Origin of the sequence: Fontibacterium abundans (SeqCode), assembly GCF_965235095.1 — a bacterium.
Classification (GTDB): Bacteria; Pseudomonadota; Alphaproteobacteria; order Pelagibacterales; family Pelagibacteraceae; genus Fontibacterium; species Fontibacterium abundans.
The window spans coordinates 1027495-1084732 of record NZ_OZ249405.1 but is presented as its reverse complement, the minus strand read 5'-3'; the positions used below and the strand labels follow the sequence as shown (position 1 = coordinate 1084732).

Sequence of the window (57238 nt, the reverse complement as noted above, 5' to 3'; positions counted from 1 at the left end):
GTAATGTTTTCTATTTCCTTAAGATTAGAATCAAATTCACCAATAATTTTACTCAAAACTAAATTATTTTTTATGTAAAAACTTAAATAATCATTATTTTTTTCAATAATTTCAATCTGTGAACTAGAAACTTTAGATATATTCATCAAACAAGTACTTCTTCTTTTTGCAATATACCAAAAAGATTTTTGCTATTGCAGGAAGTAATTTCAATATCCACTAAATCTCCTGGATTACAATTTTCAGAGTTAAAAAAAATAGAATGCATAAATTTACTTCTACCAAAGAATTGACCGGGAGTTTTAGTTTTATTCTCAATTAATATTTCAGTTTTTGTTCCTATTAATTGTTTACTGTTTTTAAATTGAATATCACCTAATAAAGTTTGTAATTTTAATAATCTGCCTTTGCATATATCTAGAGATATCTGATCTCTATCAACAGCTGGAGTGCCTGGTCTTTGACTATATATAAATGAATAAGAACTATTAAAATTTACTCTGTTAATAATATCAAGCGTATCTTGAAAATCCTGTTCTTCCTCACCTGGAAAACCAATTATAAAATCGCTAGAAAATTCCATTTCTGGATTAGCTTCTTTAAATTTAGCGATTAAATCTAAATAATATTCTCTTGTATGTTTTCTATTCATTAATTTTAAAATTTTATTAGAACCTGATTGAATGGGTAAGTGTAATTGCGGCATTAATTTTTTTTGATATTTAAAAGCCTCTATCAATTCTTGATCCATGTCATTTGGATGTGAAGTGGTAAAACGTATTCGATGAATTGAATTAATTTTTGCTATTTCATCTATTAGTTTTGCAAGATTATAAGTTTTGTTCCCATCTACAAATTTGTAAGCGCTAACATTTTGTCCAAGCAAAACAATTTCTCTAACTCCATTATCTGATAATTTTTTTGCCTCATTAATAATGCTGTTAAACGATCTAGAAAATTCAGCGCCTCTTGTATAAGGAACTACACAAAAGGAACAAAATTTATCACAGCCTTCTTGGATGGTTAAAAATTCAGAAACTTTAGATTTTCTTGAAGATTTTAAATTATCTAAAGTATCAAATTTTTCTATTAATTCAAAATTAGTGTCAGAAAAATTTTCTTTTCTTTCTGCAAAATTTTTAATTTGTTCAGGTAGTCGATGGTAAGATTGTGGCCCAACAACAATATCGACATAGTTAGTTCTTTTAAAAATCTCCTCACCTTGTGCTTGCGCTATACATCCCGTTAATACGAAAATTGGTTTTTTTTTAGATCGATTCAGCTTTTTAATTTTACCAATATCAGAGTAAACTTTCTCAGTTGCTTTTTCTCTAATGTGGCAAGTATTAAATATAATACAATCTACATCTGCTAAAGTTTCAGATCTTACAAAATTAACAGATTGCATTAAGTCGGATATTTTATCAGAATCGTACTCATTCATCTGACAACCAAAAGTCTTTATATAAAATGTTTTTAACAATTATTTTAATCTCAAAATATTAGAAGCTCTGAAGGTATAAAAAAAAACAAATAAATGAAATATATTTGTTACATATTTTCATAAATAGGGAATAATTTGTTATCAATAAAAAGTTTATTATCCAAAATATATTGAAGATTCTTAGATGTGTATTCGGGTAATTTTGAAAATTTAACTATTTTATCACTATTTTTTTCTAAAGCATTTTGAAGGGTAAATTTTGAATAATAGTCATCACAATTTTTTAGATCCTTAACATAAAATCTATTATTAACTTCTATAGCAACTTTTTCATAATCTTGATTGGTAATTGTAGTTTTTAGAATCTGAAAATTATTAAATCCAAGTACTTTGATTTTTTTAACTAAGGCAATACTTTTAATTGAAGACAAGATGTTTCTAAGACCAACAAATCCACCTGGCCCTAAATTAATCATTAAATAATTTAAGTTTTCTATCTTGATATTGTTTTGCTGAAAGAAATTTAAAAGAATATTTATAAAATTTTCACTATTTAAGAATTTATCTTTAACTAAAGCAAAGTCAGAATTGTTTTCTTTTGCGATTAGTATTAAACTTCCCAGTGTAAAATCGATCGAACAAAAACGGGAATTCATGGCTTCATTCATAAAAAGAATTATTTTAATTACTTTTTTTATAATTGCTAATCTTTCTGGAGTTAATTCTCAAGAATATCAAAATGAAAAAGGAATTATTGGATTAATGTATCATCGTTTTGAAGAAAATAAATATCCATCAACCAATGTCAGGCTTAAAGAGTTTAATTTGCAACTTGAAATTATTAATCAAAACAAGATTGAATTTATTTCAATTGATGAATTAAGAAAAATTCTTATTGAGAACAAAAGTTACGACTCAAAAAAAGTTTTAATTACCGTTGATGATGCCTATAGATCTTTTTACGACAATGGATGGAAGATATTAAAAGAGAAAAAAATTCCATTTGTACTTTTTTTTAATACACGAGAAGTTAATACCAACAATCCCAATTACATGACTTGGGATCAAGTGCGAGAAATTCATAATTCTAAAATTGGAACTATTGGTGGACATAGTTTTTCTCATGAATTTTTAATTAATAAATCTGAAAGCGAAATAAGAGAAGATTTAGAAAAATCTCATAAAGATTTTTTAAGAGAATTATCTTTTAGGCCAAAATATTTTTCATATCCATTTGGTGAATACAGTTCTATTTTTAAAAAAATTGTAAAAGAATTTAATTATGAATTAGCATTCGGACAACATTCCGGCGTTATCGATAAATCAAAAGACTTATTTGAGTTACCTCGTTATCCTGTAAATGAAAATTATGGGAAACCAGAAAGATTTTTAACATTGTTAAATACTAAACCTTTTCCTTTTAAATCTTTCAAACCAGAAAATAAATTTCTTACAAAATCAGAAAATCCTCCAAAAATTGAAATAGAATTTTTTAAAGAAACTACCAACTTAGAAAAAATTAATTGCTTTGCTAATGATGGTGGGGAGTGGAGTAAAAAGAAAATATCGTTTATTGAAAAAAATTGGATAAAAGTTAATTTAGATAAAAAATTTACAACAAGAACTGGTAGAATTAATTGTTCTTTATTAGATAAAGATAATCAATGGCGCTGGTTGGGATTTCAGTTTGTGGTAGATGGAAATTAGATCGATCCTGATCTTTTAACTAATAAATTTGCTTTATCGAAATCTTGTAGAGAATTTTGTTCAATAATTTTCTTTAAACCAAGAACATAATCGTCTCCTTTAATTGAATATTTATGAACATGTTTGATTAATTTTATGCCTGATATTGATCCGCTTAGTCTGCCTGATCTTTGTTTGGCTCTTTCTATGCGAAATTCCTCATAAAACGGATGTGTATTTAAATTATTTTTGTAAGCACTCACTGCATATCTAATTTTATTAAATTTTGAAATTTCATGTTTTTCATCTTCGCCTCGATTTTCTGGCACCATCCCTTTGTTTTCTTTCCATCCCCACTGACCAAATAAAGCATTGCCCTCAGTTGCAAAACGAGATGTACCCCAACCACTTTCGTAAGCCGCTTGCGCTATAGCTAATGAAGGAGGAATAATGTCCATTTTAACTAATAATTCTTTAACACTGTTATTTTTAACTTTATATTGCTGGAACTTCTCATTTAACCAATCAGCGTCCTTTTTAAAACTTTTTCTATTCATGATGGCAGTTAACTTTCTTCGGTCTTCAATAATTTTTTCATTCTCCGATAAAACGATAGGCAATAATATTTGTATAAAAATTCTTTTTCTTTGCTCAATATTATCTAATTCACTAATACCTTCTGGAAATTTTGCTAAAAAGAAATTAGCAACAGGCTCTCCATCTCTAACTTTTTCAAGATTATAACCGCTCTTTTCAAATAAATTAATAATACCTAACACTTGCTGAAAATCTAAACTTAATTTTTTTGAATCATTAGTTAAGAAACTTTTCTTTAATATCTGATCAATGGAAAGATCATTGGTAGTATATTCTTCTGTTTGATTATTAATAATTTTTTTTTTATCAGCTGTGGACTTAAACATCTCCGGAACAAAAGCGGTAAAAATTATTAAAGTAACAATAACGGTGTATGGTAAAATTTTTTTAAGATTAAGTTTCGTAATTAGAAAAAAGTAAATTTTATTTATATTTTTTAAAACAAAAGAAAAAAATCTAAATGTTGGAGCAAATGTATCAACAATATACCGCGAAAAACCATTGTTCAAAATTTCTTCTCTTATTTTTTTAAAAAAATTAATTAATTTTTGATTAATAATTATTTTTTTCATATTAATTTAGATTATAGACTTACAGCTCTAACGCTTTTTACTTCAGGCACATAATGAACGAGCATTCGTTCCACGCCTTGTTTTAAAGTTAATGTAGAGGAAGGACAGCCTGCGCAGCTACCCTGCAGTTCTACTTCAGCCACTCCATCAATAAAAGATCTTAGCTTAATATTGCCTCCATCCTGTGCAACAGCAGGGCGTATTTTTAGTTCTAGTACTTCTTCTATTTTTTTAAATACTTCATCTTTATTATCAATTGTTTCTTTTTTTATAGTGATCGCTTTAAAATTTTTAGGAAAGTCGTTTTTTATAATATTTTTAATTTGCTCTAATATTTGCCCCCACTCTAAAGAGCTATTTTTTTTAACAGAGATAAAATTAGTTCCAAAAAAGACGAGCTCAACTCCAAGCTCAAATATTTTTTGAACAAAGGGATACTCTTTAGCCTCTGAATGAGCTTTAAATTCGATAGAGCCGCTTTGCACTAATTCTAAGCCTAACACAAATTTTAATGTGTCTGGATTTGGGGTCTGCTGCACATCAATATTCATATGTATATATTTAGTTAGTATGATTTGTTGTTAAAGTAAGCACCATTTATAATAAAGCTTATAATTCAATAACTTATATTAAATTATCGATCTCTTTCTCAGAAATGAGACCTGGGATTATAACTAAGGGCACTGGCAGATCATTCATCTTTTTTGATAAAGATTTAATAATAGGCCCTGGATCGCTATCAGTTGAAGAGGCTAATACAAGAAATCTAATACTCTTATCCTCTTTAAGAAACTTGATTATTTCATCAACCTTATCACCCATCTTAATAATAATCTGCGGTTTTATTTTAAATTTTTCTTCAACTACAGTTGACCAAAGTCGGCTAATTTTTTTTCCCTCACTTGTCTCCTCTTGCTCAATAAGATTTCCAACTGATGCCCACTCGGCATTCACTGCGGGCCTTACAACATAAAGCATTATTAAATTAGCATTATTTGCTACTGATCTTTTGGCTGCAAAATAAATTGCATTCTTAAGTTCATCACTCTCGTCAATAATAACTAAATAATTTTTTCTCATTAAGATAGAGATAATCCAACAATCTTATGTACTTCTTTTATAGTTTTTTGAGATTCAATATTAGCTTTTTCACTTCCGCTTTTTAAAATCTTTTTAATTTCATCAGTGTCTTTTTTAAATTCTTTAATCTTTTTTCCTATCGGAACAATTTCTTTAACTAAAACTTCACTTAGTCTATTTTTTAATTCAGAAAAATTTTTACCACTTAATTCTTTTAAAGTTTTTTCAATTGTGCTGTTATTTAAAATAGAAAAGATATTAATTAAATTTCTAGCCTCTGGTCTGTCTGCTAATTTTGACTCAGTATCTGGAATCAAATCATTATCTGTTTTTGCTTTTTTAATTTTTTGCACAATATCTTCTTCTGTGTCTGTTAAAGTAATTCTTGAAGCTTCAGATTCATCAGACTTGCTCATTTTTTTAGTTCCATCTTTCAGACTCATTATTCTTGCAACTTCTTTTGTAATAATAGGTTCTGGTAATGTAAAAAAGTCTTTACAATTAAAATCGTTATTAAATTTCACCGCAATATCTCTACACAGTTCCAAATGTTGTTTTTGATCTTCACCCACAGGAACATGTGTTGCCTTATAAAGTAAAATATCTGCTGCCATTAATGTTGGGTAGGAATAAAGACCAACACTTGCTTTTTCTTTATTCGATCCTGCTTTTTCTTTAAATTGCGTCATTCGATTCAACCAGCCAATTCTTGCAACACAATTAAATATCCATGCTAATTCAGAATGTCCGGCAACACTCGACTGACAAAATATAACATTCTTTTTTGGATCTAATCCGCAGGCAAGAAAAACAGCGGCTGTTTCAATTATATTCTCTCTTAATTTTTTTGGATCTTGAAATACAGTGATTGAATGAAGATCTGCCAACATAAAATAACACTCGTAATCTTTTTGTAATTTAACAAAATTTTTAATTGCGCCTAAATAGTTGCCAAGATGAAGGTTTCCTGTTGGCTGAACACCGGATAAAATTCTATTTTTAATCATTTAAAATTTAAACCTTTAAATCTTTAATACGAAACGCTTTTAAAAAATAGGCAGTTAAAAAGTAGATAAACGCCGAGAATAAAACCAGAGATATTAAAATTATCGCTTTTAATATCGTTTTTGATTCTAAATAATTTGCAAAATGTTTTAATAAAACAGAAAGAATTAATCCCATAATTAATGTGCACAAAATTGATTTTATAAATCTAATAACAAATAATTTATCAAAAGAATGATATCCGGATTTAATAAGATTTAGTTGATAAATAATAACTGTTAGCCAAGCCGAGATGCTGGTTGCAAGAGGTATAATTAGAAAACCATAAGTATTAAATAAGGAAAGACTAATTGAAATGTTTAAAATCACCGAGAATAAAGACAAATAAAAAGGAAATTTTGTATTACTTCTTGCAAAATAAAAACTTGAATAAATTTTAATTAATCCAAAAGCAGGCAGTCCTATTCCAAATAAAAAGAGAGCTGCTGAGGTATTGATAACGCTTTCATCATCAAAAAAACCATAACCATATAAAGCCGATATAATCTGATCTGATGCAAGAAAAATTCCAACTGTTGCTGGTAACGATAAAAATAAACACAATTCTAAAGAGCGATTTTGAATAAAATTTACTTTTACTAATTTCGATTTAAAAACTTCTTTAGATAAGCTTGGCAAGATAACGGTTGCTATTGCAATCCCAGTTAAAGCTAATGGCAACTGATAAATTCTATCTGCGTAATATAAATAAGAAACTGCTCCACTTTCAAATGAAGCAATAATTGTGCCAATTAAAATATTTATTTGATTTACCCCCGATGCAAAAACACTGGGTAATAATTTACTAAAAAAGGATTTTACTTGATTATTAATATTAATAATAAAACTTAAGTTAATTTTGAAATATTTTTTTGCAAAGAAAAATAAAAAAATAACCTGAATAATTCCCGCAATCGTTAGCGCATAGGAAGACGCATAAACTATTTCTGTATGAGTACTGTTAAAAAAAACTAAAGATAAAATTAATAAAATATTTAATATGATAGGTGCTGCAGCAGTAATGAAAAATTTTCCTTTTGAATTTAAAATAGCTGAAAGAAATGATGAAATAGATACAAAAAATAAAAATGGAATAGTAATTCTGCTAAGGTCTACGGCAAGATCAAATTTTCCATCAATATCTTTAAATCCAGGTGAAATAAGAAATAAAAACTCAGGTGTAAATATTTCAATAATAAAAATTATAAAAAGAATAAAAATAATTAATAAATTTAATATTTGATTTGCAAAATGATTTTTTTTACTACCCTTTTGCTTTGTATAAGCTGGAATAAAAGCGGAATTAAAAGAACCTTCCGCAAATAATGATCTAAAAGTATTTGGTATTCTAAATGCAACAAAAAGTGCGTCCGCAACAGCAGAAGTTCCAAGAAACACCGCAATTAAAGTATCCCTTAAATATCCAAGAATTCTACTCAAAAAAGTCGAAAAGCCAAAATAAGAGATATTTTTTAAAATATTCATTTGATATTTAGTTTCAACTTTGTTTTAATAATTTAAAATCTAAGAACTTAGTATAAGAAAAATAACTTCTTCTTACAGTTTTATTTATATTAAAAACAATATTATGGAAAAGTTTACAGATAAAGAAGCTTTAGACTATCATAGTCAGGGTAAGCCTGGAAAAATCGAAATAATAGCAAGCAAGCCGATGGCAACGCAAAGAGACTTGGCGCTTGCGTATTCTCCTGGTGTTGCTGTTCCTGTCGAGGCGATAGCAAAAGATCCATCGAAAGCTTATGATTACACTAACAAAGGAAATACTGTGGCCGTTATTTCAAACGGAACTGCAATCTTAGGACTTGGAAATTTGGGAGCACTTGCTTCAAAACCAGTAATGGAAGGTAAGGCTGTTCTTTTTAAAAGATTTGCCGATATTGACTCAATTGACATTGAGGTTGATTCACAAAATGCAGAAGAAATTATTAATTGTGTTGCTAAAATTGGAAATAGTTTTGGAGGCATAAACTTAGAAGATATCGCATCTCCAGATTGTTTTATTATTGAACAAGAGTTAAAAAATAGACTTAAAATTCCTGTTTTTCATGATGACCAACATGGAACAGCTATTATTACTGTGGCTGGAATTTTAAATGCTCTGGAGATTGTAAAAAAATCAATAAAAAAAGTAAGAGTTGTTGCTAACGGCGCAGGAGCTGCTGGGCTTTCGTGCATATCATTATTAAAGGCAATGGGTTTACCAGATGACAATGTTGTGATGTTAGACAAAGAAGGAGTTATTTATAAAGGTCGTCTAAAAGTAGATCAATTTAAATCAGCGCATGCTGCAGATACAAAGCTTAGAACTTTAGAAGAGGCGATGAAAGGAGCAGATGTATTTTTAGGTTTATCTGCAAAAAATGTCGTAACAGCCGCAATGGTAAAATCTATGGCAAAAGATCCAATTATATTTGCTTGCGCAAATCCTGATCCTGAGATTCTTCCTGAGCTAATTGAACAAACAAGAAGCGATGCAATTATTGCAACTGGAAGATCCGATTATCCAAACCAAGTAAATAATGTTTTGGGTTTTCCATATATTTTTAGAGGAGCTTTAGATTGTAGAGCAAAAACTATTAATGAAGAAATGAAGATCGCTGCTGCAAGAGCAATAGCAGATCTTGCAAAAGAAGATGTTCCAGATGAAGTGGTTGCAGCTTACGGGGGTGAAAGACCAAAATTTGGAAAAAATTATATTATCCCGTCTCCTTTTGATCCAAGATTGATTAGAAATGTATCTGCTGCAGTAGCCGAAGCTGCTATGAAAAGTGGCGTTGCACAAAAGAAAATTGAAGATATCGCAGCATATAAAGATAGTCTTGCTGCAAGATTAGATCCTTCCGTTGGTTTCTTACAAAACATTTATGCGCAAGTAAGAAAAAAACAAAAAAGAGTTATTTTTGCTGAAGGGGAAGAAGAGTCTATGCTTAGAGCCGCAATTGATTTTAAAAATAATGGACTTGGAACTCCTGTTTTGATTGGCAGCAGCGAAAAAATTGCACAGCAGCTTAAAGATCTTGGTCTGACATTAGATAAATCTATCGAAATTCATAATTCGAAAGATGAAAAACAAAGACAAAGATATACGGATCATGTTTATAATAGATTACAAAGAAAAGGTTTCTTAAAAAGAGATTGCGATAGATTAATTAGAACAAATAGAATTGTTTTTGGATCTTGTATGGTGGATCTTGGAGACGCCGATGCGATGGTAACAGGTGTGACTAGAACTTTCAGCGACACTTTGGAGAATATAAAATACGTTGTAGATGAAAGACCAGGTGAAATTATTTTCGGACTTACAATTGTTGTTACCAAAAAAGGGACAGTATTTATTGCAGATACAAACGTTCATGAATATCCAACTGCAGAAAATTTAGCTGACATTGCTATCTCTTCAGCTAGAGTCGCAAGAAATCTTGGTTTTACTCCAAGAGTTGCTTTTCTTGCTCATTCAACATTTGGAAAACCAATGTCTGAAAGAAGCATTCATTTAAGAGAGGCTAGAGACTTACTTGAGAAAAGAAAAGTTGATTTTGAATTTGAAGGAGAAATGCAACCGGATGTAGCTTTAAATCCAAAATTTAAAACTATCTATCCGTTTTCAAAATTATCAGCTCCTGCAAATATTTTAATTATGCCAGCAATTCACAGTGCTGCAATTTCTACAAAGTTACTCAAAGAACTGGGTGGCAGCACATTAATTGGTCCTTTATTAATTGGGTTAAATAAACCTATTGAGATTGCAACTTTAAGATCAAAAGTTTCTGATATCTTTAATATGGCAGCTATTGCTGCTTTTTCTTCAGATGTAATTAAGTATAAAAAGAATTAAAGATAATTTCTTCTAGATAAATTATCAGCAAGAATAATACTTGGAACAATCTCTACTACATCAGGTATTAATTTTGCCTCTTTAACAACTTCTTCAAGTTCAGCTGTAGTTTTTGCCATTCCATAAATATAAATCTTACCATTAATAGTTTCTAAATTGTAATTTCGTGAATTAATTTTTTTATTAATTAATAACGCCGCACTTAATTGTGAAGATATTAATAAATCTTTTGCTCTTTGTCTGAAAGAAGTTTCATCAGCAATAACAATGTCATTTCTCACAGCTTTGATACCTGCTGTTTCCCATGCAAATTTTGTCATTTTTAATTTATCTTCAGCTTTTTCAACTCGACCACTTAAAATAGCAGTTCCATCTATAACTTTAACATTTAAAAATATTTGTTTGTAATTGTTCTGAACAATTTTCTTCATGATAAGTGTTTCTGCTAATTTATCATCTAAATATAATCCTGGAGATCTTGGATCTAAATTAATATTAACACCAATACCAAAAACGGTTGATGTAAAATTTCCAATACACGACGTTAAAAACAAAAATATAAAAATTACTTTTAGAAATTTCATTATTTTTTATCTAACATTAAAATTTTTTTATAAATTTCTTTTTTAGAAAATTTAAATTTCTTAGATAAGTATTTTGCAAGATCTGCTGTTTTCATTTTTTTTGATAAATCTAAAATTTCTTTATTTAAATCAACATTTTGGTCTTTATTTTTATTCGTTTCAGAAGACAACACTATTGTAACCTCCCCTTTAAGAACAATTGATTTAACTTTATCAAGAATATTAGCGAGCGTTCCTTTGATTATATTCTCATGTATTTTTGTAATTTCTTTAGCAACTAATATCTGTCTTTCACCAAGAAACTCCTTCATTTCTTTTATTATAGAAACTAAGTCTCTAGCTGGTAAAAATATAATAATTGAACTTTCTAAATTAGAAAATTTTTCGTAAACTTTTTTTCTCTCTCCTAACTTTTTAGGTAAAAATCCATAAAAATAATAATCATCACTATAACCAGCCAAACTAAAAGCTGCTGTCACTGCTGATGCTCCGGGTACTGGAATAATTTTTATATTATTTTTTTCAATCTCATTTATTAAAATTTTTCCAGGATCAGATATTAACGGCGTCCCTGCATCACTTATTAAAGATACAATTTTATTTTTTTTAAAAATTTCTAATATTTTTTCAACTGATTCTTTTTCGTTAAACTTATGATATGAAAATAATTGAGCTTTAATGTCATAATAATCTAATAATTTTTTTGAAACTCTTCTGTCTTCACATAAAATAATATCTGATTTTTTTAAAATATTTAAAGCACGTATTGTAATATCTGCTAAATTTCCAATGGGTGTTGAAACTAAATAGAGCCCCTTTTCTAAATTCTGATCTATAAATTTAATATTTTCCATAAATCTAATATTTAAAATATCTTTTTATTTTATTAAACGCCTTATAACGATGACTAATTTTATCCTTTGTATTGGCCTTAATCTCGCCAAAAGTTTTTTTATAGCCATTTGGAATAAATATAGGATCATAGCCGAATCCATTATTACCTTTAGGAGTTGATGAAATTTTACCATTAACCGTTCCACTAAACGTTTTGTATTCTCCATTTGGAAAAGCAATTGCTAATGAACAATAAAATCTAGCATTATTATTTTTGTTTAGTTTTTTCTTATTTTTTAGTTTTGAATAAACTTTTTTAATTGCTAATTTAAAATCTTTGTTCTTTCCTGCCCATCTTGCTGAATAAATCCCAGGATCCCCATTTAAAGTTGTTATCTCCAGTCCTGAGTCATCGGATAAAGATATTAATTTTGATTTTTCGGCACAATATCTTGCTTTAATTACAGCATTGCCTTCAAATGTTTTATCATTCTCGATAGGTTCGATTAGGTTAAAATCTTTTGGACTATAAAAGGTAATATGTCTGGGTAATAATTTTTTTATTTCTGAAAGTTTTCCTTTATTGTTGGTAGCTATCAATAAAGATTTTATATTTTTTAAATTTTTTAACTTATTTTTCAAAACAAGACTTTTGATGTTGTATTATTTCTTTTATTGCGCTCTTTGAAATTTTTAGCATTTCGCTTAGATCTTGATCTGAAAATGTCTTTCTCTCCCCTGTTGCCTGAATTTCAACTAATTGCATATTCTCAGTTATAACAAAGTTAGCATCGATATCTGCTTTGCTGTCTTCTTCATAATTTAAATCTAATAAAATTTTACCATCTACAATTCCACAACTAACCGCCGCTATATATTGTTGCATTGGATTTGTTTTAATTTCTTTATTTCGAAGTAAATGCTCAATACATAATTTTAATGCAACAAAACCACCTGTAATGGCCGCTGTTCTTGTTCCGCCATCTGCAGTTAAAACATCACAATCAATTGTAATTAATTTTTCATTTAACAATCCTAGATCAACAACAGCTCTTAATGATCTTCCAATTAATCTTTGAATTTCAGATGTTCTTCCTCCTATTTTACCAACCGCAGCCTCTCGTCTCATTCTTTCATGGGTAGATCTTGGTAACATTCCATATTCTGCTGTTACCCAGCCTTTTCCTGAACCAACAAGCCATCTTGGAACTTTTGAATCAACTGAAGCGGTACAAACGACTTGTGTTTCTCCAAACTTAACAAGGCACGAACCTTCTGAATTTTTAATAAAATTTGGAATTATCTCAATTTTTCTTAAACTAAGATTATCTCTGTTATCTTTTCTCATAATAAAGCTAGAAATCTGAAATATAGTACCTATATATGTCAAAAAAATTATAAAGTATTGCTCTAAATATATAAGCTTATGAATAATAACGAAGAAACTAATTCTAATAAAGATCAAGAACAAAAAATAGATGCTCCAGAAAATAATGGGGTAGAACCTAATCTAGAAATTAATCTTGAGAAAAAAATCGAAGAATTAAATGATAAGTTACTTCGCTCACTAGCCGAAAACCAAAATCTTAGAAAAATTCACGAAAAAGAAAGAGAAGATTTAATTAAATATAGCTCCTCTTCTTTTGCTAGAGAAATTCTTAACCTTGCTGATAATTTAGAAAGAGCCTTTGGTTTGTTTAAAGACAATCCTAAATTTAAATCAGATGAATTTAAAGATACGATGCTTGGAATTGAGCTTATTGAAAAAGAATTAATAAATAGTTTTGATAAGAATGGAATCAAATCATTTGAATCTATGGGCAAAAAATTTGATCCAAATTTTCATCAAGCGTTGAATGAAGTTGAAAGCGAACAAGAAGATGGAATGGTTATAAATGAAATTCAAAAAGGCTATACGTTAAATGATAGACTTTTAAGACCTGCTCTAGTGTCTATTTCTAAAAAAAAGACTAATACCAATTAATAGCTCAATAAAGCCAAATAAATTAAGGGTTTTTTAATAAAAAAAATTTAGCCTCAAAGGTTGTAATCTTAAAATTAAGCACCACATAGGGTTAACAAATTAATTTAAAAATAGAATTTTATGTCAAAAATAATTGGAATAGATTTAGGAACCACAAACTCATGCGTTGCCATTATGGATGGTGCGCAGCCAAAAGTATTAGAGAATGCAGAAGGTGTTCGAACAACTCCTTCTATTGTGGCTTTTACAGAATCTGGTGAAAAATTAGTTGGCCTTCCTGCAAAAAGACAGGCGGTAACAAATCCTGAAAATACTTTCTTCTCAGTTAAAAGATTAATTGGAAAAAGTTTTGATGATTCAAATTTAAAAAAAGAAATACAGGGACTTCCATACAAAGTAATAAAATCGGATAACGGTACTGATGCGTGGGTTCAATCTCGTGATAAGAAATATTCTCCAAGTCAAATTTCTGCTTTTATTTTAATGAAGATGAAAGAGTCTGCTGAAAAATATCTTGGTAGCGAAGTAAAGCAAGCAGTTATAACGGTTCCTGCTTATTTTAATGATGCACAAAGACAAGCAACTAAAGATGCTGGGAAAATTGCAGGTCTTGAAGTTTTAAGAATTATAAATGAGCCAACAGCAGCAGCACTTGCTTATGGTCTTGATAAGAAAAAAGCCAAAACTATTGCTGTATACGATTTAGGTGGTGGTACTTTTGATATTTCAGTTCTTGAATTAGGTGATGGAGTATTTGAAGTTAAATCTACAAATGGAAACACTTCTTTGGGGGGTGACGACTTTGATGCCGTAGTAACAGATTATATTATCGAAGAATTTAAAAAAGAAAGCGGAATTAATTTAAAAACTGACAAATTAGCATTACAAAGAATAAGGGAAGCTGCTGAAAAAGCTAAAATCGAATTATCTTCTTCAGCTCAAACTGAAGTAAATTTACCTTTCATTACAGCGGATAAAAGCGGTCCAAAACACGTTAACATGAAAATCACAAGGGCAAAGCTTGAAGCTCTTACTGCAGAGCTAATTGAGAAAACTATAGAACCTTGCAAAATTGCTCTAAAAGATTCTGGTTATTCTGCATCTGAAATTAATGAAGTTATTCTTGTTGGAGGAATGACAAGAATGCCAAAAGTTGTTGAAGCAGTTAAAAGTTTCTTTGGAAAAGAACCAAATCAAAGTGTTAACCCTGATGAAGTGGTTGCTTTAGGTGCTGCTGTTCAGGCGGGTGTATTACAAGGTGATGTTAAAGACGTTCTTCTTCTTGATGTTACTCCATTGTCTCTTGGTATTGAGACTTTAGGAGGTGTATTCACAAGATTAATTGAAAAAAATACAACAATCCCAACTAAAAAAAGTCAAACATTCTCAACTGCTGAAAATAATCAGCCAGCTGTAACTATTAGAGTTTTTCAAGGTGAAAGAGAAATGGCTAATGATAATAAATTACTTGGTAACTTTGAACTAACAGGCATTGCGCCAGCACCAAGAGGCGTTCCTCAAATCGAAGTAACTTTTGATATTGATGCAAATGGTATTGTTAATGTTTCTGCAAAAGATAAGGGAACTGGAAAAGAACAAAAAATTCAAATTCAAGCTTCAGGTGGTTTAACCGATGAAGAAATTCAAAAAATGGTTAAAGAAGCAGAGGCTAACAAAGAGGCTGATAAAAAGAAAAGAGAAGAAGTTGATGCAAAAAATCACGCGGACTCTTTAATAGCTTCAACAGAACAGAGTTTAAAAGAACACGGAAGCAAAATTTCAGAAGCTGATAAAAAAGCAATTGAAAAAGATATGGAAGATTTAAAAGAGGCTATTAAATCTGATAAAACTGAAGATATCAAAACTAAAACTCAGCAATTAATGACGTCTTCTATGAAGTTAGGTGAGGCCATTTATAAAGCTCAGCAAGACACGGCTGGTGCTTCAAAAACAGATAATAAACCTGATGATAAAAAAGATGTAGTTGATGCCGAATTTGAAGAAGTAAAAGACGATAACAAAAAGAACGGCTAATCCATTTATAACTGGTTTTGCCTTAAGTCATTATGTCAAAAAAAGACTATTATGATATTCTTGGTGTAACCAAAAAATCAACTCCTGAAGAAATAAAAAAAGCATATAGATCTCTTGCAATGAAATATCACCCTGACAGAAATCAGGGAGACAAAACTGCTGAGGGAAAATTTAAAGAAGCCTCTGAGGCTTATCAAGTTTTATCTGATCCAAAGAAAAAATCTTCCTACGATCAATTTGGACATTCTGCATTTGAAGGTGGGGCAGGTGGAGCTGGAGGTTTTGATTTTGGTGGCTTTGAATCTGGTGCATTTTCTGACATTTTTGATGATTTTTTTGGCGACTTCATGGGATCTGGTCGAGGAGGAAGTCGATCAAAGAAATCAAGATCCAATAGAGGATCGGATTTAAAAATTAATTTAGAGGTTAGTTTGGAAGAAGCTTATTTTGGTAAAAAACAAACTATCAATTTATCTTCAAACGAAAAATGTGAAAAATGTTCTGGAGGTGGTGCAGAACCTGGTTCAAAACCAAAAAAATGTTCAACATGCGATGGCCATGGAAAAGTTAGAATGCAACAAGGTTTTTTTACATTACAACAAACTTGCCCTGATTGTGGAGGAGATGGTGAAATGTTATCAAATCCATGTAAAGATTGCAGAGGTTCGGGAGCAGTTAAAACTAAAAAAAATCTATCTATCCAAATTCCAAAAGGGGTTGATGATGGTACACAAATGAGATTATCCGGCAAAGGTGATGCTGGATATAGAGGAGGATCCAACGGTGATCTTTATGTTTTAATTAATGTTCAAAAACATAAAATTTTCCAAAGATCCGAGGAAAATTTATACTATAAATTGCCCATCTCCATGACCGACGCGGCCCTTGGTGCTGAAATTGAAGTCCCAACTATAGATGGTGGAAAATCAAAAGTTAAAATTCCTGAAGGAACGCAATCTGGAAAACAATTTAGACTAAAAGGTAAAGGAATGCCTATATTGAGAGGAAATGATTTTGGTGATCTTTATCTAGAAACCAACATCATTATTCCGGAATCCTTAAATAAAGAACAAATACAGCTTTTGGAAAAATTTAGAGCCTTAGAAGATAATAAAAATCTTTCAATTATAAAAGATTTTAAAAATAAAATTAAAAATTTCTGGGAGAATTATTAATTTACTATAAATGTTATTATTTATAAAATAATATTTATTTTAAATGAGTAATATTGAATTAGAACAAGCTATAGCTTTGTATAATTCAAATGAATTTAAAAAAGCTGAGAACATTCTACTTCAAATAATAAAGAATAATAATCTAGATTTTAATGCTTTAAATCTATTAGGAGCCATTTCAGCTCAAAGAAAAGATTATAAAAAAAGTTTGGAGTACCTAAAGATATCATTACAAATAAATGATTTAAATTATATTGCTTTAAATAATTTAGGCTTAGTTTATCTAAATTTAAAAAAACTAGATTTAGCAATATTAAATTTTAACAAAGCTTTGAAAATAAATCAAAATTATAGTCCGCTGCATAATAACATTGGTAATTATTATATAGAAAAGAAAGAATTTAATGAGGCAATAAAATCATACGGGCAAGCCATTAAAATTAATCCTGATTCTTTTCAAGCTTTTAATAATATTGGTCTAGCTCACTTTCATCTAAAAAATTTTAATGAATCAAAACAGAATTATTTACAAGCAATCAAGTTAAATAAGAATTATTATGAAGCTTACAAGAATTTAGGAAATTTATTTTCAAGTTTTAATAAAAATATTGAAGCAATTGAATGCTTCTCAATGGCAATTAAAATAAAAAAAAACTACTCCGATGCATATTTAAACCGTGGTGAAACTTATTATAAGATTAATAATTTTAAATTAGCAATCAAAGATCTGGAAACTTCTATTAAATATGATGAAGAAAAAGATCGGGGTACACTTTTCCTTGCTAAATTGAAAACTGGAGATTGGAATAAAATTAATGAACAGGTTGATAGTTTAAAAAAAAAAATTTTTAGTACAAACTTTTCTATATTACCCTTTTATTCTCTATCTTTAACTGACTCAACTTTTTTGCAAAAAAAAAATTTTGAAAATTTTATATACAATTTAAATATCAAAAAAAATATTTCGTTCAATTTACAAAAAAAAGATAAGATTAAAGTTGGATACATATCTCACGATTTCATGAGGCATCCAGTGTCTCAGCTAATTTCTGACACTTTTGAGATGCATAACAAAGATAAATTTGATATTTACGCCTTTAAGTTAAATGCATTATCAGATAATTTTACAAAAAAAATTTCTCGTTCAACCAATTTAATAGATTTAAGTTCTTACAAACTCGATAAAATTTCTTCCACCATAAAAAAATTTGAAATTGATATAGCTGTGGATCTAATGGGCTATACTAGAAATGCAAATCCTGAGATTTTTTATGATAAAGTTGCTCCTGTTCAGGTAAATTTTTTAGGTTACCCTGGGACAGCAGGACATAATAACATTGATTATATAATTGCTGATCAATTTATCGTAAAAAAAAATTATGAAAATAATTTTTTAGAAAAAATTATTTATCTTCCAAATTGTTATCAGCCAAGTAATAAAATTGAAAATACTGATTTAAAGTCTTTCACCAAAAAAATGTTTAATCTGCCAGAAGATACATTTATATTTTGCAGCTTAAACGGTTCCTACAAAATAAATCCTTATATATTTAATCTTTGGGTTAAAATTTTAAAAAAAGTTAAAAAAAGTGTTCTTTGGATTTTAGCTGATAATTTAGATTTTGAGAAAAATTTATTAAATGAATTTATGAAAAGCAGCATTGACTCTAATAGAATAATATTTTGTCACCAAGTCAATTTGAATGAGCATTTGCAGAGATTCAAATATGCCGACCTCTTTTTAGATACCTTTCCCTATTGTGCCCACACAACCGCTAATGAATGTTTACAAAAAGATCTACCGTTATTAGCATTATGTGGTGAAAGCTTTGCAAGCAGGGTGAGTGGAAGCTTGTTAAATGCTATTAATGTTAAAGAATTAATAACTTATAACGCCGAAGAGTATGTAAATACAGCTATTAAACTAGCAGAAAATGTGGGGGAACTAAAAAAAATAAAGAATAAAATTATGGTAAATAAAAAAATTTTGTCTGATGTAAATACCTATACTAATAATCTAGAGAGAGCGTACTCTAAAATCTACAACATGTATTTGAGTAATGAAAAAATAGAAAATATATATATAAATTAATTAAAAAACTTATTTAAAATAAAATGAAAAAAATTAACATTACAATTGTTGGTGCCCTCGGTCGTATGGGACAAATGTTAATAAACCAAGTATTAAAAAATAAATCTTTAAGGCTTCATAGCTTAACAGATCTAAATTTTGGAAAAAAGATTAAAGGTCTGCAAATTCAAAATAATAATTTAGAAGCATTTAAAAAGACCGATGTTATCATCGATTTTTCAAGACCCAAATCTTCAATTGAAGTTTTAAAATTTGCAAAAAAATTAAATAAAAAAGTTATCATAGGAACAACAGGTTTTACAAAAAAAGAAGAAAATTTAATAAAAGATTATTCAAAAAAAATTGCTATATTTAAATCAGGAAATATGAGTTTAGGGATCAATTTACTTGAATACATTACAAAGATTTTATCAAAGAAAATCCCTAATAATTATCAAATTGGTATTTTAGATAATCACCATAAAGCAAAAATAGATTATCCGTCTGGTACTGCGCTTATGCTGGCAAGTGCTGTTGCAAAAGGTAAAGGCAAAAATTTAGATAAATTAACAGGTAAATACTTTTTAAATAAAAAAGGAGATCTTCAAAACAATAAAATTAATTTTTTTATTAAAAGAAAGGACAAAACCGTAGGCCAACACTCAGTCATTTATAATAATAAAATTGAAAATATTGAGTTAAAACACACTGCTTTTTCAAGGGAGTTATTTGCAGAAGGAGCATTAAATGCTGCAATATGGATAAAAAAAAAGAATAAAGGCCTATTTAATATGCAGGATATGTTTAACCTTAAGTAGTTTAATATTTTATAATTTTGATGGCATTAAATAGATTACAAGCCTTAAAACTTATTAAATTATTAAACAAATCAATTAAAAATCCTGAAACCTCACTCAAATATAGAAATCAATTTACACTATTAACTTCTGTTGTTCTCTCTGCTCAATGCACGGATACAAATGTTAATAATGTTACAAAAGATATTTATAAGAATTATTATACACCAAAACATTTTACTGACCTTGGAATTAAAAAAATTAAAATAATGATAAAAAGCATTGGGCTTTTTAATATGAAAGCCAAAAACCTTTATCATCTTTCAAAAATTTTAGTTGAAAAGCATCAAAGCAGAGTTCCAGATAATTTTGAAGATTTAATAAAACTTCCAGGTGTCGGGAGAAAAACTGCGAACGTTGTATTAAACGCTGTTTTCAACAAACCAACCATAGCAGTCGATACCCATGTATTTAGGGTAAGCAACAGAACAGGCTTAACAAAGGGTAAAAATCCAAATCAAGTAGAAGAACAACTTTTAAAAATTTTGCCTAACAAATTCCTAAAGAAAGCCCATCATTTAATCCTTTTGCATGGAAGATATGTCTGCAAATCTAGAAATCCAATTTGTGTAAAATGTGTAATTAATAAAATTTGTCTGTATAAAGATAAAAATGTCTAAAAAAATTCTTGGTATCGGAAATGCTATTGTGGATGTATTTGTAAAAGTGGATGATGATTTTTTATTAAGAAATGACCTTACTAAAGGTTCAATGAAACTCATTAAAAAAGAGGAGTTTGAGAGTTTAAAAAGCACAATTAAGATTGAAAAAATTGAGGCAGGTGGCTCTGTTGCAAATACCATGGCAGGAATATCTTATCTTGGCGGAAATCCATCCTTTATAGGAAAAATAAACTCTGATGAATTTGGAAAAATTTATAAAAAAAGTCTTGAAAAAATTAATGTAAATTTTCTCTACTCTGAAAACAAAGAGAAATTATCAACGGGTGCATCTATTATTTTTATAACCCCAGACTCTGAGAGAACCATGTGTACTTATCTTGGAATTTCATCTCAACTTTCAAAAGAAGATATTAATGAGGATCGTATTAAAGATTATGAGATTATTTTTTTAGAAGGATACCTTTGGGATAAAGGAACAAGTGAAGAAATGTTTAAACATGTAATTAACCTTGCAAAAAAACATAACATTAAAATTGCCATGAGTTTATCTGATATTTTTTGTGTCACTAGGCATAGAGAAGATTTTTTTAAATTATTAAAAAATGATTTAAGTATCTTAATTGGAAATGAAAACGAAATAAATGAACTAATCCGGAAAAATAATTTATTAGATAGTATGAACGAACTTAAAAATATTAATAAACTTATTATCATCACTAGAAGTGAAAATGGCAGTATAGCTATTTTAAATAATGAAATTATAAACTGTGAAAGTACTAAAGTTGAAAAAGTTTTAGATTTAACAGGCGCGGGTGATTTATTTGCATCTGGATTTTTTAAAGAATATTTAGATAAATCTAATATTAAAAAATGTCTTCAAACAGGATCTCAACTTGCAGCAAAAATTATTCAAAAAATTGGAGCAAGACTTAGTTAGTCAGAAAATATAGTGAATTTTTTTCAACTATAAAATTTTTATCTTTAAAGTGCTTATTAATTTTTTTTCTTAAACGATGTAGATGCGTTTCAAAAGCATGGGTATCTAAATCAAGACTATGCTTCCAAATATTTTTAAGTAAAAAAGATTTATTTAATCCATTATTATTATTAAGAGCCAAAATTAACTCTAGTTCTTTTTCTGTAAGTTTAACTTTTATTTTTTTTTTAGTTATAGATCGTTCATTAGAATCAATCTCATAGTCTTGAATTATAATTTTAGATTTTTTAAAAAAGTTATATTTTGTAATTAAAATATTTAAAATTTCTTTAAAAGATAAAATTTCAACGGGCAGCTCCAAGCTCACTTGAAAATCAAGTAACTTTAAATTATTTTTTTTTATATAATCTTTATGGTTTAAAAATAAAATAATTGGCGCATTTTCTAATAAATAATTTTTAACCTCTCTTATTTTAAAATTATCAGCAAATAAAATTTTAACAGATATTTTTTTATTATTATGATTTAGTTGGCTACTAAGATTTAAAATATTATTAAACTCAAGCTCATTGAGTAAATTTAAGAATGCGTCTGAACCTAGAACGTTTAGATGAATATTATTCATAAAAGCATATATAATAAATTTAATATGATTATTATAAATAAATCTGGCTACTTAAAATATAAAAATCTTAAATTTAAATGTTCCTTGGGAAAAGGTGGTGTTGGTGTAAAAAGAAAAGAAGGTGATAACATCACTCCAAAGGGAACATATAAAATAGTTAAAATTTATTACAGAGATGATCGAGTAAAAAAAATACCATTAAATTTAAAACTTATTAAAATAAAAAAAAATATGGGTTGGTGCGATGACCCAAAAAGTAAAAAGTATAATCAGCTAGTAAAGCTCCCAAATAAATATAGACATGAAAAATTATATAGAAAGGATAATATTTACGATTTAATTCTAGCTTTGAACTACAATATGAAGCCAATAATCAAAGACAAAGGCAGTGCAATATTTATTCATGTTGCCAATAAAAATTATAAAAGCACCGCAGGATGCATTGGCCTGAAAAAATCTCATTTAATAAACTTAGTTAAAACAATTAGAAAAAATACTAAAGTTTTAATAAACTAAATTTCGCTAAAGATTTTAGTTCCAACTCTTACAAAGGTTGCACCACAATTAATTGCACACTCGTAATCATTGCTCATTCCCATACTAAGTTCTTTTAAATTATTTACTTTCGCAAGTTCAGATAAATTCTTAAAATATAGACCTGAATCACCTTCTACTGGGGGAATACACATTAAACCTATAACGTTTAATTTTAAGTCATTAACACAATATTTTAAAAACTGATCTACTTTATCAACCGAGATCCCGTTTTTTTGTTGTTCATTCGCTATATTTACTTGAATAAAATATTTAATTTTCTTTAATTGTTCACTTTCAAGTTTTCCAAAAATTTGGGCAAGTTTTTCATTATCTAAAGTATGAATATAATGAAAAATTTTAAATGCATCTTTTGCTTTATTAGACTGAAGCTTTCCAACTAAATGAAGCTTTAATTGAAGATTATCTAAAATTAAATTTTTCCATTTTAGAGAGGCTTCTTGAACTCTATTTTCTCCAAAATGAATATGGTTTAATTTAATAAGTCTATTTATTTTTTCTATATCTTGATTTTTGCTAACGATAATAAGTTCCGTTTTAGCAGAGAGAGATTTAACTGTAGTTGAAATGTAATTGTAATTTTTTTCTATATACATAGTATTTATATATGACGAATAAACTATTTTATAAACCTTATGTTTTTTTAGATAAAATTAACGATATAATTAAAAAAAATCTGCTAAAATTTAAGGATATAACTATAATAGTAGATATTGATAAAAAAGAATTGTTAGAAAATGAGTTATCTATAATTAAATTTGCAAAAATTAATAAAATTCCATTTCTTTTTAAGAATAATTATCAAAAATGCACTAAATATAAAGCAAACGGCATATTTTTAGATGCAAAAAACACAAGTACAATTAGACCAATTTTATTTAAAAAGAATTTCAAAGTTATTGGCTCTGCACATAACCAAAGGGAATATTTTTATAAACTAAAGCAAAAATGCAAATTAGTAATGTTATCACCCATATTTTATAATGAAAAATACTCAAAAAATAACATTTTAAATATTCACAGATTTAACCAGATAACACTTAATTGGAAGACAGATGTATGTGCTCTGGGTGGAATAAATTTAGGCAGTCTTAAAAAGATCAAGTTAACAAAAGCAAGATCTATTGCTTTTAAAAAATTAATTTTTGATCTTAAAATAAAAAAACCCGCCTACAATTTAATGTAAGCGGGTTTAATTTGAATTAATTATTTAGATAATTAAAACTTTGTTGAAGCTCTTAAATAAAGCACATCAATATCTTTTGCTGTCGTACCAGTAGCAAAATCAATGTTTTCTTGCTGAGCAACTTGTGCTGATAAAACTACAGCGCCTAAATTGTAACCAACTGCTAAACTTTTGCTATCAGCATCAGCTTTTGCACCAGTTCCGTTATTTTCTGCTTTGGCATAGTTAGCACCAATTGTAAGCGTTGGTGATACTGCAAACGCTAAACCATATTCATGCTGTTTAGTATCACTTACTGGAGTAGCACCAAATGCAGCTGCATTTCCTTTTGTACCAAACTCAGATTTTTTATAGTTATAACCTGCAGTAATTTGGCCAAAATTATAAGAAACACCAAAGTTTTGACCTTTAACATCTCTTGTATCAGCGTTCGCTTTGCTTTCTTTGTTCATGAAAGCATGAGCAGATAAACCTTTTACTCCAAGTCCACCCACAAATCCTAATTCATATGCAGACTCATCAGCGTTATCTCTTGTGCCGTTTTCTGCACCATAGGCATCACCAGCAGCACCTGAATTGCTAGGTACGTAAAGTGCTGAGAAATTTCCCATTGGTGTAGCTTGAATTATTCCAACACCAAAAGCTTGTGCAGGATCTGCACCAGGTCCACCTATGAAACCATCTGTAGTTACCTGAGATGTGTTACTTGTATTACTTATATCTTGAGGAGGTAAACCAACAAAAGTAGCAAGAGTTCTATCGCTGTTTTGGATATGATCTTGGCTTAAAGTCAAAGTTGTTGATCCAGACGTAAAGTTAATGAAAGTATTTTCATTAAAAATAGTAGTGCCCTGGTTACCATCATCCTCAATTGCAAAACCAGCAGCATAATCCATACCGTTGCTTAGTTTTCCTTTATTCTGGATGTTTAATTGAGCTTCTTTACCAAAGCCTCGGTGTGACGCAGCAGAACCTGTTCCTGTCGAAGCGCTTTCACCTGAAATTGCTTTAAACGATATATCTAAATTACCAGATACAGTTGTTTGAGCAATCGCATTGCTTGCAACTAAAGTTGCTCCAGCTAATGCACTTGTTAACAATAGTTTTTTCATGTTTATTTATTATTTATTGTTTAATTTGTTAGTAATTAACTAACGCACGTAACTTTCTACCAATATCCATCTCTCTTTTGTCTTATATTTTAGATATTTGAATTTTTTCTTATTCATTGTTGTATTTATATCACATTTTTAGTTAAATATCTTTAATTTATTGGATTTTTTGTATATTTTAAAAATTATAAATTTTATGAATAGTCTTAAAATCTCAATTATTTTATCTCTTTTTTTTTTATTTGCATGTGCAAAAAAAGACGTGGCTACTGGTGAAGTTATAAGAATGGAGCCAAATCCCGATAAAAGAGCAAGAGAATTTGCAGATAAAGGTGGTGGAATTTTTGGGGATATAAATAAAATTGGAAAAGGTTCTGGAAGCGGGAACTTTGAATTTGCAAGTTCAAATGTATTATGGCGAGCCACACTAAAATCCTTAGACTTTTTACCGTTACTTAATGCTGATTATAGTGGAGGGGTTATTATTTATGATTGGTATTCACAAACTAATAATCCTAAGGAGCAAATAAAAATTTCAGTTCAGTTTTTAAATAACGAGCTAAGATCAGAGTCAATTAAAATAATAGCTCATAAAAAAATTTGTGAAACTGCAGAGCGCTGCTCAAATTCAACTCTTGATCAAAACTTTGCAAGCTCTATTAAAGAGAGCATTATTGCTTCCGCCCGTACTTTAAAAATTGAAGAAGCTAAAAAAGAAAAAAAGTAGTTTTTAAAGGATGGAAAATTATAATCCTTTAGTCGTTGAAAGTAAGTGGCAATCCTTTTTTGAAAAAAATCAAGTATTTAAAACTAAAAAAAATTTAATAAAAAAATTTTATTGCCTTGAAATGTTTCCTTATCCATCTGGAAATATTCATATGGGGCATGTCAGAAATTATACATTGGGTGACATTATAGCTAATTTCAAAAGATTAAATGGTTACAATGTTTTGCATCCAATGGGTTGGGATGCCTTTGGTCTTCCAGCTGAGAACGCGGCAATACAAAATAATCTGCATCCAAAAGATTGGACATTAAAAAATATCTCCACAATGAAAAAACAATTAAAGTGTTTAGGATTGTCCATTGATTGGGATAAAGAAATTTCTACTTGTGATTCTTCATATTACAAACATCAACAAATTTTATTTTCTCTCCTTTTTAAAAAAGGAATTGCTTATAAAAAGAAAAGTTATGTCAACTGGGATCCTATTGACAATACAGTTCTTGCAAATGAACAAGTGATTGATGGCAAGGGATGGAGGTCTGGAGCAATCGTTGAGAAAAAAGAATTAAATCAATGGTTTTTAAATATTACAAAATATTCTGATCAATTATTAAGATCCCTTGATGATTTAAAGGGCTGGCCAGAAAAAGTGAGATTAATGCAAAAAAACTGGATTGGGAAATCTGTAGGTTGCGAGGTTGATTTTATTTCAGATTTTAAAAATACTAAAATTAAAATTTTTACCACACGACCAGACACAATATTTGGAGCTTCGTTTATTGCTATTGCCCCTGATCATCCTTTTACTGAGTGTTTTAAGAATGAAAAAAATTTTCAAGATTTTAAAGAACTTGCTTTAAAAAATATTGGTACAGAGTCAACTTTGTCTAAAAATGAAAAATTAGGTTTTAAAACTTCATTTTTTGCCTCACATCCTTTTTTAAATAAAAAAATACCAATCTATGTGGCTAATTTTATACTCATGGATTATGGAACTGGAGCTATATTTGGTTGTCCAGCACACGATCAGAGAGACTTAGAATTTGCCAAAAAATATAATCTAGAAATAATTCCCGTCGTAAGTCCTAATAAATCCAAATCTATCATAATTCATGATCAGGCATACACTGAGGATGGTTATATTATTAATTCAGATTTTCTTAATGATTTAAGTGTTGAAGATGCAAAAAAATTTGCGATTAAAAAAATAGAGGATAGAGGAATAGGAAATTCTAAAATAATTTATCGTCTTAAAGACTGGGGAATATCCAGACAAAGATATTGGGGATGTCCAATTCCAATTATGTACAGAGAGGATGGGGAGGTTATTTTAGTTCCAGAAAAAGATCTGCCTGTCGAATTACCTAAAGATGTAGATTTTAATAAATCAGGAAATCCATTGGAGAATCATCCCACATGGAAATTTACAAAATGTCCAGAAACCGGAATGAAAGCTATTCGTGAAACCGATACGCTTGATACATTTGTAGATTCCTCTTGGTATTTTCTTCGTTTCTGTTCCCCGAAAGAAAATGTGCGACCTTTTAATGTAGATGAAGCCAATTATTGGATGCCAGTAGATCAATATATTGGCGGCGTTGAACACGCCATACTTCATCTTTTATATTCAAGATTCTTTACTCTAGCGCTACAAGATGAATTTAAATTAAAAGTTTCTGAACCTTTTAAAAATCTCTTTACTCAAGGAATGGTATGTCATCCAACTTTTAAAACAGAAAAAGGTAAATGGGTTTTTCCAAAAGAAGTTATTGAAAAAAATGGATCTTATTTTTTAAATAATAAAGAAAAGATTTTAAAAGGAGACAGTCAGGCCATGTCTAAATCTAAGAAAAACATTGTTGATCCCGATGATATTATTAAAATTTATGGTGCAGATGCTGTAAGATGGTTCATATTATCAGATAGTCCTCCGGATCGAGATATCCAATGGAGTGACAGCGGCATTCAGGGTGCATTTAAATACATACAAAAAATATGGCGTGTTTGTGAAAAAATAAAAATTTATAAAAAAGAAAAAGAAGAAACTGACAATAGTTTTTTAATTAAAACAAATATCCTAATAAAAGAAATCACAGAATGTATAGAAAAATTTCATATCAATGTTGCAGTTGCTAAGCTTTATATTTTTTTAAATAATCTTAGTGAAGAAATTGATAAAAAAACCTTAAATGAGGAGGACATTATCAATGCTTATAAAAAATATTTAATTATTATATCTGCCTTCATTCCTTACATCGCAAATGAATGCTGGGAAAAAATTACAAAAGAAAATAATCTAAGTTCACAAGAGTGGCCTAAGATTGAAAATACTCTTATAAAAAAAGATCACTTTGATGTTGTAATTCAAATAAACGGTAAAAAAAGGGCCATTATCAACGCTATTAATGATGAAAGTGAAGAAAATATTTTTAGTAAATCCTTAGCAATTAAAAATATTAAAGTTATATTAGATGAAAAAAATATAATTAAAAAGATTTTTATAAAAAATAAACTGCTTAATATTGTTACTAATGATAAATAAATTTTTTTTAGCTATTATAATTTCAGTTGCTTTAACTCATTGTGGTTTCTCGCCTATATATACTGGAAATTCTAAACAAGTAATTATTTCTAAATCAGAAATAGTCGGTGATAAAGATCTAGCTTTTAATTTAGAGCAAAAATTAAATTTTAAAAAGGAAGAAAAAAATTTGAACGCTTATATATTTAAAGCTCAAATTTATGATACAGCAGAAAGCTCTCTTGTTGATTCAAGAGGAATATCTACGGAAGAAATACTTAAATTGACAGTAAGCTATCAATTTCAAGATAAAAACGGGGTTGTAATATACCAAGATGCGATAACAAAAGATAAAAGAGTTTCTGTAACCGATAATTTATCAAATAATATTCTAGTAAAAAATAATGAAAAAAGATTATTATTAGATTCTATAATTCAAAATATTTTATTTAAATCTAAAGTCTCATTAAATTAGTTTAAATGCTCTTAAAATCACAAGAGATACTTCTAAAAAAAAAAGATTTTTTTAAAGAGAAAGTAATTCTTTTGTATGGAGAAAATCAAGATTTGATTAATGATTTAAACCAACAAATTACATCTAAATTTATAGAAGATAAAAAAATATCAAAATCTTTTTTTGAAGAAGATATAATGAAAAATCCAGACAATATTATTAATTACTATCTAAACGGATCATTGTTTGATGATAATAAAAATATTTCAATAATTAAAAACTGTTCTGACAAAATATTAGAAATCATTAATGAATTAAAAAATAATATTAGTGATAATATTATTATTCTGAACTCTAAAATACTTTTAAAGAATTCAAAATTAAGACAATTTGGAGAATACGATAAATTAGCTATTTGCATTCCTTGTTATCAAGAAACTAAATTTGATATAAAAAAATTTCTTACACAACAACTACAGACAAACAATATTCAATTACCGGATTCTCAAAATGAAACTATTATAAATTCATCTTCTTTGAAAAGATCAAAGATAAAAGAAGTAATTGAAAAATTAACTCTATATAAAAATTCAGGAAAGATTACAGATCAAATCATCGAAGAAATTTGTACCGATGTAGATCTAAAAAAGAACGATGAAATTATTGATATTTTACTATCCAAAAATGCAAAGAATATTAATGAATTTATATCCAATATGTCTAATTATGAAAAAAATTTCATAGAAATTATTATTATTCTAAGGTCATTCATAATTAAAATTCTTGATATACAAAAGAATAATAAAAATCTTTCAATAGATGAAAGAATTGAAAGTTACAAGCCACCTATTTTTTGGAAAGACAAGGATAGAATAAAAAATATCTTAAAAATTTGGAGCGCTAATAATCTTAAAAAATTTCTTAGTAATTTAAATATTATTGAAACTGAATTTAAGAGAAATGATTTAAGCCAAGATACTCAATTTTATTATTTTTTAACGCAAAACCTATCTAAAATAGCCCTTAAGAACGCTAATAATTTTATTTAACTGATCAAGATTCTTATAAGAAAATTTAATTTCTCCAGAATTATTCTTTTTATTTTTAATATCCACTTTTATTCCCATCAAAAGTCCGAGATCACTCTCTAAAGATTTTATATTTGTATCTTTATTATTCTTTGGAATTCTTTTTGAACCTAAAAAAACTTGCTCTTTTTTAACTAAAAATTCAGCCTGCCTTACAGAAAGATTCTTGTTAACTATTATTTTTGCAAGTCTAACATTATCAGGAACATTGACTAAACATCTTGCGTGTCCTGCTGTTAACAACCCGTCTGAAATCATCTTTTTTATTTCTTCTGGCAATCCCGCAAGCCTAAGCGTATTAGCAATATGACTTCTACTTTTTCCTAAAATTTTTGATAATGTTTCTTGAGAATATCCAAATTTTTTTACTAAATTATCATAACCCAAAGCTTCTTCTATTCCGTTTAAATCAGATCTTTGAATATTTTCTAATATTGCAAATTCTAAGGATTTCTTGTCATCAACATTTAAAATAATAACTGGCACTTCATGAATTTTTGCAAGTTGAGCTGCTCTCCATCTTCTTTCTCCAGCGACAATTTCATATTTGTCTTCTGCTTTTTTTCTAACTAATATTGGCTGAATAATTCCTTGTTCCTTTATTGACTCAGAAAGTTCGTTTAATAATTCTTGATTAAAATTCTTTCTTGGTTGAGATGGATTTGCATATACAAAATGTATAGGAATTTTTTCTGAGGAACTTTTAGTTTGAACATTTTCTGGAGGAATGTCCCCCATTAATGCTGACAAACCTTTTCCTAAACCTTTAAATTTATTTCCAATCATTTAAGCAACTTTTTTTTCTTCTAAATTTTCTCTACTTAAAAATTCATCAACAAACTGGTTATAAGCTAAAGAACCAGTGCAATTTTTATCATACAAAATAACTGGCATTCCAAATGATGGTGCTTCTGAAATTCTTACATTTCGAGGTATGTTTGTATTGTAAACCTTATTTCCAAAAAAGTTTCTTCCCTCTTTTTCAACATCAGCACAAAGCTTATTTCGCTTATCATACATTGTTAGGACTATGCCTTGTATTTGTAAATTTGGATTTAAATTAATTTTTATACGGTCGATTGTTTTTACTAATTGACTTAAACCCTCTAACGCAAAAAACTCTGTTTGTAATGGAACAACTAATGAATCAGAAATGACTAGAGACATGATCGTAAGAAGACTAAGCGACGGAGGGCAATCTATTATAATGTATGAAAATTTCTCTTTTTCTAACTTGTTTACAGGATCATCAATAATATTTTTTAATAAAAAAGCTTTTTGAGAATTATTTGCGACTTCAGTTTCAAGTCCTGATAGATCAGCATTTGCTGGTATGATGCTTAAATTTTCTATCTTAGTTTTTTTTAAACATTCAAAAAAAGAATCTTTTTTTATTAGTAAATCATAAATAGATTTTTCTCTTTCGCTCTGATTAATCCCAACTCCTGTTGAAGCATTGCCCTGAGGGTCAAGATCAATAAGCAAAACTTTATAATTTTTAAGAGCAAGCCCTGCGGCCAGATTAATTGCTGTGGTAGTTTTACCAACTCCACCCTTCTGATTTATGACAGAAATTATCCTAGGCATTTACAACTTCAAGTTGCATTAGGTTTAATATTACTAATTTTAAGAATATAAGATTCATCTGATGTGATGCTTCTAAATTTTTCTACATCAAAAGTATATTTTTTTTTTGCCTCTTCTAATTCTTGTTGATAAGTTTTGCCTTTAATTAATATGATATTTCTTATTTTATCATTATTTTTCAAAAGAATATCTATTGTATCAACGGTCTTCTTAAATGCCCTTGAAACTATTGTTGAAATTTTATTAAACTTAAAATTTTCTAGTTTCAAATTAACTATCTTTAAAGTTAAGCCCAATTTATATGATAAATCTTGTAAAAATTTACATTTTTTTGGACTTTTTTCAATTAATGTAATATTTCCAGGAATTTTGTTATTATCCATTAATATTTTTAATACAACTCCTGGGAATCCAGCTCCTGAGCCTAGATCAATAATTTCTGATTTATCTTCAATTAAATCATATATTTGAGCTGAATCTACAAAATGTCTTGTAAATATTTGATTTTCTGTTGTTTTTCCTATCAAATTTAGGAGTTTATTACTGCTTAATATAAAATCTTTATATTTATTTAATTTTTCTGTTGTTTCACGTGAAACATTGAATTTTTTAATAAAAAACTCAACATCTTTATCCATATTCTAAGATGCCTTTTTAAGAGTATTTTTACAATAAATCATCAATATGTTAATTGCAGCAGGAGTTACTCCGTCTATTCTAAGTGCCTGGCCAAAAGTTAATGGCTTTATGTCATCCAATTTTCTTTTTACCTCATTTGAAAGACCAGAAATTAAGTCATAATTAATGTTTTTCGGTATTATGAGGTTTTCATCTTTTTCAAATATACTTATGTCTCTTTTTTGCTGTTCTATATACCCACTATAGTGAGACTCTGTTTTTATTAAGTTCTCAATTTCATCATCATACTTTGGTATATCTGAAAACATAGATCTAATTTTTTCTAAAGTCACATCTTTAAATTTCAAAATCTGCAATAGTGATTTTTTTCTTCCGTCTTGAGAGATTTTAATTCCATTTTTTTTTAAAACAGTAGGTGATACGATCTTATTGGATAATATAGTTTTAAAATCACTTAAGTCATTGATTTTGTTGATAAATTTAGACTTTCTAATTTCAGATATAAAATTATGTTTAATAGCTAAAGGAGTTAATCTTAAATCAGCATTGTCAGCTCTTAGTGTTAATCTATATTCTGCTCTAGAGGTAAACATTCTGTAAGGCTCACTCACTCCTTTAGTAATCAAATCATCAATCATAACTCCGATGTAAGACTGAGATCTCTCAAATTTTAATGGTTCTAAATTTTTAACCGACTGAGCAGCATTAAGACCTGCCACTATTCCTTGTGCGGCTGCCTCTTCGTATCCTGTTGTTCCATTTATTTGACCTGCAAGATACAAATTTTCTATTTTTTTTGTTTTAAGAGTAAAATCTAACTCAGTTGGAAACACATAATCATACTCAATTGCGTATCCAGGTCTTATCATGCGAACGTTCTCTAAACCATTGATTTTAAATAATATTTCTTGTTGGATTTCTTTTGGAAGAGAGGTTGATATGCCATTTGGATACACTATGTTCGTTGTAAGACTCTCAGGTTCTAAAAAAATTTGATGACGTTGCTTATCTTTAAATTTTACGATCTTATCTTCTATAGAAGGGCAGTATCTAGGGCCGATACTTTTAATCGATCCAGAATACATTGCGCTACGCTTTAAATTTTTTTCAATAATTTTATGAACCTTGTCATTAGTATAAGTCATCCCACAAGAAATTTGTTTTGCGTTAATTTTTTTAGTTAAATAAGAGAAGAAAAAAGGGTTATCATCAGCGTCTTGCATTTCAAGCTCATCATAATTAATTGTTGTTCCATCAAGTCTAGGTGGAGTGCCAGTCTTCAATCTACCAATTTTAAAATTTAATTTTTTTAACTGCTCACTTAATCCTAAGGTTGGTTTTTCATCTATTCTTCCTGCTGAAATCTTTTCATCACCAATGTGAATAAGGCCATTTAAGAAAGTGCCCGTTGTTAAAATAAATTTTTTTGCTGTAAATGAATTTCCAGACTTAGTTTCAATTGAAATAATTTTATTTTTGCTAAATTCAAACTTTGTTACAGGATCATAAAAAAGGCTTAAATTACAGTAGCTTAATAGTAATTTTTGCATGTATTTTTTATAAAGTTCTCTGTCTGATTGCGTTCTTGGTCCTCTCACAGCATGACCTCTGCTACTATTTAATAATCTAAATTGTATTCCCGATTGATCAGCAATAATTCCCATGATCCCATCTAATGCATCAATTTCTCTGACTAAGTGACCTTTGCCTAATCCACCTATTGCGGGGTTGCATGACATTTCACCAATTGTAGCGAGTGAATTTGTAATAAGAGCAGTATTAACACCTGATCTTGCTGCAGCAGCAGCGGCTTCGCAGCCTGCATGCCCAGCTCCAATTACAATTATATCAAAATTTTTCTCTAAATTCATATGGGGTTTATATATCCCATTAACTCAAAAGATAAGGTATTTTTATGCTATTTTCCGATACAAAAATCTTTAAAGATTCTATCTAATAATTCTTCAACATTAACGTATCCAACTATTTCTCCAAGATTTCTAACAGCTAATCTTAAATCTTCCGCTGCTAAATCGATCTGATTAATAGATTTTTTATTAAGACATCTATTGATAAAAAAGACAGTATTTTCAAGGCTTTTTACATGCCTTTGCCTTGAAATAATATTATCTTCATTAACTTTGAAATGATCGTCAATTTTTTTTGATATTGTTTTAATAAGTTTCGAGACGCCTATATTTTTTTTTGCTGAAATTCTAATTGGTTTGTAAATTTTATCTTCTAAAAATTTCTTTGATTTTTTAATATCAATTTTATTAAGAACTAAAATTGATTTTTCATCAAATAGTTTTAAAATTTTTTTATCGATAATTTTTGTATGATCAAAAATAATTAATTTTAAATCCGAGTCTTTTAAATTACTTTTTGTTAATGAAATTCCTTTCTTCTCAATAATATTTTTTGAATTTCTAAAACCAGCGGTATCAAAAAATCTTACTAGTTTTCCATTTAACAAAATACTTGTCTCAATAAGATCTCTAGTTGTGCCTGGGATATTAGAAACAATAGACACCTGCCTATTAGCTAAACAATTAATTAGTGAGGACTTGCCTGAATTAGTTGGTCCTACGATTGAAACCTTAAATCCTTCTCTAATTTTCTCTGAATTCTCACCTTTTCGTATAATTTCTTTAATTTTATCATTTATTTTCAATAACTTACCCCTATTATTTGAAAAGACATTATCACCTACTTCATCGTCGGAAAAATCAATAACCGCCTCATAATCAGAGAGTATTTTGATCATTTCATCTCTTAAGTTATTATAAATTTTTGTTGTATCGTCATTCATTACTTTTAAAGCCTGAGTTCTTTGAAGTTCTGTTTCTGAATTTATCAAATCAATTAAGCTCTCTGCTTGTAACAAGTTTATTTTTTTATTAAGAAGAGCAGTTTTAGTAAACTCGCCTGGTTTAGCTAATCTACAGTTCTTAAACGTGGATAAGATTTTTAAAAAATATTTAATAACAGCATTGCTCCCATGGACATGAAATTCAACGACGTCATCTCCTGTGTAGCTATTGGGTTTTGGAAAAAATATAAAAATTCCCTTATCAATAATCTGATTTTTATTGTCATAAAATGAAGAAAAATTAGCTATTCTTGGTTTAATTTTTTTGGATTTAGTTAAAGTTTTAGCTACTTTAAAAGCCTCTTTTCCGGAGACTCTTATAACTGCCAAACCAGAAGTTCCTGACGCTGTAGCTAATGCGAATATTGACATAAAAAAACGATATGATTTAGTTTTAATATAAATGTCAACTTTCCAATTATCTTTTAAAACAAAACTAGGGATTATCACTGTTAAAGAAAGTGAAGGTTACATTACTGATATTAGTTTCAGAAAAATAACCAAACAAAAAAAAAGCTCAGAATTATTAAAAGCTAAAAAAGAGATAAAACAATTTTTAGATAAAAAAATAAAAAAATTTACTTTTAAATCAAAAACTGTTGGAACAGAAACTCAGTTAAAAGTTTGGAATGAAATAAAAAAAATAGGCTATGGAAAAACTGTCTCTTATAATCTCATTTCTAAAAAAACTAAAATACATCCAAGGCATGTCGGGAGAATTTGCGGCCAAAACAGATTATTACTTTTTATTCCTTGTCATAGAGTGATTAGATGTGATGGTTTATTAGGTGGTTTTTCAGCAAAGGGTGGGCTTAACTTGAAAAATAAAATACTTAAATTCGAGAAATTAAATAAATAAACCTTTATTAGCAATATTTACAAAATTCTTTTTAATAAAAGAATTTTTATCAATATTAGAAAGTGTATTCTTTCTTATGGCAACATAACTATCGATCTTAACATCAAATATTTTTCTAATCCCATCAATCAATGTTGCAAACGTAAGATTGTTTAAACTTGTCTCATCTAAATATTTTTTAATAAAAATATCATTGCCAATCTCCATACCTAAATTTTCAGAATATTTAAAAACTTTAATTAGAGAAAATATGTTTCTTAAAGTCATATTCCAACCCTGACCAGCAATGGGATGAATTTTATTGGCTATGTCGCCAAACAATAAGGTTCTCTTGGAATCTTTTAACTCATTAAAAGTATAATTTAAATTAAACTTATTAATCTCAGAGATAGAGATTATTTCATTAAATAATTCTTTGAAATGAGTATTAAAAAATTTAGATAAATCCTTCTTGCTTGATACGTATTTTTTATTAATTGAATTATTTTTAATAGACCAAATTACAGAAGTTTCTGTTCTTGAAACTGGAAGAAAAGCTAATGGTCCATCTTTTAAAAAAAATTGCCTTGCAGAATTATTTATAATTTTTTTATGATGTAGATTAAAAACATATGCGTCTTCGTTATATGACTTATCTATAACTTTTCTTAATTTAAATTTTGATAATAAAAAAAGATTATTAGCAGAAGCGAAAATTACAAGGTTATAATTTTCTTTTGTTAAATCTTTAAAGATAATTTCTTTGTAAAATTTATTATCATTAATTGATGATATTTCTTTCTTTACAAAGTTAATATTTTTAAAACTTTTTATTTTTTTACTAATATCTGAAAATAAAATATTGCCATCAATAATATAAGCTAAAGCTTCTTTTTTGTTAGATGCTGAAAAATGAAGATCTTGTTTTAAGCTAATGGATGAATAAGAGTCATGTAAATAAATATTCTTAACAACATTAGATTTTTTTTTAATATCTTTTAGTCCGTAAGAACATAATTGATCAAATGAATGTTTGCTTAATGCTAACTTAGTTGGCTTAATTTTTTTTTTTTTAAGGTCTTGTTCAACTATATCGATTTGTAAATTAAATTTTGATAGCAGATAGGCAATGGTTAAAGCTGTTAGACCCGAACCAATAATACAAATTTTTTGAGAGTTAGGCATGATTGTCTTTTGCTTTGGAATTCTATCAACTGAATATTAATGATACAAAGGTTTTAATTGTGATTCGCTAAGCAAAACATGGAAAAAATAATAACATTTATTAAAGTAAAATTAATTGAGCTTTCTGGCGTAGTAACTATTTTTTCTGGTCTTGCGTACTTTATCTCCTTAACAACATACTCAGCAAACAGCATAAGTTATGTATTTCCCTCAGAAAAAAATATTCATAATAAATTCTTTTCCTTTTTTTATTATCTTTCTGATTTTTTTCTACAAGCTTTTGGTATTTTAGCTTTTTTAATATTTCTTAACTTAATCATCTGGGGCGGATATTTAATAATTAGAAAAAAAATTGAGAATTTCTTTATAAAACTATTATTCTTAATTTTATCGATAATTTTTGGAGCTTTATTCTTTTCAATTAATATTGATCAAAGTTTTTGGCTTCCTGATAATGGCTTTGGTGGTTTTGTTGCTAATTTTATTTCTGAAAAATTGAATATAAAAAATAATTCATTTGGAGCTTATCTTTCGGTTATTTTTTTATCAATATCTCTAATATGTTTTTATTTCAGTGCAGGATTAAATATTCAAGAATGGAAAATTGTTTTTATAACCATAGGAAATTTATTAAGTTTTTTTCCAAAATTAATCTTTAAAATATACGTTAAAAAAAAAAATACTGAAGAAATTGCTATTAATGTGCCTGTACAAGAAAATATCACCCAAAAAATTCAAGAAGAAATCTCAATACAAGAAATTTCTCCTCAACAACAACTTCCTTTGGAAAGTACAAAGACTGAAAGATCTACAAGCTTTAAAATACCTCCTATAAAATTACTTGATGATCCAGTAAAAATAGAAAATCAATTAGATGAGGAAAGTTATAAAACTCAATCAAAATTTCTCGAGAATGTTCTTTTAGATTTTAGTATCTCAGGTGAAATAAAAAGGGTAAGCGCCGGACCTGTTGTAACTTTATATGAATTTGAGCCAACGGCAGGAATTAAAACATCGAAAATTATTAATCTTTCTGAAGACATTGCCCGCAACACAAGCTCTATATCAACAAGGGTGGCGACTGTTCCTGGCAAAAGTACCATAGGAATAGAAATACCAAACAAAGTAAGAGAGAATGTTGCGTTAAAAGAAATAATTTCTAGTAAAGAATTTAATAATAAAGACATTAAAATTCCAATAACACTTGGAAAAAGTATTTCAGGATTTCCGATTGTTGGGGATTTAGTTTCAATGCCGCATCTTTTAATTGCCGGAACTACAGGATCTGGAAAATCAGTCTGCATTAATACTTTAATTCTATCAATTCTTTACAGGCACAAACCTGAAGATTGTAAACTTATTATGATTGATCCAAAAATGTTGGAACTTTCTATCTATCAAGGAATTCCACATCTTTTAACTCCTGTTATTACTGAGCCTAAAAAAGCAACAACAGCTCTAAAGTGGGTCGTTAAAGAAATGGAAAAAAGATATCGAGAAATGACTGAAATTGGAGTGAGAAATATTTCAGGATTTAACGATAAAGCATCTTCTGAGAGCAAGAAAAAAATGCCTTACATTGTTGTCATAGTTGATGAAATGGCGGACTTAATGATGATTGCAGGTAAAGAAATTGAAAACTACATACAAAGGCTTGCGCAAATGGCTAGAGCTGCTGGAATTCATATAGTTATGGCAACACAAAGACCAAGCGTTGATGTTATAACAGGCACAATTAAAGCTAATTTTCCAACAAGAATATCATTTCAAGTAACATCAAAAATAGACAGCAGAACTATATTAGGAGAGCAGGGAGCTGAATTATTACTTGGTAATGGCGACATGCTTTTTATGTCTTCAGCAAGCAGAATAATAAGAATTCACGGTCCTTACGTTTCTGAAAAAGAAATAGAAAGAATTTCAACATTCTTAAGGCTTCAGGGCTCACCAACTTACATTGAAGAAGTAACTAGGATTGAAGAACAAGAAAATGATGAAGTGGTTTTAAACTCAGAAGGAAAAGATGAATTATATAATAAAGCAGTTGAAATAATTAAAACTGAAGGCAAAGCATCGACTAGTTTTTTACAAAGGAAACTTGGAATTGGTTACAACAGAGCGGCCAGAATTATTGATCAAATGGAAGAAGAAAAAATAATTAGCCCAGCAAATCACGTAGGTAAAAGAGAAATCTATTAAAATAAATGAAGAAATTTTTATACATTGTTTTAACAATGTTAATTTCTTTCTGCGTTAATGCGAAAGCATCAGAAAAGGATAAAATAATTGAAAATTTAAAAAAAATAAATTCTATTAAATTCAATTTCACGCAAAACACAAATGACATAGTAGAAAACGGCAATTGTCTCATTGTTTACCCAAAAAAAATGCGCTGTTTATACGAAGAAGAAGACAAAGAGATTATTGTAAATGATGATTATTTATTCCTAATAAACAGAAGAGAAAATAAGAATTATAACTATAATATCAAAGATACTCCTTTGGGCGTTATGTTAGACAAAGAAAGTATTATCGAAAAATTATCAAAAGTAGAAAAATTCGACAAAATAGATAAAAATATAATTGCAATTATTGATCTAAATTCTCAAGAAAGTATTGAGATCTATTTTAACTCTAAAGAAATGAATATTGTTGGGTGGAAAATAAAAAATTATGATAAATCTAGTCTGGAATTCTTAATGAAGAATATTTCAATAAATATTAATACAAACGAAAAATTTGAAATCCCAAAATAAAAATTTATAAATTTTCTGGATTAAAAAATATCTTTTCTGTTTTAAAAATTAACATCCCTCTTGCAAGATAATTTTTTAAGGCATTAGGATGATCCAGTGTACACGTATGAACCCACACTTTGTTAATCTTCTGATTAAAAGAAGTTAAAATTGCATCAGTTAATAAATGCCCGCCAATTCCTTTACCAAAAAATTCTTTAAATATTCCAAAATAAGGAATTTCCATCGATGGAATTTTTGGATCATAAAGTAACTCATAATATCCAGCTAATTCATTTTTTTGTTTTAAAATATATAATTTAAAAAAGTCATTACTGATATAATCCAACCAATCTTGATCGCTCCACTTGAGTCTGTCTCTCCAAAAAAAATCTCTTCCTACTTCTTTATAAAGAAATTTACAAAAATCTACTGTTGGTTCTTTTTCTAGAATAACTTCTAGATTTTTTTCTTTACAAGTTGATGGGATTAAATCGTTCCTTGAAATAAGATGTAGATAAAACCTATCTATGGATCTTTCCATTTTATTTATGGATCATTCTTCCTAATTTTTCTCCACCAAAGATATGAAAATGTAGGTGAGGAACTTCTTGGCCACCGTCTCTGCCGTTATTGCCTAAATATCTATAACCAGAAGTAGACACTCCTAGAATACTAGCAACTTTTCCCAAAGCTCTAATTAAACCTTCAATTTCATCACTTTTAGCATTAACTGCAAAATCATTCATGTCCACATACTCGCCTTTTGGGATTACCAAAACATGAACTTTTGCTTGGGGATTAATATCTTTAAACGCAAGGGAAAACTTATCTTCATAAATTTTATCACAGGGAATTTCTCCTCTTAAAATTTTAGCAAATATATTATTTTTATCGTACATTTTTTTTTCTACTCTTCTTCTCTTGAATTCCTGAAATTTTTTGTCTTCTCTTTAACTCTTTCATAATTGAAGTTATTGAAATTTTCTTAAACTCAAGAAGAACTAAGAAATGATATAATAGATCTGAAGCTTCGTGAATTATATTTTTTTTATTAGAATATTTAGATGAAGCCGCAAGTTCTCTTGCTTCTTCCATAAATTTTTTTATACAAAAATTCTTTCCTTTCTTAAAAAGACTTGCCGTATATGAAATGTTTGGATTTTTATTCTTTTGTTTCTTTATCTTTTTTGTAAGCTGTTCTAAATTTTTAAACATAATTAAATTCTTATTGGTATTCCCTTTTTAATTAAATAGTTTTTTGCATCCATTATGGAATATTCACCATAATGAAAGATTGAGGCTGCCAAAACCGCACTAGCTAAACCTGTATTAAAACCATCATATAAATGATCGAGATTACCAACTCCACCTGATGCTATCACCGGTATAGATACTAAGCTTGAAATAGCCCTTGTTAACTCAAGATCATAACCTGTTTTTGTTCCATCTTTATCCATCGATGTAAGAAGAATTTCCCCGGCGCCATTTTTTTCAATAATTTTTGAGTATTCAATAGCATCAATGCCTGTGGAATTTCTTCCTCCATGAGTAAATATTTCCCATTTATTATTTCCTATTTTTTTTGCATCTATTGCGATCACTATACATTGAGATCCAAATCTAATTGCGCTCTCTTTAATAAAATTATGGTTTTTTACTGCTGCAGTATTAATTGAAACTTTATCCGCTCCTGCGAGCAAAAGGTTTTTAATATCTTCTATGCTACTAATTCCACCACCAACAGTTAGAGGAACAAAACAACTTCTTGCTGTTTCGCTTACCTTGTCTAATAGAATTTTTCTATTTTCACTTGATGCTGTAATATCTAAAAAACATATTTCATCAGCACCTCCTTTGTCATATATTTTTGCTTGCTCTACTGGATCGCCAGCATCTTTTAAATCTACAAAATTAATACCCTTTACAACTCTGCCATCCTTAACATCAAGACAAGGTATAATTCTTTTTTTAAGCATTTTTTTTAAACAAATTTTTTAAGTTCATTTAGCAAAATAGATTTATCATAAATAGCCTTACCAATAATAACGCCATCAAATAAGTCTGCTTTATGTAATTTTTTTATATCTTTTATGTCTGAAACTCCGCCAGAAACAACTAATGGAATGTTAACTCTTGCGACTATTCTTTTTAGCTGAGAAAAATTAACGCCTGCCTTTGTTCCATCTCTATTTATATCTGTATAAATAATTCTGGACACCCCGAAGTCTTCTAACTTTTTCGAAAAATCCATAAGTTTTATTTTTGTTTGCTTAACCCAACCTTTAATAGCTAAAAAGTTATTTCTAACATCTAAAGCAACAGCTATTCTTCCTGGAAATAAATCACATGCTTTCTTTAGAATCTTTGGGTTTTGTATAGCCATAGTTCCAACAACTACCGTAGAAACTCCATTTTTAATCCAAAACGATATTTGTTTTAAAGTTCTAATTCCTCCTCCTAATTGTATGTTTAAATTAATGTTTTTAATGATTTTTATTATAATTTTTTTATTCTTAGATTTTCCTTTTAAAGCACCATCAAGATCTACGAGATGTAAATCCGTAAAACCTTTTTTCTTAAATTGAAGTGCCTGGTTGTACGGAGAAGGATTAAAAATTGTAGTTTTATTAAAATCTCCTTTATAAAGTCTTACGCACTTTCCATCTTTTAAATCTATTGCTGGAAATATTATCATTACAAATTCCAATTCAAAAAGTTAGACAATAACTTAATTCCATTTTCCTGACTTTTTTCAGGGTGAAATTGGGTGCCAAAAATATTTTCTTTTAAAAGAGCAACAACAACTGATTTCTCATAATCTGTGGTGCAGACAACATCATTAATATTCTCCGCTTCAAATGCATAGCTATGCACGAAATAAAAATGAGATAAATTTTTAATATCTAAAAATAAATCATTTTTTTTAACAATGTTAACTTCATTCCAACCCATATGAGGTAATTTTAAATCTTTATTGTTAAGTTTTATTTTTTTTACAGAGCCTTTAATCCAACCAAATCCCTTGGTAACCTCTTCTTCAAATCCTTGATCTGAAAAAAGTTGCATACCAACACAAATTCCAAAAATTGGTTTCTTTTTTATTAAAACAAATTCATTAATAGAATCCCACAAGCCAGATATATTTTTTACTCCCAAAGCGCACTGTCTGTAGGAGCCCTGGCCAGGCAATATAATCTTGTCTGAAGCTAAAATATCTTTTGGTTTATTAGATATTTTTATACTTATCTTTTTATTAACTTTTGTGGCTGCAAGCTCTAAAGCTTTAGAAACGGAATTAAGATTCCCGGTTCCATAATCAACTATTGATACATACATTTAAAAAATCTTTAAAGTATTCCTTTAGTAGAAGGCAAAGAATCTCCTGCTCTTGCGTCTTTTTCTAATGCGAGACGTAAAGCTCTCGCTAATCCTTTAAAACAAGATTCAATAATGTGGTGACTATTATCACCATAAACATTTTCTATGTGCAAAGTAATACCAGCACTTTGTGAAAAAGCCTGGAACCATTCTTTAAATAGTTCAGTGTCCATTTCTCCAAGCTTTTCTACTTTTAATTTTACATTCCAAACCAAGTAAGGTCTGTTTGATATATCAAGAGAAACTCTGCTTAATGTTTCGTCCATTGGAATATAAGCATGCGCATATCTTTTAATGCCTTTTTTATCTCCCAAAGCTTTAGCAATAGCCTCGCCTATAACAATTCCTGAATCTTCCGTTGTGTGGTGCAGATCAATGTGTAAATCACCTTTTGCTTTCAAATTTATATCTACCAAAGAGTGTTTTGATAGTTGTTCAAGCATGTGATTTAAAAAACCAATTCCGGTATCTATATTATAAATGCCTTTGCCGTCTAAATTTACCTCTGCCTCTATAGATGTCTCTTTAGTTTTTCTATTAACTTTTGCGATCCTCATATGAATTAACAATCTATATATAGAAAAACTAACGTTATCAATAAATTAGCTTTAATAGTTAAATAAATACTATTCTATAATCTTTTTTTTAATCTTAATAAAAAAGCTCCAGATCCACCTAAATTTTGATCTGGTTCTTCCATAGAATTAATAATATCTGAAAAATTATCTTTGATAAAATTTGGAATTGCATATTTTAATAAGCTTAAATCTTCTGACAAATAAGGATTCTCCTTAACCTTAGATCTTAAACCTTTGCCAGTGATAATTAAAATATTTCTTAAATCTTTCTGATAACAATTTTCTACAATGCCTCTTATCTTCTCAAAAGATTCTTGCAATGAATAGCCATGTAAATCTATTTTAAAATCAATATGATCTTGCTTTTTATTTCCTTTTATAGGTTTTTTAGATATTTCGCCTTTATCACCATCTAAAAATTTTTGGTTTTTAAAATCTTCCCAGGCTTTTATATCTTCTGAATTTGTAGAGTTTTTATTATTCTTTGACATGCACATCCTGTGCAATTTCAGTTAAATTCCAAGTAGGATCATCAGAATTTAGATCTCTTGAAAAGCTCCAAACATCATTAACCGTTTGTATCTCTTCGGGACTGCCCTCAATAATATTGTTATTGGCATCTTTAATGCAGGATATAATCTCGCTCACAAATCTAGTTTTGACAGTATAAAAACTATCTTTCTTGTCCACGTTCTCTATTTTTGCTTTTTTAATTCCTATGAAAGTAAATTGATTAACATATTTTTTATTTTTTCTTTCATCAAGAACATCGACAAAGCTTTTATAAACTTCTGGTGACGTTAAATCTTTTAAAGTCTTTTTGTCTGCAGCAGCAAATGCATTAACGATCATTTCATAGGCTGCTTGAGCGCCTTTTAAAAAAGTCTCTTCTTTAAATTCTTTTAAATTAATATTTTCTTCACCTCTTGATGGATTAACATCCTCAAATTGAGCATCAACTACGACTGATTTCTTTGCTCTAACTGGACCATCTTCGGCTCCTTTACCAAGAACATTCCTAAGTCTTAAAATAATTATGCCCGCCACTATGGCAAGCAATACAATGTCTATATAGCCAAAATTGTCATTCATTTAAGGGTATTTTAGATTAAATATTTAAAAATTAATACATTTAAATTTAGATCGAATTAAATGATATTTAATATAAAAAAATATATTTAAATAATACAAAAATTCATATTTTTAAAATGGAAGAAAAAAATAAAGAAAATTCTAAATACCAAATTATAGCAAACTACGTAAAAGATTTATCTTTTGAAATTCCATCTCCAGACTGCTTTGTAGATGCGGCTCAAAATCTTGGTAAATATGAGACAAAAGTTGATATTTCTAACAAGCCTCTAAAAAATGGGATGCTAGAACTAAATTTAAAACTTATTTTTGAGGCACCAAAAGAAGTGCTAAATAAAATTCACGCCGAAGCTTGTCTTGCTGTGGTATTTAAAATTACCAATACAGAATTAAAAGCAGAGGAAGTTAAAAGAATTATTCTTGCAGAAATACCTGATTTATATGCAAAAAAACTAACAGATCTTATTACAGAATTATTTCAAAAATCAGGCTTTAAAGAATTTAAATTTAAGAAAGAAATTAACTTTAACGAACTATACAAACAACAGTCTGCTAATCTAACGCAAAAGCATTAGAAACATTTTTTTTTAAAAATTTCTTGTATTCTTCCATTTGTTCCGGTGAAACTTTAACAATAACACCTTCTCTGTTCTCATTACTCATCTTCATCTTTTCATTAAAAATTTTATCATTAGACATTAGATCAAGCGTTAATTCCTTTTTATCAATTAATTCGATGTAAACTTTTGAGAGTAAATGACAGTCCAAAAGTGCAGAATGCTTTTCTCTAGCCGCAATACTAATTTTAAATCTCTTACACAAGGCGTCTAGGCTATTCCCAACACCTGGAAATTTAGATCTAGCAATCTGTAGGGTGTCTAAAATATCGGATTTTAGAATTGGTTTTATATTTAGTCTTCTTAATTCATTATTTAAAAATCCAAGATCAAAATCTGCATTATGAATGATAAGTTTTTTATCTTTAATAAAATTAAGAAAATCTTTAGCAACATCTTTAAACTTGGGTTTGTTTGATAAAAATTCATCAGAGTAGCCGTGGACACTAAAAGCATCTGCTGAGACCTTAGTCTCGGGATTTAAAAAAGTATGAAAAATATTTTTTGTTGGTATGTGATTGCTTAATTCCACGCAGGCAATTTCTACGATTCTATCTTTCTCTGCTGACAGCCCCGTTGTCTCTGTATCTAAAATAACTTCAATCATTAATTTAAAAGAATCTTATCAATAATATTTTTTACCTGCAATTTAACTTTATTTTTAGAACTGTTATAAATTATAAAATCGGCATAGCTTTCTTTCACCTTTTCGCTTATCTGCTGTTTTTTTAATATATTTAAAAATTCTTTATCTAAGTTTTTTCTTTTTTTAATTCTACTCAAAAAAGAACTAGATCCAGTTTTGACAAGAATAAAAATATCAACAAAATCGAACATTTTATTTTCCACTAAAAGTGGAACATCCAAAACGACTAATTTATTTTTTTTAGATTTAGTTAGAAAAAAGTCTAATCTCTTTCTAACTGTTGGATGAATAATCTTGTTCAAAAATCTAAATTTGTTTGGGTTTTTTTTAAGGGAAGCCCTAAGCTCCTGTTTGTTTATTTTGCCTTTATAAAGTTTTAACTTAAAAAATTTTGAAATCTTTTTATTAACAATCTTATTGTTCTTATAAATATCGGCAACCTCATTATCTGCTGAAAAAATATTAAAACCTATTTCTCTAAAAATATTTGCAACGTAAGATTTGCCACTTCCAACAGATCCTAAAATACCTACTCTAACCATTAATTTTTTTTCTGAGTTTTTTATAAATATCTTTTGTTATTTTTGGATTTTTCTTATTCCAAATATAAAATGCTTTCTGCGCTTGATAAATGAACATATCCAATCCTGTGAAAGTTTTGTGACCATTCTTTCTTGCATCCTTTAAAAACCTTGTGTTTTCTGGATTATAAACAATATCAACCACATTAATTTTTTTATGAAAAATACTAAAATCAAATTTTAAATCCCTTTGGCCAAGCATGCCAAGGCTTGTAACATTAATTAAAATTTGGGCATCTCCAAATAATTTGTAGCGATCATCCCATTTAATTGGATAAACAATTTTTTTAAATTTCTTTTTAAAAATTTTTAACTTCGAAAATGTCCTATTGGTTATATATATTTTTTTTACTCCCCTTTGAATTAAAGCAAGAATAATAGAAGAGGTAACACCTCCAGCGCCAATAATTCCCGCCGTCTTAATTCTGGCTTTAACTTTTCTTAAAACACCCGAAGAGAAGCCATAAACATCAGTATTGTCTCCAACTAATTTTTTTTTATTTAAGTAAACGGTATTCACTGAAGAGGTTTTTAAAGCATCTCCCTTTAAAATATCTAAATATTTAATAACACTATTTTTAAAAGGAATAGTTACATTAATTCCCTCTATTTCTCTTTTTCTCACTTTGTTTAAAATTTTCTTTATTGAACTTTTTGTCGTTTCTAACTTTTTATATTCACAATTAATTTTATTTTTATGAAACCAATAATTATGCAAAAAGGGAGACAAAGAATGCTTAATAGGATTTCCAATAACTAAAAAATTTTTTCTATTTTTCATTTAATTTATAATAGTTAATTAATTGTTTAATTGGCATTCCCATCACAGAATATTCATCTCCTTTTATTTCTTCAAATAAATCTTTGCCGGGTCCTTCTATTTGATAAACGCCATATTTCTTGATGGTTTCTAGCCCTACTTTTTGTAAATAATCTTTAATAAAATTATCCGAAAACTGCCTCATCTTTAAAACAGCCTGTTCTGTGTGCACCCAAATAATCGAGCCATTTTTACTCAAACAAATAGAGCTAAACAAAGAATGTTCTTTGCCATTTAGTTTTTTCATCAAGCTTATTGCTAATTCCATATTTTCTGGTTTGTTAAATATATTGCCTTCAAAATCTAAAACTTGATCAGCGCCTAGAACAGTCTGGCCATAAAATTTACTACTTATTTTTTTTGCTTTTGTTTCGGCAAGGGCTCTTGAAATATCAAATGAACTAAATTTCTCTGCCAACAAAGAGTTTTTAATTTCATCCTCATCTATATTGGCCGCTTCTACTTTAACGTTAAAACTAAAATCATTTAAAATTTTTAGCCTTATCCCGCTAGCGGATGCTAAAATTATATTTCTCATTAGCTATTTTTAATTTCGTGAATCTTTATAATTGAGGCGGCCGTTTCTTCTACTGACTTTCGTGTTACATCAATTGTCGGGATGTTGTTTACTTTAAAAACCTTTCTACTTTCTTCAAGCTCTTCCTTTATTCTTTCTATATCAACATAAGAAGTGTGCTTTTCTTCGCTTAATGTATTTAGTCTATTTTTTCTTATATCCACTAATCTTTCTGGGTCAGCGATCAACCCCACTATTGTCTTTTTTTTATTTTTTAAAACTTCTTCTGGTATTTTTTGATTTGGAACCATTGGAATGTTAGCTGATTTGTAGCCTCTGTTTGCAAGATAAATTGTTGTTGGAGTTTTGCTGGTTCTGCTAATTCCTAAAATAATTATATCTGCTTCTAAAATTGTTTCTAATTTTTGACCATCGTCGTGCTCAATACTAAATTGCATTGCAGCAATTTTTTTATAATATTCTTTATTTAAAATATGCTGTCCACTTGGCTTTCTGTTTGCTTTTCTATTGAGGGCACTTTCAAATTTTGGGATTAAATAGTCCAAAACCCCAAAGCAAGGAATTTTATGTTTTTCTGTTTCTTGTATTAAAAAAACAGTCACCGCAGGTTCCACGAGAGTATAAAGCACTATTGGATTTCCAAGCTTATTACATTTTTCCAATAAAGTTGCTATTTGCGCCTCCGTTCTAACAAAAGAAAAGTGGTGCAAGTTATTGTTAAAATTTTCGAATTGGGCCTTCAAAGCGAGAAATATTCTATTAAGAGTTTCGCCGGTTGAATCTGATACTAAAAAAACGTTATATTTTCTGTCCATAACTCTGTTGGTAAGCCTTTATAATTATCCTTTATACATTTCTAACTTTAAAAACAGCAAAGGTTAACAGTTAATAAATTGTTGTTATGTAATTAATAACATTAATAAGTTTATTTTTTAATATTTTAGATTTGTTGGTAATTTTAAATAAACAACATAAATATAAAGTTATTAAAAAAATTTAATCAACAAAACTTGTTAATAAACTGTTAATAAAAATATAAACACATTACTAACATAACCATATAATACTACTATTTTAACTAATATTTATTAATGAGTAGTTCACTTCAATATTCTCTTTTAAAAAAACAAAAAAATTTTCCTATATGGTTTATGAGACAAGCTGGGAGATATCTTCCAGAATATCAAAAAATAAGGAAAAAAAATAAAAATTTTATTAATTTTTGTTTAAATATAAAAGACGCAACAAAAGTTTCATTACAACCTATAAATAGGTTTAATTTAGATGCAGCTATAGTTTTTTCAGACATTTTATTAATCTTAAACGCAAGCGGCCAAAAAGTAGAATTTAAAGAAAAAAAAGGACCAATTTTAGAAAATTATAATTTAAATAAATTTTATAAAACAAAGGACAAAATTTTTATAAAAAAACTAGAAAATGTTTATAAAATATTAAAAAAAATAAAAAAAACATTACCAAAAGAAAAAGCATTAATAGGCTTTGCTGGATCCCCATGGACGCTTTTAACCTACATGATTAACAAAGGTTCGCCGAAAAAAAATATAAAATTTTTAAAAAATCTTAAAAAGAAAGAAGTAATAAAAATAATTAAAAGATTAGAACACTTAATTTATGTCCACTGTAAAGAACAAATATTAGCGGGAGCGGACATTATACAGTTGTTTGATAGTTGGGCGGGTTTGGTTGAAAAAAAAAACTTAAAGGAATTTTGCATTAACCCAAACAAAAATATCGTCAACAAAATTAAAAAAAATTTTCCAAACAACCCAATTATTTGTTTTCCGAAGGGAATTAACAAAAATATTAATAATTTTATAAAAGAGGTAAAACCGCATGGCATTAATATTGATTATGATATTAATCTTAAGAAATTAAATTTAAATAATGATGTGGTTTTTCAAGGAGGAATGAATCCAAAATTTCTACTAGGAAATAATAAAAGAATGTTTAATGAAGCAAAAAAATATTTAAATTTTTTCAAAAACAAACCATACATATTTAATTTGGGACATGGAATATTGCCAAAAACGAAGCCAGAAAACGTTAAAAGGCTTGTTGAGTTTGTAAGGAGCTATAATTTATGAGTTTTGATTTAGATAAAATAAATCACCCTAAAGTGAAATTTGGAAAAACCGGAGTTTTACTGGTTAACCTTGGAACACCAGATTCAACGAGTTGGTGGGATATTAGAAAATATTTAAAAGAGTTTTTGTCTGACACGAGAGTAATAGAAGTTAATCCTATTCTTTGGCAAATAATTTTAAACTTATTTATATTAACCTTCAGACCCTCAAAAACAGCGCATGCTTATAAGCAAATTTGGATGAACGATACCAATGAATCGCCGCTTAGATATTATACTAAAAGCCAAACCCAAAAATTAAAAGAAAAGATAGGCAGTGATAATGTTATTGTTGATTTTGCAATGAGGTATGGAAACCCAAGCATAAAAAGTAAACTAGATTTTTTGCAGAAAGAAGGGTGCGAAAAAATTATTATTTTTCCTTTATACCCACAATATGCAGCAGCGACCACAGCAACTGTGTGTGATGAAGTTTATAGAAATTTAATAAAAATGAGATGGCAGCCCAGCTTACAAACGATTCCACATTATGAAAGCGAACCCCTGTTTATTGATGCGCTTGTAAAAAGTATAAAAAAGAAAGTCTCAGAAATTAAATGGAAGCCAGATTTAATCCTGGCCTCTTATCACGGCATACCAAAAAAATATTTTACAAAAGGTGACCCATATCATTGTTATTGCCAAAAAACGACGCGACTGATGAAAGAAAAATTTAAAGACATTCCTATCGAGACGACTTTTCAATCAAGGTTTGGACCGGATGAGTGGTTAACTCCATACACAGACAAAACTTTAGAGGAGCTACCTAACAATGGTAAAAAAAATGTGCTTATGATATGTCCTGGATTTTCATCAGATTGTGTTGAGACTTTAGAGGAAATAGCAATTCAAGGAAAAGAAAGCTTTATAGAAAATGGTGGAGAAAATTATGATATTGTTCCATGTCTAAATGATAATGAAGGCCACATTAAAATGATGGAGCATATTGTTAAAAAATATTTAGTTAATTAATGAATTTATATTTAACGCTTAAAGCAATTCACGTTATAGCCGTTATTTCATGGATGGTTGGGCTTTTGTATTTACCAAGATTATTTGTTTATCACGTTGAAAATAATAGCACCGAATCTTCTAAAATTTTTAAAGTGATGGAAAAAAGATTAATGAAAATAATTATGAACCCAGCTATGATTGTTACTTGGGCATCCGGCTTATCTGTTTTGTGGATTTTAGGATTTAATAGTATCTTTTCTTTATGGTTATCTATTAAATTTTTACTTGTAATAGCTCTTTCTGGCTATCATGGTTTCTTATCTAAATGCTTGAAGGATTTTGAGTTTGATAGAAATATAAGAAGTTCAAAATTTTTTAGAGTTATAAATGAAATACCAACTATTATACTGATAATCATTGTCTTTTTGGCTATTTTTAAACCCGCTTGAAAGATAATTAATTATTGTTATATTCCTTCCACACCTAAAAGTTTCACAAGACAATCCCAAATATAAATGAACCTCCAAGAATTAAAAAATAAAACGCCAGCAGATTTAATTTTAGAAGCTGAAAAGCTAGGAATCGAAAACCCAAGCACAATGCGAAAACAAGAAATCTTGTTCGCAATTCTTAAAAAATTTGCTGAAAAAAATGAAAAGATTACAGGAAGCGGTGTTCTTGAAACATTACAAGATGGTTTTGGTTTTTTAAGAGCCACAGAGTCTAATTATTTACCAGGGCCCGATGATATTTATGTAAGCCCAAGCCAAATTAGAAGATTTGGTCTTAGAAAAGGAGATACGGTTGAAGGAGAAATTAGAGCCCCAAAAGATTCTGAGAGATATTTTGCGCTTTTACAAGTTAGTAAAATAAATTTTGAAGATCCTGAAAAATCTAGAAATAAAATTAACTTTGATAACTTAACACCCTTATACCCAGATGAGCGTATAAATTTAGAAGTTGAATCTAATAAAGCTGACAAAAAACCAGATTTAACAGCAAGACTAATTGATCTTGTAACTCCTATTGGAAAAGGTCAAAGAGCTTTAATCGTGTCACCACCAAGAGCTGGTAAAACAGTAATACTTCAAAACATTGCACATTCTATTACAGCAAATCATCCAGAGATTTATTTAATAGTTTTACTTATTGATGAAAGACCAGAGGAAGTTACGGACATGCAAAGATCTGTAAAAGGTGAAGTTGTCAGCTCAACATTTGATGAACCGGCAATGAGACACGTTCAGGTAGCTGAGATGGTAATTGAGAAAGCAAAAAGATTAGCAGAGCATAAAAAAGATGTGGTGATTTTATTAGATTCTATCACGCGATTAGGAAGAGCTTATAACGCAGTTGTTCCAAGTTCAGGAAAAGTATTAACGGGTGGTGTTGATGCGAACGCATTACAAAGACCAAAAAGATTTTTTGGAGCGGCAAGAAACATTGAAGAGGGTGGATCTTTAACAATTATTTCTACAGCATTAATTGAAACTGGTTCAAGAATGGATGAAGTCATTTTTGAAGAATTTAAAGGAACGGGTAATGCCGAAGTTATTTTAGATAGAAAGATTGCAGATAAGAGAATTTTCCCAGCAATCGATATTACAAAATCTGGAACTCGAAAAGAAGACTTGTTATTCAAGAAGGAAGACCTTCAAAAGATGAACGTTTTAAGAAGACTTATTGCGCCAATGGGAAATATGGAAGCAATAGAATTTTTAATTGGTAAATTAAGAGAGACAAAAAACAACGCTGAATTTTTTGACTCAATGAATAAGTCCGCTTAATTATTCCTTAGTGGATTTGTCTTTCAGATCCAGGGTTGTTTCCAATAATATAAAAATTTATTATCTGATTAATAAGTAAATTTCTCTCATTCAAAGTTTTTGCCTCAAGCAAACCTTGTTTTTCGCTTACGGAGAAAGGACATATCATTGATAGCGAATTTATTAACTGATCTGGTTCAACTTTTTCAACAATCTTCCAGTCCGTAGATAGATGATGAATTTTAAATAGTTTTCTAGCTTTATCTATAAGCTGCAGTACATCAATTTTGTCATTGAATTTTATTTTTTCTAAATCATCTAAAAACTCATCATAGGTTACTCTAAATTTTCTATAAGGAAGTTCAGTCTCAGCTTCATCTAAAATTCTAAATCGCACTAAGCCTTTAAGGTTTATTAAATATCTGCCGTCCGCTGTTTGTGTGTGAGTGTCTATTTTGCCAAGACAGCCAACACTAAATACTTCAGGTTTTTTTGGATTGTTACTTTCCCTAGTTTGAATCATTCCAATCATTTTATTTGAGGCCAAAGCATCTTCGACCATTTTTTTATATCTAGGCTCAAATATGTTGAGAGGTAAAATTGTATTTGGAAAGAACACCGCATTAGCAAGTGGGAAAATAGATATTTCCTGTGGAATTTCTTTTTTATTAAAAGTTGTCATTATGAATTAATATAGTGTTTAATTTGCTTTATTCAATTTCACTTTTCAATTGATTAAAATTTATTTTCATTTAATTTCACTGGATTATTAAGCGGGTGTAGCTCAGTGGTAGAGCGAATCGTTGCCAACGATTAGGTCGTGGGTTCAATTCCCTTCACCCGCTCCAAATCAGCAAGTAATCATTAATCCTTTTTAAACTTCCTTATTTTTTTATTTTATAACCACTGCAAATAAAATTTGAAGGAAAAACTAAATCTTCTTCAAAATTTTTTAACCAATTTTTTGGAATATTATAATCATTATTAAAATAATCTAAATTGTTCTCATATTTCTTTAAAATTCCAAAAAAAGAAAATTTTCTTAAAATACCCGAAAAAGGAACAGTAGTTTTTTTCCAAACGGAAAAATAAAATAATTTTGAAATATTATTAATATTAGTAAAATAATTTTGTATTGTTTTTTTGTCCATCTCGTGAATACAGTCAATAGCAATAGTTAAATCAAAATTGTTATTTTTAATTAAATTTAATTGGTGTGGCATTATGAAAGAAATATCAAAATTATTTATCGAATTATTTAATTCTACCGAATCTTGTAAATCGTAAAGCAGCCCTATTTTTTTTGTATTAAAAACCTTTTTAAGTCTTTCGTATGAAACAAATAATGCTGGAGGAATATCGCAAATTGTATATTTTATATTGCTGTGGGATGTTAAAATTGCTTGACTGGTTCTTCCAGAACCCGCCCCAATTTCTAAAATATTTTGTATATTAGAAAAATTAGAAAATTTATTAATTTTTTCATAGTCTAAAAGAGAATTAATTTTATCAGATGTTATTTTGGAATCATTTATTTTAATATATGGATCATTGTAACTTAAATATCCTTCATCAGATAATTTGTCTAATTTATCAAATGATTTTGAATTTCTTAAATTTAGCCACAACAAATAAGTTAAATTATTATATTTCATACTTTCCACATAAGACAATCCAGCCTGTTTTTTGAAAAGATTAATTTTTTCAGAAGGAAAAGTATTTTCTACATTTATCATTGCTTGTTTGATTTGATCTTCAGTTACATCTATAAAAGTGTAGTAATTTTTTGCTACAGATGTTGAATAATTTTCTAAATTTTTGTTTTTAAGTTGAGAAAGATTTCTAATATTTAAATAATGCCAATACTTAGAAACTAATTTATAACTTTCGGACTGTATAAAACAATCAATCATTTTTATTAGTTCATTATTTAAATCTAATTTGTATTTGTTTCTTACCCAAAATTTTTTAAAGTTATATTTATTTTTTGTCCAAAGATTTTTAAATTTAGACATAATTATCGACATATTTAATTTTGAAAAACGATAATATTTCTACAATATAAATATTCTTGCTTAAAAAAAGATCAACAAAAATTATAGGTAAAAATTTTTTATTAATAAATTTTATACCACAACTCGTAATGGCATCAAAGTCGCATATAGCTCTTAATTCTAGCAAAGTTTTAGAATATAGTTCTGATTATTGGATCTGGGTTCAACCAAAAAAACAGAAAACATTTTGTGCGATGGGTCATTTTGGTCATGTGTGTACAATCATCTTCAAAAATTATAATTCTCCAAGTTGTTGCTTGAAATAGATACACTTGGAGAAATTTTTTTGACAGTGAGAGTATAGCGTTTAATTTATTGTGTGCGAATATTTTAAAAGATTTAAATTGTAGAGTTGAATAAAACAAAATTTTAAATGAATCTCAGGCAGACAACTTTCTAAAGTAGGAAGACAACTTCGTGTAGAAGCATTGATTTTATTATACCAGTGAGGCATTCAATTTCCTTCACCCGCTCCAAATCAGCTGAAAAACATATTTAATCTGATATAATAAAATAATTATGGATCTACATAAAAAAAAATGTGTCCCTTGTAGAGGAGATATCCCTCCATTTACTAGAGAGCAGATTGATGAGTATTTAAAATATTTAACAGAGTGGAAAGTTTTGATTAATGAAAAAAAAGCATTTTATTTATCAAGAGTTTATAAATTTTCCAACTTTGAAAAGAGTCTGAGTTTTATTAATAAGCTCTCAACTATTGCTGAAGAGGAGGGCCATCACCCAGATTTAAAATTTGGCTGGGGTTACGCTGAAGTTAATATACATACGCATGCAATTAATGGACTTTCTTTAAGTGATTTTATCTTAGCTTCTAAGATAGATATGATTAGTGTCTAAAGTTTCTAATCCCAGTAAATACCATTGCAATTCCAGCTTTCTCCGCTGCAGCAATTACTTCTTCATCTTTGATTGATCCACCAGGCTGGATAATACATTTAACACCAATTTTAATTAATTCATTTAATCCATCGGCGAATGGAAAAAAAGCGTCAGATGCCGCAACACTTCCTTTAACTTCCTCTTTGAAAAATTCAGTGGCATTCTGACATGCAATTTTACTAGAAGCTAATCTGTTGGTTTGACCAGCGCCAATACCAAGTGTCTTATTATTTTTCGCTATAACAATTGCATTAGATTTTACAAATTTGCAAACCTTGAATGCAAATATTAAATCATCTAACTCTTTATCAGTTGGTTTATTTTTAGTTACAAATTTTAATTCTTTTTTATTAATTTCGATTTGATCTTTGTCTTGAACTAAAAAATTGTCGCCTAAAAATGTATAAGAAAATTTATCTTGTTCTTTAAAGTTTTCTAAAGAAATTAATCTTAAGTTTTTTTTCTTTTCAAAAATTTCTAAGCTTTTTTTATTAAAGCCTCTTGCAATAATTACTTCATAGAATGTCTTTGTGATCTCACTAGCAAGCTTTTCGTCGACTTCCCCATTAAAGCTGACGATACCTCCAAAAGCACTGATAGGGTCGCTAGAAAGGGCTAATTCGTAGGATTTAAGGGCATTCTCTGCGATAGCACAGCTACAAGGATTGTTGTGTTTAACGATAATGCAAGAACTGCCATTTTCACCTAATTCCTTAGATATGGACACTGCTGAATACATGTCTAAATAATTATTATAGCTAAGCTCTTTTCCTTGGATTTGTTTAATTTTTGATAAGAAATCATTTTTATAATTTATTTTATAAACAGAGGCTTGCTGATGAGGATTTTCTCCATATCTTAATTTATCTTTAAGCTGACCTGCGATTGTAATTTTTTTTGGAAATTTATTATCTCTTAAATCATTCATCCAGTTGGATATTACCGAGTCATAATAAGCAGTTTCAAGAAAAGCATCGGTTGCAAGTTTTTTCCTAAATTCAAAAGAGGTTGATCCTTTATTATTATTTAATTCATTTATTAAATCTGAATATTGGTCGGTGCTTGATATAACTGTTGTAAATTTAAAATTCTTGGCCGAAGATCTAACCATTGCAGGACCGCCAATGTCGATATTTTCAATCATCGTGTCAAAGTCTGCTTTTTCTAAAAGCTTTTTCTCAAATGGATAAAGATTAACAATTAGTAAATTTATAAAATCTATACCTTCTTTTTTGATTTGGTCTTGGTGTTCTTTATCATCAGCTTTAGCAAGAAGACCCCCATGAATTTTTGGGTGCAATGTTTTAAGTCTACCATCTAATATTTCAGGAAATTTTGTATATTCTGAAATTTCAGTACATTTAAAACCAAGATCTTTTATAAATTTATAGCTTCCACCGGTGCTGATAATTTCAACATTATTTGCTTGTAAACATCCGAGAACTTCTTTTAGATTTGTCTTATCAGAAACAGAGATTAAGGCTTTTTTAATTTTAATCAGTTGCATGAAGGAGTATTGGGTATACGATTTTTATTTGGCTTTTTCTAGATGCCAAATAATATTAGTGTTTTCATTTTCTACATTCCCTTCAAGCAGAATAAATGAGGTTTCCTTGATATTGTCTGAGTTACCAAAATAAAGATTCTTTTCAATTTTAGTGGGTAT

63 protein-coding genes and 1 tRNA gene (2 of these 64 running past the window's edge) are annotated in these 57238 nt (G+C 28.6%); 25 read left to right on the top strand and 39 right to left on the bottom strand.

Going from position 1 to position 57238, the window contains the following annotated elements; all coding sequences use genetic code 11:
• The 3 genes from AC8GER_RS05995 to AC8GER_RS05985 form a co-directional block, all read right to left on the bottom strand.
• A protein-coding gene (locus AC8GER_RS05995; protein WP_506597925.1) for a PhoH family protein crosses the window boundary here: on the bottom strand, positions 1-146 show its beginning. The gene continues 880 nt to the left of window position 1, outside the view; only the first 146 of its 1026 coding nucleotides appear in the window; it begins with the start codon at positions 144-146; its stop codon lies off the left edge, out of view.
• Positions 146-1444 (bottom strand): tRNA (N6-isopentenyl adenosine(37)-C2)-methylthiotransferase MiaB, encoded by a 1299-nt coding sequence (gene miaB / locus AC8GER_RS05990; RefSeq protein ID WP_506597924.1) that lies wholly within the window; start codon positions 1442-1444, stop codon positions 146-148. The genes AC8GER_RS05995 and miaB overlap by 1 nt, the downstream gene beginning before the upstream one ends.
• Before the next feature lie 107 nt (positions 1445-1551).
• A complete protein-coding gene (locus AC8GER_RS05985) occupies positions 1552-2112 on the bottom strand; it encodes a hypothetical protein (RefSeq protein WP_506597923.1) in 561 nt (186 codons plus the stop codon).
• Between AC8GER_RS05985 and AC8GER_RS05980 the strand changes: the two genes are divergently transcribed.
• On the top strand, positions 2099-3151 hold the full coding sequence (locus AC8GER_RS05980; RefSeq protein ID WP_506597922.1) for a polysaccharide deacetylase family protein: 1053 nt from the start codon (positions 2099-2101) through the stop codon (positions 3149-3151). The two genes, AC8GER_RS05985 and AC8GER_RS05980, sit on opposite strands and share 14 nt — an antisense overlap.
• Here the strand turns inward: AC8GER_RS05980 and AC8GER_RS05975 are convergent.
• The 5 genes from AC8GER_RS05975 to murJ form a co-directional block, all read right to left on the bottom strand.
• Positions 3148-4299 carry a glucosaminidase domain-containing protein gene (locus AC8GER_RS05975; protein ID WP_506597921.1) on the bottom strand — a complete coding sequence of 384 codons (1152 nt, stop codon included), beginning with the start codon at positions 4297-4299 and terminating at the stop codon, positions 3148-3150. The genes AC8GER_RS05980 and AC8GER_RS05975 overlap by 4 nt on opposite strands.
• A gap of 11 nt (positions 4300-4310) precedes the next feature.
• On the bottom strand, positions 4311-4850 hold the full coding sequence (locus AC8GER_RS05970; protein WP_506597920.1) for a NifU family protein: 540 nt from the start codon (positions 4848-4850) through the stop codon (positions 4311-4313).
• Between the two features lie 73 nt (positions 4851-4923).
• A complete protein-coding gene (locus AC8GER_RS05965) occupies positions 4924-5379 on the bottom strand; it encodes a universal stress protein (protein WP_506597919.1) in 456 nt (151 codons plus the stop codon).
• Positions 5379-6386: a tryptophan--tRNA ligase gene (gene trpS, locus AC8GER_RS05960; protein ID WP_506597918.1), complete on the bottom strand. Its 1008-nt coding sequence runs from the start codon at positions 6384-6386 to the stop codon at positions 5379-5381. The genes AC8GER_RS05965 and trpS overlap by 1 nt, the downstream gene beginning before the upstream one ends.
• Before the next feature lie 7 nt (positions 6387-6393).
• Positions 6394-7908, bottom strand: coding sequence for a murein biosynthesis integral membrane protein MurJ (murJ, locus tag AC8GER_RS05955; protein ID WP_506597917.1), 1515 nt, complete (start codon positions 7906-7908; stop codon positions 6394-6396).
• A 103-nt stretch (positions 7909-8011) separates the two neighbouring features.
• Here murJ and AC8GER_RS05950 point away from each other — a divergent pair, with 103 nt between their 5' ends.
• Positions 8012-10279, top strand: coding sequence for an NADP-dependent malic enzyme (locus tag AC8GER_RS05950; protein ID WP_506597916.1), 2268 nt, complete (start codon positions 8012-8014; stop codon positions 10277-10279).
• On the opposite strand, the gene AC8GER_RS05945 is transcribed toward AC8GER_RS05950, so the two are convergent.
• From AC8GER_RS05945 to rph, 4 genes are read right to left on the bottom strand one after another with little or no spacing between them, the layout of a single operon-like run.
• Positions 10276-10863: a BON domain-containing protein gene (locus AC8GER_RS05945; RefSeq protein WP_506597915.1), complete on the bottom strand. Its 588-nt coding sequence runs from the start codon at positions 10861-10863 to the stop codon at positions 10276-10278. The genes AC8GER_RS05950 and AC8GER_RS05945 overlap by 4 nt on opposite strands.
• Complete coding sequence (rsmI, locus tag AC8GER_RS05940) at positions 10863-11717, bottom strand: 16S rRNA (cytidine(1402)-2'-O)-methyltransferase (protein WP_506597914.1); 855 nt, start codon at positions 11715-11717, stop codon at positions 10863-10865. Before rsmI ends, AC8GER_RS05945 begins: the two co-directional genes overlap by 1 nt.
• Positions 11718-11721: 4 nt before the next feature.
• Complete coding sequence (gene rdgB, locus AC8GER_RS05935; RefSeq protein WP_506597913.1) at positions 11722-12339, bottom strand: RdgB/HAM1 family non-canonical purine NTP pyrophosphatase; 618 nt, start codon at positions 12337-12339, stop codon at positions 11722-11724.
• Positions 12329-13045, bottom strand: a complete 717-nt coding sequence (rph, locus tag AC8GER_RS05930) for a ribonuclease PH (protein WP_506597912.1) — start codon at positions 13043-13045, stop codon at positions 12329-12331. Before rph ends, rdgB begins: the two co-directional genes overlap by 11 nt.
• A 78-nt stretch (positions 13046-13123) precedes the next feature.
• Here rph and AC8GER_RS05925 point away from each other — a divergent pair, with 78 nt between their 5' ends.
• The 7 genes from AC8GER_RS05925 to AC8GER_RS05895 all read left to right on the top strand — a co-directional run bounded on the left by AC8GER_RS05925 (position 13124) and on the right by AC8GER_RS05895 (position 21378).
• Positions 13124-13681, top strand: coding sequence for a nucleotide exchange factor GrpE (locus tag AC8GER_RS05925; protein WP_506597911.1), 558 nt, complete (start codon positions 13124-13126; stop codon positions 13679-13681).
• 120 nt (positions 13682-13801) lie between these two features.
• Positions 13802-15715, top strand: a complete 1914-nt coding sequence (gene dnaK, locus AC8GER_RS05920; protein WP_506597910.1) for a molecular chaperone DnaK — start codon at positions 13802-13804, stop codon at positions 15713-15715.
• Positions 15716-15747: 32 nt separating this feature from the next.
• Positions 15748-16890, top strand: coding sequence for a molecular chaperone DnaJ (gene dnaJ / locus AC8GER_RS05915; RefSeq protein WP_506597909.1), 1143 nt, complete (start codon positions 15748-15750; stop codon positions 16888-16890).
• Positions 16891-16933: 43 nt separating this feature from the next.
• The gene (locus AC8GER_RS05910; RefSeq protein ID WP_506597908.1) at positions 16934-18982 is read left to right on the top strand and encodes a tetratricopeptide repeat protein; all 2049 of its coding nucleotides are present in this window, start codon (positions 16934-16936) and stop codon (positions 18980-18982) included.
• A gap of 23 nt (positions 18983-19005) precedes the next feature.
• On the top strand, positions 19006-19779 hold the full coding sequence (gene dapB / locus AC8GER_RS05905) for a 4-hydroxy-tetrahydrodipicolinate reductase (RefSeq protein WP_506597907.1): 774 nt from the start codon (positions 19006-19008) through the stop codon (positions 19777-19779).
• 20 nt (positions 19780-19799) lie between these two features.
• Complete coding sequence (nth, locus tag AC8GER_RS05900; RefSeq protein ID WP_506597906.1) at positions 19800-20438, top strand: endonuclease III; 639 nt, start codon at positions 19800-19802, stop codon at positions 20436-20438.
• Entirely contained in the window at positions 20431-21378 is a 948-nt protein-coding gene (locus AC8GER_RS05895) for an adenosine kinase (protein ID WP_506597905.1), read from the top strand. Before nth ends, AC8GER_RS05895 begins: the two co-directional genes overlap by 8 nt.
• Here the strand turns inward: AC8GER_RS05895 and AC8GER_RS05890 are convergent.
• Positions 21371-22003 (bottom strand): winged helix-turn-helix domain-containing protein, encoded by a 633-nt coding sequence (locus AC8GER_RS05890; protein WP_506597904.1) that lies wholly within the window; start codon positions 22001-22003, stop codon positions 21371-21373. The genes AC8GER_RS05895 and AC8GER_RS05890 overlap by 8 nt on opposite strands.
• Before the next feature lie 24 nt (positions 22004-22027).
• Between AC8GER_RS05890 and AC8GER_RS05885 the strand changes: the two genes are divergently transcribed.
• Entirely contained in the window at positions 22028-22519 is a 492-nt protein-coding gene (locus AC8GER_RS05885; RefSeq protein WP_506597903.1) for a L,D-transpeptidase family protein, read from the top strand.
• On the opposite strand, the gene AC8GER_RS05880 is transcribed toward AC8GER_RS05885, so the two are convergent.
• Positions 22516-23154 (bottom strand): YggS family pyridoxal phosphate-dependent enzyme, encoded by a 639-nt coding sequence (locus AC8GER_RS05880; RefSeq protein WP_506597902.1) that lies wholly within the window; start codon positions 23152-23154, stop codon positions 22516-22518. The genes AC8GER_RS05885 and AC8GER_RS05880 overlap by 4 nt on opposite strands.
• 11 nt (positions 23155-23165) lie before the next feature.
• Here AC8GER_RS05880 and AC8GER_RS05875 point away from each other — a divergent pair, with 11 nt between their 5' ends.
• Positions 23166-23744 carry a thiamine phosphate synthase gene (locus AC8GER_RS05875; RefSeq protein ID WP_506597901.1) on the top strand — a complete coding sequence of 193 codons (579 nt, stop codon included), beginning with the start codon at positions 23166-23168 and terminating at the stop codon, positions 23742-23744.
• 32 nt (positions 23745-23776) lie between these two features.
• Here AC8GER_RS05875 and AC8GER_RS05870 read toward each other — a convergent pair whose 3' ends face one another.
• On the bottom strand, positions 23777-24856 hold the full coding sequence (locus AC8GER_RS05870) for a porin (protein ID WP_506597900.1): 1080 nt from the start codon (positions 24854-24856) through the stop codon (positions 23777-23779).
• Between the two features lie 196 nt (positions 24857-25052).
• Here AC8GER_RS05870 and AC8GER_RS05865 point away from each other — a divergent pair, with 196 nt between their 5' ends.
• Genes AC8GER_RS05865 through holA form a run of 4 tightly spaced genes read left to right on the top strand, consistent with a single transcriptional unit; the run spans position 25053 to position 29607 of the window.
• The gene (locus AC8GER_RS05865; protein ID WP_506597899.1) at positions 25053-25583 is read left to right on the top strand and encodes a DUF3576 domain-containing protein; all 531 of its coding nucleotides are present in this window, start codon (positions 25053-25055) and stop codon (positions 25581-25583) included.
• Positions 25584-25593: 10 nt separating this feature from the next.
• The gene (leuS, locus tag AC8GER_RS05860) at positions 25594-28125 is read left to right on the top strand and encodes a leucine--tRNA ligase (protein WP_506597898.1); all 2532 of its coding nucleotides are present in this window, start codon (positions 25594-25596) and stop codon (positions 28123-28125) included.
• Positions 28115-28579 carry an LPS-assembly lipoprotein LptE gene (locus AC8GER_RS05855; protein WP_506597897.1) on the top strand — a complete coding sequence of 155 codons (465 nt, stop codon included), beginning with the start codon at positions 28115-28117 and terminating at the stop codon, positions 28577-28579. The genes leuS and AC8GER_RS05855 overlap by 11 nt, the downstream gene beginning before the upstream one ends.
• A 5-nt stretch (positions 28580-28584) precedes the next feature.
• Entirely contained in the window at positions 28585-29607 is a 1023-nt protein-coding gene (gene holA / locus AC8GER_RS05850; protein ID WP_506597896.1) for a DNA polymerase III subunit delta, read from the top strand.
• On the opposite strand, the gene AC8GER_RS05845 is transcribed toward holA, so the two are convergent.
• Genes AC8GER_RS05845 through mnmE form a run of 5 tightly spaced genes read right to left on the bottom strand, consistent with a single transcriptional unit; the run spans position 29566 to position 35116 of the window.
• Positions 29566-30432: a ParB/RepB/Spo0J family partition protein gene (locus AC8GER_RS05845; protein WP_506597895.1), complete on the bottom strand. Its 867-nt coding sequence runs from the start codon at positions 30430-30432 to the stop codon at positions 29566-29568. The genes holA and AC8GER_RS05845 overlap by 42 nt on opposite strands.
• A complete protein-coding gene (locus tag AC8GER_RS05840; protein ID WP_506597894.1) occupies positions 30433-31233 on the bottom strand; it encodes a ParA family protein in 801 nt (266 codons plus the stop codon). It lies immediately after the preceding gene.
• An 8-nt stretch (positions 31234-31241) separates the two neighbouring features.
• Entirely contained in the window at positions 31242-31871 is a 630-nt protein-coding gene (gene rsmG, locus AC8GER_RS05835) for a 16S rRNA (guanine(527)-N(7))-methyltransferase RsmG (protein WP_506597893.1), read from the bottom strand.
• A gap of 3 nt (positions 31872-31874) precedes the next feature.
• The gene (gene mnmG / locus AC8GER_RS05830; protein WP_506597892.1) at positions 31875-33743 is read right to left on the bottom strand and encodes a tRNA uridine-5-carboxymethylaminomethyl(34) synthesis enzyme MnmG; all 1869 of its coding nucleotides are present in this window, start codon (positions 33741-33743) and stop codon (positions 31875-31877) included.
• Between the two features lie 47 nt (positions 33744-33790).
• Positions 33791-35116, bottom strand: coding sequence for a tRNA uridine-5-carboxymethylaminomethyl(34) synthesis GTPase MnmE (gene mnmE / locus AC8GER_RS05825; protein WP_506597891.1), 1326 nt, complete (start codon positions 35114-35116; stop codon positions 33791-33793).
• A 31-nt stretch (positions 35117-35147) separates the two neighbouring features.
• Here mnmE and AC8GER_RS05820 point away from each other — a divergent pair, with 31 nt between their 5' ends.
• Positions 35148-35603, top strand: a complete 456-nt coding sequence (locus AC8GER_RS05820) for a methylated-DNA--[protein]-cysteine S-methyltransferase (protein ID WP_506597890.1) — start codon at positions 35148-35150, stop codon at positions 35601-35603.
• On the opposite strand, the gene AC8GER_RS05815 is transcribed toward AC8GER_RS05820, so the two are convergent.
• On the bottom strand, positions 35592-36767 hold the full coding sequence (locus tag AC8GER_RS05815; RefSeq protein WP_506597889.1) for a Rossmann-fold NAD(P)-binding domain-containing protein: 1176 nt from the start codon (positions 36765-36767) through the stop codon (positions 35592-35594). The two genes, AC8GER_RS05820 and AC8GER_RS05815, sit on opposite strands and share 12 nt — an antisense overlap.
• 78 nt (positions 36768-36845) lie before the next feature.
• Between AC8GER_RS05815 and AC8GER_RS05810 the strand changes: the two genes are divergently transcribed.
• A complete protein-coding gene (locus AC8GER_RS05810) occupies positions 36846-38966 on the top strand; it encodes a DNA translocase FtsK (protein ID WP_506597888.1) in 2121 nt (706 codons plus the stop codon).
• 5 nt (positions 38967-38971) lie between these two features.
• Positions 38972-39523 (top strand): LolA family protein, encoded by a 552-nt coding sequence (locus AC8GER_RS05805; protein WP_506597887.1) that lies wholly within the window; start codon positions 38972-38974, stop codon positions 39521-39523.
• A gap of 4 nt (positions 39524-39527) precedes the next feature.
• On the opposite strand, the gene AC8GER_RS05800 is transcribed toward AC8GER_RS05805, so the two are convergent.
• The 9 genes from AC8GER_RS05800 to AC8GER_RS05760 form a co-directional block, all read right to left on the bottom strand.
• The gene (locus tag AC8GER_RS05800) at positions 39528-40046 is read right to left on the bottom strand and encodes a GNAT family N-acetyltransferase (protein ID WP_506597886.1); all 519 of its coding nucleotides are present in this window, start codon (positions 40044-40046) and stop codon (positions 39528-39530) included.
• Position 40047: 1 nt separating this feature from the next.
• Positions 40048-40404 (bottom strand): histidine triad nucleotide-binding protein, encoded by a 357-nt coding sequence (locus AC8GER_RS05795; RefSeq protein ID WP_506597885.1) that lies wholly within the window; start codon positions 40402-40404, stop codon positions 40048-40050.
• A complete protein-coding gene (gene hisE, locus AC8GER_RS05790) occupies positions 40394-40720 on the bottom strand; it encodes a phosphoribosyl-ATP diphosphatase (RefSeq protein WP_506597884.1) in 327 nt (108 codons plus the stop codon). The genes AC8GER_RS05795 and hisE overlap by 11 nt, the downstream gene beginning before the upstream one ends.
• Before the next feature lie 2 nt (positions 40721-40722).
• On the bottom strand, positions 40723-41481 hold the full coding sequence (hisF, locus tag AC8GER_RS05785; protein ID WP_506597883.1) for an imidazole glycerol phosphate synthase subunit HisF: 759 nt from the start codon (positions 41479-41481) through the stop codon (positions 40723-40725).
• A gap of 5 nt (positions 41482-41486) precedes the next feature.
• Positions 41487-42200 (bottom strand): 1-(5-phosphoribosyl)-5-[(5-phosphoribosylamino)methylideneamino]imidazole-4-carboxamide isomerase, encoded by a 714-nt coding sequence (gene hisA, locus AC8GER_RS05780; RefSeq protein ID WP_506597882.1) that lies wholly within the window; start codon positions 42198-42200, stop codon positions 41487-41489.
• Positions 42200-42841: an imidazole glycerol phosphate synthase subunit HisH gene (hisH, locus tag AC8GER_RS05775; protein WP_506597881.1), complete on the bottom strand. Its 642-nt coding sequence runs from the start codon at positions 42839-42841 to the stop codon at positions 42200-42202. Before hisH ends, hisA begins: the two co-directional genes overlap by 1 nt.
• Positions 42842-42852: 11 nt before the next feature.
• Positions 42853-43440, bottom strand: a complete 588-nt coding sequence (hisB, locus tag AC8GER_RS05770; RefSeq protein ID WP_506597880.1) for an imidazoleglycerol-phosphate dehydratase HisB — start codon at positions 43438-43440, stop codon at positions 42853-42855.
• Between the two features lie 74 nt (positions 43441-43514).
• Positions 43515-43952 (bottom strand): Smr/MutS family protein, encoded by a 438-nt coding sequence (locus tag AC8GER_RS05765; protein ID WP_506597879.1) that lies wholly within the window; start codon positions 43950-43952, stop codon positions 43515-43517.
• Positions 43939-44553: a Tim44/TimA family putative adaptor protein gene (locus AC8GER_RS05760; protein WP_506597878.1), complete on the bottom strand. Its 615-nt coding sequence runs from the start codon at positions 44551-44553 to the stop codon at positions 43939-43941. The genes AC8GER_RS05765 and AC8GER_RS05760 overlap by 14 nt, the downstream gene beginning before the upstream one ends.
• A gap of 116 nt (positions 44554-44669) precedes the next feature.
• Between AC8GER_RS05760 and AC8GER_RS05755 the strand changes: the two genes are divergently transcribed.
• A complete protein-coding gene (locus AC8GER_RS05755; RefSeq protein WP_506597877.1) occupies positions 44670-45128 on the top strand; it encodes a protein-export chaperone SecB in 459 nt (152 codons plus the stop codon).
• Here AC8GER_RS05755 and dnaQ read toward each other — a convergent pair.
• Genes dnaQ through AC8GER_RS05730 form a run of 5 tightly spaced genes read right to left on the bottom strand, consistent with a single transcriptional unit; the run spans position 45106 to position 48570 of the window.
• A complete protein-coding gene (gene dnaQ / locus AC8GER_RS05750; RefSeq protein ID WP_506597876.1) occupies positions 45106-45777 on the bottom strand; it encodes a DNA polymerase III subunit epsilon in 672 nt (223 codons plus the stop codon). The two genes, AC8GER_RS05755 and dnaQ, sit on opposite strands and share 23 nt — an antisense overlap.
• Complete coding sequence (gene coaE, locus AC8GER_RS05745) at positions 45777-46358, bottom strand: dephospho-CoA kinase (RefSeq protein WP_506597875.1); 582 nt, start codon at positions 46356-46358, stop codon at positions 45777-45779. The genes dnaQ and coaE overlap by 1 nt, the downstream gene beginning before the upstream one ends.
• The gene (gene aroE / locus AC8GER_RS05740) at positions 46351-47178 is read right to left on the bottom strand and encodes a shikimate dehydrogenase (protein ID WP_506597874.1); all 828 of its coding nucleotides are present in this window, start codon (positions 47176-47178) and stop codon (positions 46351-46353) included. The genes coaE and aroE overlap by 8 nt, the downstream gene beginning before the upstream one ends.
• Positions 47168-47755 (bottom strand): nucleoside triphosphate pyrophosphatase, encoded by a 588-nt coding sequence (locus tag AC8GER_RS05735; RefSeq protein ID WP_506597873.1) that lies wholly within the window; start codon positions 47753-47755, stop codon positions 47168-47170. The genes aroE and AC8GER_RS05735 overlap by 11 nt, the downstream gene beginning before the upstream one ends.
• Positions 47755-48570: a pyruvate, water dikinase regulatory protein gene (locus AC8GER_RS05730; RefSeq protein ID WP_506597872.1), complete on the bottom strand. Its 816-nt coding sequence runs from the start codon at positions 48568-48570 to the stop codon at positions 47755-47757. The genes AC8GER_RS05735 and AC8GER_RS05730 overlap by 1 nt, the downstream gene beginning before the upstream one ends.
• A 276-nt stretch (positions 48571-48846) precedes the next feature.
• On the opposite strand from AC8GER_RS05730, the gene hemE reads away from it, so the two are divergent.
• The 4 genes from hemE to rho all read left to right on the top strand — a co-directional run bounded on the left by hemE (position 48847) and on the right by rho (position 52639).
• Positions 48847-49860, top strand: a complete 1014-nt coding sequence (gene hemE, locus AC8GER_RS05725; RefSeq protein ID WP_506597871.1) for a uroporphyrinogen decarboxylase — start codon at positions 48847-48849, stop codon at positions 49858-49860.
• Positions 49857-50870, top strand: coding sequence for a ferrochelatase (gene hemH, locus AC8GER_RS05720; protein ID WP_506597870.1), 1014 nt, complete (start codon positions 49857-49859; stop codon positions 50868-50870). The genes hemE and hemH overlap by 4 nt, the downstream gene beginning before the upstream one ends.
• The gene (gene hemJ / locus AC8GER_RS05715) at positions 50870-51301 is read left to right on the top strand and encodes a protoporphyrinogen oxidase HemJ (protein WP_506597869.1); all 432 of its coding nucleotides are present in this window, start codon (positions 50870-50872) and stop codon (positions 51299-51301) included. The genes hemH and hemJ overlap by 1 nt, the downstream gene beginning before the upstream one ends.
• A 66-nt stretch (positions 51302-51367) precedes the next feature.
• Positions 51368-52639: a transcription termination factor Rho gene (gene rho, locus AC8GER_RS05710; protein ID WP_017970156.1), complete on the top strand. Its 1272-nt coding sequence runs from the start codon at positions 51368-51370 to the stop codon at positions 52637-52639.
• A gap of 7 nt (positions 52640-52646) precedes the next feature.
• On the opposite strand, the gene AC8GER_RS05705 is transcribed toward rho, so the two are convergent.
• On the bottom strand, positions 52647-53300 hold the full coding sequence (locus AC8GER_RS05705; protein ID WP_506597868.1) for an LON peptidase substrate-binding domain-containing protein: 654 nt from the start codon (positions 53298-53300) through the stop codon (positions 52647-52649).
• A gap of 91 nt (positions 53301-53391) precedes the next feature.
• Between AC8GER_RS05705 and AC8GER_RS05700 the strand changes: the two genes are divergently transcribed.
• Positions 53392-53466: transfer RNA gene (locus AC8GER_RS05700), tRNA-Gly, on the top strand.
• Between the two features lie 36 nt (positions 53467-53502).
• On the opposite strand, the gene AC8GER_RS05695 is transcribed toward AC8GER_RS05700, so the two are convergent.
• Positions 53503-54633 (bottom strand): putative sugar O-methyltransferase, encoded by a 1131-nt coding sequence (locus tag AC8GER_RS05695; RefSeq protein WP_506597867.1) that lies wholly within the window; start codon positions 54631-54633, stop codon positions 53503-53505.
• Positions 54634-55191: 558 nt separating this feature from the next.
• Between AC8GER_RS05695 and AC8GER_RS05690 the strand changes: the two genes are divergently transcribed.
• A complete protein-coding gene (locus tag AC8GER_RS05690) occupies positions 55192-55530 on the top strand; it encodes a 4a-hydroxytetrahydrobiopterin dehydratase (RefSeq protein ID WP_506597866.1) in 339 nt (112 codons plus the stop codon).
• Here AC8GER_RS05690 and purH read toward each other — a convergent pair.
• Positions 55520-57079, bottom strand: coding sequence for a bifunctional phosphoribosylaminoimidazolecarboxamide formyltransferase/IMP cyclohydrolase (purH, locus tag AC8GER_RS05685; RefSeq protein ID WP_506597865.1), 1560 nt, complete (start codon positions 57077-57079; stop codon positions 55520-55522). The genes AC8GER_RS05690 and purH overlap by 11 nt on opposite strands.
• A gap of 24 nt (positions 57080-57103) precedes the next feature.
• Positions 57104-57238, bottom strand: partial view of a heparinase II/III domain-containing protein gene (locus AC8GER_RS05680; RefSeq protein WP_506597864.1) — the 3' end only. 1518 nt of this gene lie beyond the right edge of the window; 135 of the gene's 1653 nt are visible here — the last part of the coding sequence; its start codon lies beyond the right edge, outside the window; its stop codon occupies positions 57104-57106.

Coding starts and splice junctions, on each gene's coding strand:
- rph (WP_506597912.1), bottom strand. CDS start 13,045: ATGAGAAAAGATAACAGAGATAATCTTAGTTTAAGAAAAATTGAGATA.
- miaB (WP_506597924.1), bottom strand. CDS start 1,444: ATGAATGAGTACGATTCTGATAAAATATCCGACTTAATGCAATCTGTT.
- AC8GER_RS05810 (WP_506597888.1), top strand. CDS start 36,846: ATGGAAAAAATAATAACATTTATTAAAGTAAAATTAATTGAGCTTTCT.
- rsmI (WP_506597914.1), bottom strand. CDS start 11,717: ATGGAAAATATTAAATTTATAGATCAGAATTTAGAAAAGGGGCTCTAT.
- AC8GER_RS05820 (WP_506597890.1), top strand. CDS start 35,148: ATGTCAACTTTCCAATTATCTTTTAAAACAAAACTAGGGATTATCACT.
- hisB (WP_506597880.1), bottom strand. CDS start 43,440: ATGAGGATCGCAAAAGTTAATAGAAAAACTAAAGAGACATCTATAGAG.
- AC8GER_RS05965 (WP_506597919.1), bottom strand. CDS start 5,379: ATGAGAAAAAATTATTTAGTTATTATTGACGAGAGTGATGAACTTAAG.
- AC8GER_RS05980 (WP_506597922.1), top strand. CDS start 2,099: ATGGCTTCATTCATAAAAAGAATTATTTTAATTACTTTTTTTATAATT.
- AC8GER_RS05950 (WP_506597916.1), top strand. CDS start 8,012: ATGGAAAAGTTTACAGATAAAGAAGCTTTAGACTATCATAGTCAGGGT.
- AC8GER_RS05805 (WP_506597887.1), top strand. CDS start 38,972: ATGAAGAAATTTTTATACATTGTTTTAACAATGTTAATTTCTTTCTGC.
- hemH (WP_506597870.1), top strand. CDS start 49,857: ATGAGTTTTGATTTAGATAAAATAAATCACCCTAAAGTGAAATTTGGA.
- hemE (WP_506597871.1), top strand. CDS start 48,847: ATGAGTAGTTCACTTCAATATTCTCTTTTAAAAAAACAAAAAAATTTT.
- AC8GER_RS05735 (WP_506597873.1), bottom strand. CDS start 47,755: ATGAGAAATATAATTTTAGCATCCGCTAGCGGGATAAGGCTAAAAATT.
- AC8GER_RS05895 (WP_506597905.1), top strand. CDS start 20,431: ATGTCTAAAAAAATTCTTGGTATCGGAAATGCTATTGTGGATGTATTT.
- dapB (WP_506597907.1), top strand. CDS start 19,006: ATGAAAAAAATTAACATTACAATTGTTGGTGCCCTCGGTCGTATGGGA.
- AC8GER_RS05760 (WP_506597878.1), bottom strand. CDS start 44,553: ATGAATGACAATTTTGGCTATATAGACATTGTATTGCTTGCCATAGTG.
- hisE (WP_506597884.1), bottom strand. CDS start 40,720: ATGTTTAAAAATTTAGAACAGCTTACAAAAAAGATAAAGAAACAAAAG.
- hisH (WP_506597881.1), bottom strand. CDS start 42,841: ATGTATGTATCAATAGTTGATTATGGAACCGGGAATCTTAATTCCGTT.
- coaE (WP_506597875.1), bottom strand. CDS start 46,358: ATGGTTAGAGTAGGTATTTTAGGATCTGTTGGAAGTGGCAAATCTTAC.
- AC8GER_RS05875 (WP_506597901.1), top strand. CDS start 23,166: ATGACGAATAAACTATTTTATAAACCTTATGTTTTTTTAGATAAAATT.
- AC8GER_RS05765 (WP_506597879.1), bottom strand. CDS start 43,952: ATGTCAAAGAATAATAAAAACTCTACAAATTCAGAAGATATAAAAGCC.
- AC8GER_RS05730 (WP_506597872.1), bottom strand. CDS start 48,570: ATGGACAGAAAATATAACGTTTTTTTAGTATCAGATTCAACCGGCGAA.
- AC8GER_RS05910 (WP_506597908.1), top strand. CDS start 16,934: ATGAGTAATATTGAATTAGAACAAGCTATAGCTTTGTATAATTCAAAT.
- leuS (WP_506597898.1), top strand. CDS start 25,594: ATGGAAAATTATAATCCTTTAGTCGTTGAAAGTAAGTGGCAATCCTTT.
- dnaQ (WP_506597876.1), bottom strand. CDS start 45,777: ATGATTGAAGTTATTTTAGATACAGAGACAACGGGGCTGTCAGCAGAG.
- AC8GER_RS05865 (WP_506597899.1), top strand. CDS start 25,053: ATGAATAGTCTTAAAATCTCAATTATTTTATCTCTTTTTTTTTTATTT.
- hisA (WP_506597882.1), bottom strand. CDS start 42,200: ATGATAATATTTCCAGCAATAGATTTAAAAGATGGAAAGTGCGTAAGA.
- AC8GER_RS05925 (WP_506597911.1), top strand. CDS start 13,124: ATGAATAATAACGAAGAAACTAATTCTAATAAAGATCAAGAACAAAAA.
- AC8GER_RS05985 (WP_506597923.1), bottom strand. CDS start 2,112: ATGAATGAAGCCATGAATTCCCGTTTTTGTTCGATCGATTTTACACTG.
- AC8GER_RS05755 (WP_506597877.1), top strand. CDS start 44,670: ATGGAAGAAAAAAATAAAGAAAATTCTAAATACCAAATTATAGCAAAC.
- mnmG (WP_506597892.1), bottom strand. CDS start 33,743: ATGAATTTAGAGAAAAATTTTGATATAATTGTAATTGGAGCTGGGCAT.
- AC8GER_RS05795 (WP_506597885.1), bottom strand. CDS start 40,404: ATGTACGATAAAAATAATATATTTGCTAAAATTTTAAGAGGAGAAATT.
- AC8GER_RS05870 (WP_506597900.1), bottom strand. CDS start 24,856: ATGAAAAAACTATTGTTAACAAGTGCATTAGCTGGAGCAACTTTAGTT.
- murJ (WP_506597917.1), bottom strand. CDS start 7,908: ATGAATATTTTAAAAAATATCTCTTATTTTGGCTTTTCGACTTTTTTG.
- AC8GER_RS05815 (WP_506597889.1), bottom strand. CDS start 36,767: ATGCCTAACTCTCAAAAAATTTGTATTATTGGTTCGGGTCTAACAGCT.
- nth (WP_506597906.1), top strand. CDS start 19,800: ATGGCATTAAATAGATTACAAGCCTTAAAACTTATTAAATTATTAAAC.
- AC8GER_RS05880 (WP_506597902.1), bottom strand. CDS start 23,154: ATGTATATAGAAAAAAATTACAATTACATTTCAACTACAGTTAAATCT.
- AC8GER_RS05800 (WP_506597886.1), bottom strand. CDS start 40,046: ATGGAAAGATCCATAGATAGGTTTTATCTACATCTTATTTCAAGGAAC.
- AC8GER_RS05890 (WP_506597904.1), bottom strand. CDS start 22,003: ATGAATAATATTCATCTAAACGTTCTAGGTTCAGACGCATTCTTAAAT.
- AC8GER_RS05845 (WP_506597895.1), bottom strand. CDS start 30,432: ATGATTGGAAATAAATTTAAAGGTTTAGGAAAAGGTTTGTCAGCATTA.
- hemJ (WP_506597869.1), top strand. CDS start 50,870: ATGAATTTATATTTAACGCTTAAAGCAATTCACGTTATAGCCGTTATT.
- rho (WP_017970156.1), top strand. CDS start 51,368: ATGAACCTCCAAGAATTAAAAAATAAAACGCCAGCAGATTTAATTTTA.
- AC8GER_RS05705 (WP_506597868.1), bottom strand. CDS start 53,300: ATGACAACTTTTAATAAAAAAGAAATTCCACAGGAAATATCTATTTTC.
- AC8GER_RS05855 (WP_506597897.1), top strand. CDS start 28,115: ATGATAAATAAATTTTTTTTAGCTATTATAATTTCAGTTGCTTTAACT.
- AC8GER_RS05690 (WP_506597866.1), top strand. CDS start 55,192: ATGGATCTACATAAAAAAAAATGTGTCCCTTGTAGAGGAGATATCCCT.
- AC8GER_RS05840 (WP_506597894.1), bottom strand. CDS start 31,233: ATGCCTAGGATAATTTCTGTCATAAATCAGAAGGGTGGAGTTGGTAAA.
- trpS (WP_506597918.1), bottom strand. CDS start 6,386: ATGATTAAAAATAGAATTTTATCCGGTGTTCAGCCAACAGGAAACCTT.
- AC8GER_RS05970 (WP_506597920.1), bottom strand. CDS start 4,850: ATGAATATTGATGTGCAGCAGACCCCAAATCCAGACACATTAAAATTT.
- holA (WP_506597896.1), top strand. CDS start 28,585: ATGCTCTTAAAATCACAAGAGATACTTCTAAAAAAAAAAGATTTTTTT.
- AC8GER_RS05695 (WP_506597867.1), bottom strand. CDS start 54,633: ATGTCTAAATTTAAAAATCTTTGGACAAAAAATAAATATAACTTTAAA.
- mnmE (WP_506597891.1), bottom strand. CDS start 35,116: ATGTCAATATTCGCATTAGCTACAGCGTCAGGAACTTCTGGTTTGGCA.
- AC8GER_RS05945 (WP_506597915.1), bottom strand. CDS start 10,863: ATGAAATTTCTAAAAGTAATTTTTATATTTTTGTTTTTAACGTCGTGT.
- AC8GER_RS05885 (WP_506597903.1), top strand. CDS start 22,028: ATGATTATTATAAATAAATCTGGCTACTTAAAATATAAAAATCTTAAA.
- dnaJ (WP_506597909.1), top strand. CDS start 15,748: ATGTCAAAAAAAGACTATTATGATATTCTTGGTGTAACCAAAAAATCA.
- rsmG (WP_506597893.1), bottom strand. CDS start 31,871: ATGGATAAAGATGTTGAGTTTTTTATTAAAAAATTCAATGTTTCACGT.
- hisF (WP_506597883.1), bottom strand. CDS start 41,481: ATGCTTAAAAAAAGAATTATACCTTGTCTTGATGTTAAGGATGGCAGA.
- purH (WP_506597865.1), bottom strand. CDS start 57,079: ATGCAACTGATTAAAATTAAAAAAGCCTTAATCTCTGTTTCTGATAAG.
- aroE (WP_506597874.1), bottom strand. CDS start 47,178: ATGAAAAATAGAAAAAATTTTTTAGTTATTGGAAATCCTATTAAGCAT.
- AC8GER_RS05975 (WP_506597921.1), bottom strand. CDS start 4,299: ATGAAAAAAATAATTATTAATCAAAAATTAATTAATTTTTTTAAAAAA.
- dnaK (WP_506597910.1), top strand. CDS start 13,802: ATGTCAAAAATAATTGGAATAGATTTAGGAACCACAAACTCATGCGTT.